Source organism: Pseudomonas sp. NPDC087697 (assembly GCF_044743155.1).
In the GTDB taxonomy this organism is placed as follows: Bacteria; Pseudomonadota; Gammaproteobacteria; order Pseudomonadales; family Pseudomonadaceae; genus Aquipseudomonas.
This window is the reverse complement of sequence record NZ_JBIUVW010000040.1, coordinates 3,451-57,404: the sequence shown is the minus strand read 5'-3', so window position 1 is coordinate 57,404 and position 53,954 is coordinate 3,451. Positions and strand designations below refer to the sequence as shown.

Genomic DNA, 53,954 nt, shown 5'->3' with positions numbered 1-53,954 from the left:
CAGGTTCAGCAGATGGTTTGGGTGTTAAGCGCACAGGAGGTTGTATGACGGTATTTTTACTGCTGTACCTGTGCACTGACGCATCTCGTACGGACTGCCAGGTAATACCTGTCGAACACTGGGTACAGGCCGACGCTTACAAGCAATGCATCGCTGCTGCCAAACAGCTAACGACGGATCTCACCGCCAAGAATCGCAAGAGCAATTACTTTGTCTGTGAAACGAAAGTCAGCCAGTGATTCTCAAATTTATTTTTGGATGTCGTAGTCACTGCGTCAGGAACACGTCGCTAACCCGCCCCGACTGATACACCCCATCCCCACCAGCGCCGCTTCAACCGCCTCATCCAAAGGCGTGTGCGGCTCGCACCCCAGCACCTCGATCAATCGCGCATTGTCCATCTGCACCGGTGTGCTCCACAAATAACGCATCTCCAGCATTTCACGGAAGGTGACAACAAAGGGCGAAGCCACTTTCAGCAACCACCACGGGAACGCTGTCACTCGCGGCTCCGCGCCCGTACGCTGAAAGACAACACGCTGAATAGCGCTACTCATCTGAGTACCGTCAGTGTCCAGATGACCGGCCATATGAAAGCTTTCAAAGGCGTCGAGTGTGGTGCGGCGCTCCAGTAACTCGACCATGGTCCGCGCAACGTCCGGCAGGTAAGCCCACTGGTGAGCAACGCCCTGCTTACCCGGATAAACCACCGCGTTGACGGGTCTCCCCGGCTTGATCAGCCCCTGGGAAAACCAGTTGTTGCCGGCTCTGGGCCCAAAAAAATCTCCGGCGCGAACGATCAGCGCACGAGCGCCATTGTCCGCAGCCTTGCGCAAACGCTGCTCCATCTCCACCCGAATAGCGCCTTTTCGGGTGTGCGGATGCTGCGGTGAATGCTCTCGCAGTACCGGAAAGGCATCAGGACCAAAGTTATAAACTGTGCCAGGCAGCACGATGGTTGCACCTTCAACCAGGGCCGCAGCGATGGTGTTATCGAGCATCGGCAGTACCAGTTCCGACCATCGACGATAACCCGGCGGATTGACCGCATGAACGATTACCGAGCAACCTTTTGCTGCCTCGATAACATCCTGCCGATTCAACGCATCACCGCGCAGCCACGTGATACCCGTTCGTTGATCGATGCCCTTTTCGAGATGACGCGTTAGCGCGCAAACCTCCCAACCGGTGTCTTTCAATTGCCGCGCCACTTCCCCGCCAATCCCTCCTGTCGCTCCCAATACCAGAACTTTGCTGTTCTTCATGTCCGACACCTCAAGGTTGTAGAGGGCTTGATCCTGGGCGAACGGACGCTATAGATAAATTGCCGAAGATAAGCGTGACGCTATACATTTATGCATGGCATCGAATATTGGTTGGGAGCTTTATCGATCCTTCCTGGGGGTACTCAACGAAGGATCGCTGTCGGGCGCGGCGCGCTTGCTCGGCATTACACAGCCAACAGTCGGCCGGCACATCGCCGCGCTCGAAAAGGCGCTGGGTGTTGCCTTGTTTACGCGATCACAAACAGGACTGATGCCCACCGAAGTGGCGCTGACCCTGCGCGCCCACGCACTCACCATGGAAAGTACAGCGGCCTCGATTGAGCGAGCAGCCTCAAGCCGGGGCACGGCAGTACAGGGGATTGTCCGTATTTCAGCCAGCGACGTGATTGGCGTCGAGGTGTTGCCGCCCATCATCGCGCGGCTTCGCCAACAACACCCCGCGTTGAAAATAGAACTCGTACTGACCAACCGCGTGGTGGATCTCTTGCAGCTTGAAGCCGACATCGCCGTGCGCATGATGCGTCCGCGCCAAGAGCAACTCGTGGCGCGCCGTATCGGTCGACTCGAGCTTGGGCTGTATGCGCGCGCAGAATACTTGAGCCAACACGGAACACCGTGCGACCTCAACGAACTGGCCAGCCATTCGATCATCGGTTACGACCAGTCGAATGCCTTTATCCGCAGTATCGGCAAATCCATAAAAGGCTTTGACCGCCACCTCTTCTCACTGAGCAGCGACAGCAACCTTGCGCAGTTAGCGCTGATACGTGCAGGCGCGGGCATCGGTTTCTGCCAGGTTCCGCTGGCCAAGCGTGACGCAGCGCTGCAACGTGTGCTGACGAACTCGTTTTCGCTGGGAATGGAAACCTGGGTCACCATGCATGAGGACTTGCGCAACAGCCCGCGCTGCCGAACGACCTTCGACGCGTTGGTTGAAGGGTTGCAGCACTATGCCGATCAGGATGCTCTGGGTGATTGAGTTGCCAAAAGGGGGACTTTTTCTGTGAGTGCGAGCGTTACTGGCGCGCTTCAAATCGCAACTGGCAAAGCCTGCTCGCGCAGGATTCACCAGCCTTTGGCACTACATCAAACGGCTTAAGCTTTAGTGTTGATGAGCACGCCGGTTATCTGCCCATTGCCATTCACAACGCCAGTAGAAGGCGCCTTGGACGGCGTTGCAGCGCCTACGTGTTGCTGATGCTGTTTTTGCATCAATAGCTGAGCTTGATGATCACCATGCCCAGCCTCTTGAGCGGTTTGTGCAGCGGTTTCGGTTGCTTCTTTCAGTGCCGCCGCAACGTTGCTGGCAACAGTGGTGACGCTTGTGGATGCAGTTGCCTGATCCGCTTGCGCCTTGGGCTGACTTTGGGCAGAACGGAGCCCGTTAATAGTCACTGGGTTGGAAGCCGAGATTGCTCCGATGGACATAGGTAACTCCTGAATGAGTGGATTACACACGCGTGAATCGTGAATGCGATTTGCGTCAACGTTACCCTTTGAGTCCTGCCCTTTGCCTGGTTCTCCTCACTGTCAGCCACGGCGCCGCAGAGCTTAGATTTGGCGTTGTGGGGTTACCGTCGGATAAAGGTGAAAACTTCATGGTTTCCAGAAATAAAAGTCCGAAAGCGCCTCATTGAGATAGCGCCTTTGACAAATACTACCGTTACAATTTGACACTTATTCACTCCGCAAAGACCAAAGTCCATGACTGAAGACTTCGAAGTTCCTAGCCCGCACGAACAACATCTGGAACACGCGACCGAACACGCCCAGGCCCGTGGGGACAGTTTCGCCAGCAAGATCGCGGTGATGACGGCGATCATGGCGACCATCGGCGCCATGCTCAGCTATCAGGCGGGCTCCACGGAAAGCGAAGCGGCAATGGACAAAAACAACGCCGCCATCAAGAAAACCGAAGCCTCCAACCAGTGGAATTACTACCAGGCAAAATCCAGCCGACAAAACCTGTCGGAACTGGCGATCCACATCCCCGGCCTCGATGCCGCGCACTACACCGCCGAAGCGCAACGCTACAAAACTGAAAAAGAAGCAGTGCGCAAGCAGGCAGAGATACTCGAAGCGGAAGCCAGCGAGTGGGATGCCAAATCAGAATTGGTATTGCACCAGCATCACCGCTGGGCACAGGCAATGACGGCCATTCAGATTGCCATTTCGCTGGCGGCGATCACCTTATTGACGCGCAAGGAGTGGCTGAAAAGGGTCGCCTACAGTGCCGCAGGCGTCAGCGTCGTGCTGGGTTCGCTGGCATGGTTACATCTATAAGTTTTTTCTGGGGGGGAGCGACATCAAGTCATCGTTCCTCCACCCTGCCTCTTGCCGAACGGCCACAGGCAATCAATACACAACCGTGACCAGAACGGACAGCCAAAGCAGCACAACGCCCAACGCAAATGCCCGCCTGGCCGGCAAAACCCTTTCCAGCGTTTCATTCTCAACGGGCGTTGTGGCTATCCAGGTCACCGCTCCGAGCATCGCGAATCCACCCAGAGCCAACACCACCACGAGGATTTCGTGCCAGCGCCACGGGTGAGGTTCATGCACGCCCCAATAGCCGAGAAAAGCCATGCCCATGGCAAACATCGTCGCAGAGGCGGAGCAAAGCCCCACAATTGAACCTACTGGTGCGCGCATCCGGCATCACTCCAATGTCAATTCATAAGGGTGCGTACACACGCTAGCACCTACGCGGGACACTGCCTGCAACTTGAGCGCCTACCGGCACGATTTCGTGGGAAGCAAGGCGCCCAGGTTCGAAATCACGGATTCCTTGTCGCGGCATGAAACTTATGAGCTACAAACAGTTACGCAATGACTTCATCAGAGCGCCCGACTTGGCCCACGGCGGACCTTGATACAGCGATATTCGACTCCCATTCTTGTACTTCACAATATCCAGAGTCTCGTCGGCGGTAATAACGCTTGGCGCAGTGATCCTGTAGCCGTTAGCAATCGCAATCTGAGTGGTTTTAGGGACCTCGCGCTGCCAGGCCGGCAGAACGCACTGTGCAAAGTCCTTCGGAACCTTGGCAGTGATCTCACTGACATTCGGTTCACCCGGCACCAAGGACGCCGGCAAAGAGCACCCCGCCAACGCCGCAACAGCAAGCGCGCCTATCAAGATTCGCATAATTGTTCCTTGCAATAAAATGTGGCAAATGTAACGCGAGGCCGGGTAGACATCCAGTGTAATTGGGGGCCGGAGTGCAACTCTCGGCTTCAGAATTGAGAACGAATCTATCGAAAAGGAACGTTTTCGCGCGTACCTGAAAGTCGCTCCTGCTCCTTTTCGCAAGTCCCGCATTCAGGCTTGACGTTTCGTCGCCTCGTCGTTGATAGGCTCTGGACCGTAGAGCACACTCCGAATCGCTGACGGAACCAGCCCCCAAACAGAAAGCCCACCACGTGTGGGCTTTCTGTTGCCTGCCCTCCCCTCGCACGCCAATACCTCAGCCCTAAGGATATTTGGCGCGCACCGCTGAACTCGACTTTAATTTTACTGATGCACCCACGAGTTTCTTCACGACACTCACTACCGGGAGCCCAGTCATGAACACCCCTCTATTCGCACTGGTCGCCGTGTTGTCTGCGGTGGCTGGATGCAGCTCTGATTCACAGGTCTATCGAGAGCAACCGCTGGTCGCAAAGGTCGAGATGGGAATGAGCAAGGATCAGGTCCAGCAAATCGGCGGGAAGCCTTTATCGATCAGTGATCGCACCGTCGAGCCCGGCACCTGCTTTGACTACATGCTCACGCAAGCCGGCCAGAAGCATACGTTCAATGTCAGCTTCGACAGGACTGGCAAGGTAGACCATAAGAGCTTTATGACATGCGCGGAATGGAGCCGCGTGCAGCAAAAAGCTAGGGAGCCGTCCGGCAGTATGGGTGGCATGGGCGGTGGTGGTGGTTATTAACGCAGGGGTCATGCCGGCCTATACCCGTGTAACGGCTGGCCGGCCAAGGAGACTGAAATGAAGTGCACTTTTTTTACCCTGATGACTCTGCTGTTTTGCTCATCGGCCATGGCGTTGCCGCCCGATGGGGAAGCGCTTTTCCAGGAAAACTGCAGTGCCTGCCATGGACCTCGAGGCATGGGAGGCTCGGCACCTAAATTGGCGGGAGATGCCAGCGAGTGGAAATCAAAGACATTCGAGCGGGCGGTATTGAACGGTGTCGACGACCATGGAAAGCCCCTGAAAGCCCCCATGCCACACTGGAGTAGCGCCAGCTTCAAAGCTGACAACGGCGCAAAACCCGGCAAGCTTGAAGTGGACGCGATACAGCAATACCTGCACAAGCAAAAATAACGCATAACCTTCGGCCGGACGCTTGAGCGGCGCCGGCCTTTTTCATTCTGGTCCTATCTGATCCTGTGCAATTCCCGCCGTCCATGGGTGGCCTTGAGGTCGTGTCGAATCTCGCCGATGAGCTTGGTTATCGCTAGATTGCCAGTCAGGCTGGAAGCAGGGATCCCTGTCACCAGCAACTCCACTCGGCCAGTGACTGGCTCGAAAATCTGAGCTTGCAACGATCCGCCTGGGCCAACTCGACATTGACAGGAAAGGGGCAGGAATGCTGATTCGATGAGGTGACGCAACTCGAGCGTAGATAACATGATGACTCCTTTCAGGACAGGAGCCAGCCAAGGTGCTCTGGCTTGATGTTGTTGATGGGGTCCAGAAGCATTAACCCCTGAACACTGCCCCCCAAATCACTTGGCGGGGTGACGGCATATCCAGTCTACGCCTTGAGTAGCCGTCTGTTAGACCGTTTCGGAGTGTGTGGTTGGGGAAACTGGCCTTGTAGGGCTTGGTAAGACGGTATATTTTTTTCAGGTGGGCAGGCGTCCGGGATGCTCGCAGCCCACCTCCGGTCATTACCAAGAGGAGAGGTGAAAATGACCAACTCCGTGAAGAAAATGCCGATCCATACCGAAGATAAAGCCAGTCAGCACCCGGTAACGACTGATCTTTGGCGCCCCCTGGAAAAACTGCGGCAACAGGTCGATCACCTGTTCGAAGACTTCAATCGAGGCTCAGGATTGTCGCCGTTCAGCCGCGGACCGTTTGATGTCGAGCCGTTCTGGCGACGGGAATTTATCGGTCGCGGCCTACCTGCCGTGGATATTGCCGAGAAGGAAAAAAGCTTCGAAATCACTGCCGAATTACCCGGCATGGATCAGAAGAACATCGAGATCAAACTGTCCAATGGAAGCCTGATCATCAAAGGCGAAAAGAGAGAGGATAAGGAAGAGAACAGAAAGGGCTATCACCTGTCCGAGCGTCACTATGGCTCCTTCGAGCGGGTGTTCAACCTGCCAAAAGGGGTCGATGCCGACAAGATTGAAGCAAAATTCAGCAACGGTGTGTTGAGCATATCGCTGCCGAAAAAGCCCGAAGCCATAAAACCGGAAAAGATCGTGCCGATCAAAACCGAATGAGCCGGTGACAGCCCAGCCCCTTGTCGGGAAACCGGCAAGGGGCTTTTCATTGTAGTGAGGAAGGGATACGCGCAACTGTAGACGGTGACCTGCACTGTCGTCATTCAAAAATCAAAACGAACGTATGGCCAGAAAAACCGGGACCTCAGCCGAAAAAATCTCAACGATGTAAAGAAACTAGAATACGCTAAACGCTACTACCCAAGCCTGATGGCAGAATTCAATGCTAACAAAAAAGGCCTCAATTTTTGCCACCGAGTGGACGGATGCCAAACTCAAGGTCGGCCATGTAGTCCTTTTCGTTGCAGTCGTGTGCATATCATTAATAGCGATAAGCATCTGGGGCGTCTTCAACTCCCTGGAGTACCACCTGCACGACAAAGAAACCGAGATGTCAAATCTTTCCAAGACTATATCATCCAACATTGAGGGCACTCTAACTCAAGCCGATACGGTGCTTTTAGGCGTTAAGGAGCGTCTGGAAGCTGAAGGTGAAGACACAGAAAATTTAAAAAGATTGGGCGAACTACTTAAAGTACAACAAAAGCGCCTACCTCAAATACATGGCTTCTTTATCTTTGATGAGCAGGGGCGCTGGCTACTTAACTCAAACGGCACACTCCCCGTCGGCGCAAACAACTCAGACCGCGACTATTTCATTTACCATCGCGACCATACCGACTCCAGCCCCTACCTTGGCCCTTCAATACGCAGTCGCACGACCAATGAATGGATAATGACTATATCCCGCAGGGTCAATCATCCTGACGGGAGTTTTGCCGGGGTAACGATTGCTACCATTTATCTTGATTATTTTCTCAGCCTCTACGACGACGTAGACATGGGAACAAACGGAATCATCAATCTAGTGACATCAAGCGGCAATATTCTGGTACGCAAACCATTTCACGACTCAGACATCGGTATTAACATATCAAGTGGAGAAGTGTTCGCTCTACTAAAGCCTGATGTAAATTCAGGCACTGCTACCATAAGGTCGTTTATCGACGGAGTGGAGCGGGTCATTGGTTTTCGACGCGTTGATGGATACCCGCTGATCGTCATCGCCGCCTTTGACAGAAATGAACTCCTCGCGGACTGGCGAAGCGAGTCTCTTGCCAGCTTGATCATATCCTCCATATTGCTAATAATTCTTAGCTTTATAGGTTATCGACTGATCAAACTTATGAGCCAGCAAATTCAAGCGCAAAGAGAGCTACAGGCATCCCAAAAGAACTATATTGAAGCAAATAAAGCACTTGGATTAATGGCGCTCGAAGACGGGCTTACAAAAATTGCCAACCGCCGTCAATTTGATTTGTTTATAGAAGCTGAAGTTAGCCGAAAGAAGCGCAAGTTAGACGGCACAGCACTCATCATGATCGACATTGACTTCTTCAAAGACTACAACGACCACTACGGGCACGTACAGGGTGACGAATGCCTGAAGACTGTGGCGGCATTAATTAAAAATCATGTAAACCGAGTCGGCGATCTCGCCGCCCGATACGGTGGAGAAGAATTTGCCATTGTGCTTTCAAACACAGATTATGTTGGAGCTTTCCTGCTGGCTGAAAAGATACGACTCGATCTAGAGAAAATTAAAATAGAACATATCAAGTCTCCGCTGGGAGTGATCACTATCAGCATTGGCATTAGTGCACTCTCCGAAGAGGAAATTGACACTCCCGAAAACCTGATAGATACAGCCGACAAAGCGCTATACATCGCCAAGTCTAACGGGAGAAACAGGACAATTATTTCAAATTAATATTGATCAGTCTGAGGGGATTAGAGAAGCTTGATCAACACCGCAGTGACGGCGGCCACCGTGCAGATCAGGCCAGTCGCAACGGCTACCGGATACCAAAAAGTTTCACGGGTCATCTTGCCGGCCTCGGCATTCAGCTTGCGCTGCTCAGCCATCAGTTTGACGATTTCCACGTGAACCTTTTCCAGTTCGGCCTGTTGCATGGTCAGCTCCTGCATAACGCTCGTCCTTTCGGGTGGCGGATCGCGTCGGGTGCACTGTGCTTTGATTCATTTTCTACCCTAAAGGTGTGAAATGAATACGCCTTCTCGGCTCGCTTCGTTTGAAGCGCTGAAACCAATGAAAGCGCTCAAGCACCTGGCTTTGCAGCGTTGATTCCCACACCCCCATCATTTGCCCTACAGCAATTTCGGAAGCACCTTCGCCTATACTGTGAACGCATTTAACAAGAAATAAATCCCTTTTTCCCAAAAGAGTAGTCATCAGGGTTCTCGCTACCAAATTGGGCTAACTGGCCAGTTGGGCCGCTCAGACCAGCCTTGCGCCGCCGTCGATATTCAATGTGGCGCCGTTCATAAAGCCATTGGTCATCAGGAAAACAGCGGCAGCGCCTGCCTCTGTTGCGGTGCCTAGACGATGCAAGGGCAGCGACTGTTCCAGTGCCGCCACGAACGCATCACGCCCATCGCCCAGCGCTTTAGTGAAAATTGGGGTATTGATCGGACCGGGTGACAGCGTGTTGACCCGAATCGGCGCCAACTCCAGGACGAGGCCTCGCGCCAGCGCTTCCATCGCAGCTGACGCAGCAGCCAACACAGCGGTGCCATGGGCATTGGGGCGGTCCGACAACATCCCGGAGATAAAGGTGATGGAACCGTCTTTAGCCAGGCGTTCGCCAAGGGCTCGTATGGCATGCACCGAAGCCCACATACGCTCCTCAAATGCCCGGCGCAGGTGGTCAATCTCGGCATCCAGTACGTTGCCCACCACGTAAGTGCCGGCAAGGAGAACCAAGTGATCTACTTTCGGGATATCCGCCAAGGCGGCGTAGATGGCTTTGCTATCGGTTACATCTGCTGCGCGCCAGTCGTCCAGACCGTTGTTGCAGGCAGCCTGCTCGGCACGGGTGGCATCGGAACCGATTACGGTCACGTGCGCGCCGTCGGCCTTGGCTTGAATGGCTGCGGCCAACCGATGCCGGAAGTACCACCGAAAATCACCACGGTACGGCCATGAAGATTGGCGGGCAAAGCTTGATTGAGAGCAGGTGTAGCAGTCATGGTCCATCTCCTTGAACGCCTGGATGGCGTCGATGGGAGAAAGGCTAAAGGCTTGAGTCGAGGTTGATAATTAGGGCGCAAGTCGCTTTACTGATGCCATGAAGGAACAAATAGGGTTGGACCGCCTTACCGGTCTCATTGCCTTTGCCCGCGCCGCTTCCCTGGGCAGCTATACCGCCGCCGCCCGCGACTTGTCTGTCTCACCGTCAGCCATCAGCAAAAGCGTGCAACGCCTAGAACAGCACTTCGAACTAAAGCTATTTAGCCGGACTACCCGCTCGCTCACCCTGACGCCAGAAGGACGGGATTTGTACGAGCGGGCATTGCGCATTTTGCGCGAGGTGGAAGATATCGATCAGGCCGCCGTTGCCTCTCGAGCCGAGCCTTCCGGCACATTGAAGGTCACCGCACCGCCGCCTATTGGCCTGAACATCTTGGCGCCGGCCATTCCTAAATTTCGCGAGCGTTACCCAAAGCTCGCCATCGACTTGCGCCTAGGCGACCAGTTTTCGGACATCATTGAGCAAGGCATCGACGTAGCGGTGCGCGTGGGCAACCTGGCGGATTCGCGGCTGATATCGAAAACCTTGGGGCCTCATCGGATAGCCGCTTTTGCTTCACCCGCCTACTTGGCCAGGCGTGGCACTCCGCTGGAACTCAGCGAACTGGCGCACCACGACTGCGTGAACTTTCGTTATCAAAGTTCCGGCCAAGCATTGCGCTGGCCGTTCAATGTGGACGGGAAAGTGGTCGAGTTGGTGCCGGACTCGGCCATAGTTATCGATGCTAGCGATGCCGTTGCGGCAGTGGTTGCAGCGGGTGGCGGAATAGGTATTTCGCCTACTTATGTTGCAGCTCCCTACGTGGCTCGTGGGGAATTAAAGCCGCTCTTTCCTGAGTTTGCGGTGGACCGGTCTTCTATCACTGCGTTATGGCCGGAAAGTCGACGAGGCAGCCCCAACGTCAAAGCGTTTGTGGGTTTTCTCGGGGAGCTTTTTCCGACCCCCACAGTCTGGGACGAGATAGTACGAAACGCTTAGATGTTTGCTTCTGGTCGATAGACGCTGGACGCTGGCGACTGCTATCGGCCAGAAGTGGGCACCTGAAATGCCCCCGACCTTTACATCGCCTTGGAAGAGATCGCATTGGCCAACCCAAAACGTGCCTTGAGCAAGCGCGGCTAGGCGCGTTCGCGCCGCTATAGTCGACTCTATTGCCGACCGTACTTCCAGGAGCTTTTCCCAGTGTCTGACATGCCGACCAATTTCGCTTACACAAAACGCTTCAACGCCGTACTCGCCTACATTGATGCCAATCTCGAAGGTGACCTGTCGGTGAAGACGTTGAGCCATGTGGCGAACTTTTCGGCGTTTCACTTCCATCGACAATTCACCGCGTTCGTTGGAGTGCCTGTCTCACGTTATGTGCAACTGATGCGACTACGACGCGCGGCACATAGCCTAGCCGCTCTCGCTGATCACTCGGTACTGGACGCCGCACTCGGTGCCGGCTTTGAAAGTCCCGAGGCATTTTGCAGGGCGTTCAGGCGGGCGTTCGGTACGACGCCGAGTGCGTTCAGGAAGGAACCGAACTGGCAGGTCTGGAATGCGGTATTCGCAATCCCTCACTTTTCCAGGACTATCATCATGCAAGTACGAATCGTAGATTTCCCTGAAGTCAAGGTAGCAGCGCTTGAGCACTGCGGACCAGCCGGGCTCGTCAATGAGAGCGTGCGCACGTTCATCGAGTGGCGTATGCAGAGCGGACAGTCGCCGGTGGCATCGAGTCGCACCTTTGGCATTCCCTATAGCAACCCCGATACGACACCTCCACAAGCATTCCGCTTCGCAATCTGCGGCGAGATTCACGAGGCCGTGGCGCCGAATGAGTTCGGCGTGCACGAGATCGTCATTCCTGCCGGTCGCTACGTCGTGGTGCGACACGCGGGGTCACCGGATCACATCGGCGAAACGATCTATCCGATTTACCGCGATTGGCTTCCTGCCAGTGGAGAGGAACTTCGTGACCAGCCGCTGTTCTTCAATTACCTGAGCGCCTATCCCGAGACACCGCAGGATCAATGGCAAACAGATGTGTATGTTCCGCTGCAATAGCGGAGCAAGCAGCTTTCGACCCTGAGCTGATGTTGACGAGTGTCCGTTCAGGGTCGTTCTCTGCCGGTCGCGTCTACGGTTGGTAAATTTGCGTCGTGTGGCTTTGTAATAAGCGTTTAGGCAGGATACCGGGTGACGAAAACCCGGTGATCGACGCGCAGGGTTCGCCTACTCGCACCCGCCTGGGATGCACTGCAGAAGATCGACGCGTTGAATCGGAAAAGGAAAGCAGAAACCGTTGATATCGTTGATATCGTTGATATCGTTGATATCGTTGATATCGTTGAGCGTCACAATAAGACGGTACGGCAACACAAACTGCACTTTGTCTTCTTGAACACGAAAAGCGGTCTGCCGCACGTCAACGACTTCGTGGTACGAGACAGGTTCTTCAAGGCTCATTTGCTCGCGGCCGGGGTTCGCTATCGTGGGCCTGGTCAGTGCCGGCACACATACGCCAGCCAGTCGCTGACCACCGGTGTAGCCTCGATCGACTGGATAGCCGAACAGATGGGGCATACCAACGGGAACATGATCCGCCAGCATTACGGGACGTGGATCAATGAGGATGGGGCGGATGTCGTGGGGATGCTGCAATACGCGCTGAACTTGTAGCCCACTCTCCATAAAACTCGAATCAAGCCGGTATAGTCGATCTTGGCAACGCTCGAGTAAAAGGACACCAGTAGCTTGTCTTTCATCCCGTGCCTCGTGGGCGAAAGCGAACAGCTGCTTTCAACCCAAAGCGGAGTTATATAGTTCCGCCTTGGGCTGAGAAGTGGTTAACTAAACAAGGGCTTAATCAAACGAAGGGGTCAAAGACCCACCTTCTACCGTGTACTCAACCGTTCCGGCACTTGATTTGACGTAATTGAAGTTCCGCCCCGAGTCGTGGGTCACGCCTCCTTCGATGTAAACTCTTGCCCAGCACGAGGTATTGTCAGCCAGTGAGTATGCAGTTAAGTCAATCGTAACAGGACCTTGGCCGCCATCAAGTACTGAGGTTCTATTTGACTCGCCTCCGTCCCATTGCACACTAAAATTACCCGAGAACGCACCATGATTCCAAAATGACGCTTTGCTATAGTCAGTCATAGTTATTCCTTAGTATTCAGTCGAACGAGGGGTTGAGAGTCGCCCCAGAAATGGTGTACTCGACAGTCGATGCGTCAGATTCGTTGTAATCGAAGTTCCTACCTGAATCGTGATTCGGGCCGCCTTGGACATAACCCCGAGCCCAGCAAGAGGTCCCGTCTGCTGGGTGAGGCCCCGTAGTCATATTCATTGTAGTTGAACGACCAGTCTGGAGAATTTCAGTTCGACCTGTCTCCCCCCCATCCCATTCGATTGCAAATGAGCAATCAAAACCAGCGCTATTGTGGAATATAATATTGTTAGGCATAAACCCACTCCGAGTGCGCTTGGAAGATATTTTATAGAACCCTAAATACAACCTGCTGGCTAACAATAGTCATGATTTAAAAAACCGCAATATTTTAATGCGTATTTTTTTCCAAAATAATCAAGCATGAAATTTTAATGAATCTTCAGTAATCGTGTGGTCCATGTGAACGAGATACCTTGCCCGAGCAGCCATGATGTTCCATATCGTCTAACAAGGATCGATGGCGCGCGATGATGCCGTCGCCCCCCCGGCAACAATCCTCGACACATAGGAGATCTAATCCATTAATGACGCGTTAGCTATGCTTCCGTTGAAGACCGACTTTCGGCAATAGATCTACTGCAGACAACAGATCTATTGAACAAGACTTGGTCACGCACCTGCGTGGCAGCGAATGCCGATAACCTGTGCCTCCGATTGCACTTCCGCTTTAAGACGGCCAGTCAGGAAACTTTAAAGCAGATATTTAAAACGGGGGTGAACAGCACCACGCTGCAGGCTTTCGATCTGCCCGGCGTCGAAATGGTGCTGCAAGAGGCGCCGCGACGCACATGGTCGGCAGCTGAAGGTCCGTTACCTGACGCAAAGCCAACGTTGAAATGTCCCTGCGATAGCGCGAGCCAACCTCCGGAAATGACCAAAAACTGGCATTGGCGATATAAGCGCTTGCCTGGCAGCTAACTCATTTCGAGAGCGTTAACACGGTCAAGAAAAGTCGCCGCATTCCCATATCGTTCCCATATCGCCCTTTTTCAGACGCCAAAAACCACAAACCCCCGACTTTCTCTAGGAAAATCAGGGGTTTGTGTTTGCATAATGTGGCGGTGAAGGAGAGATTCGAACTCTCGATACAATTTCTTGTATACACACTTTCCAGGCGTGCTCCTTAAGCCACTCGGACACTTCACCGTATCTCTTCAAACATGTTCTGTCTGTCGAGGCGCGCTAATGTAGTCGAAAGCTTTTCCGATGGCAAACTTTTTTTCAGAATTTTCATGCGGTTAAGAGATTTGTGCGTTCAGGCTGGTTTCGAGGCATGGCAAACCTGCCAATCTTCGGCTGGGTGAATGCTTCTATATAGAGGGCAATGCGCGGTGCGTATGGCCGGCTACGCTTGGCGGACGCGAATTGGCTGACTGACCGGTCAGCCTTGGCGCTTTACCTGGCCTACGGCGGTGGGTAACGTCTGCCCCACTTCAATACAAGGAATAGCGTCATGAGTGAGTTGATTTCCTACCATCTCGAAGACGGTATCGCGACCCTGACCTTGAGCAATGGCAAGGTCAATGCCATCTCTCCGGACGTGATTGTCGCGTTTAATGCTGCGCTGGATCAGGCGGTGGCGGATCGTGCGGTGGTGATCATCACCGGTCAGCCGGGCATTCTGTCGGGCGGTTATGACTTGAAGGTGATGACAGCCGGCCCTAAAGAAGCGGTGAGTCTGGTGACCGCTGGTTCTACCCTCGCCCGTCGTCTGTTGTCGCACCCTTTCCCGGTGATCGTCGCGTGCCCAGGGCATGCGGTGGCCAAGGGCGCGTTCATTCTGTTGTCGGCCGATTACCGGATTGGTGTCGACGGCCCGTTCAGCATTGGCCTGAACGAAGTGCAAATCGGCATGACCATGCACCACGCTGGCATCGAGCTGGCCCGTGATCGTCTGCGCAAGTCGGCGTTCCACCGTTCGGTGATCAACGCTGAGATGTTCGATCCGCAGGGCGCTATGGATGCTGGCTTCCTCGACAAAGTCGTCTCTGCCGAAGAGCTGCAAGGTGCAGCACTGGCTGTGGCGCGTCAGTTGAAGAAGATCAACATGACCGCGCACAAGAACACCAAGCTGAAAGTGCGCAAGGCCCTGCTGGAAACGCTGGACAACGCGATCATCCAGGATCAGGAGCATTTGGTTTAAGAAGCCCGAAAGCGCTGCAACGAAAAGCCCGACCGCCGAGTCGGGCTTTTTCTTGCTCGATCTGTTTACAGTCCTTCAGCCGCTCTACTCCGCATCTGACGCTACAAGTCTGAAACATGCGCTTAAACATCGCCTATCTCCTACCTCTATAGCGGCAATTGCCGAAAACAGTGCACATCCGTACACTGCGCCACCTTTTGTTCCGGTGGGCCTGTAAATGCTGTATCTGTTTCGCATGTTATTGATGGGCCTGCATTTTGTTGTAGCGGGTGTGCTTGGCGTATTGCTTGGCCTGTGCCGGCCGTTCAATCCGGATAACAGCCGTTTGTGCGCCCGCCTTTATGCCTGGCCGGCGATGTGCATTTTGCGTTTGCGGGTGAAGGCTGACGTCGGCCCGCTGACGAACAAGACGCAAAGCTGCGTGGTGATCGCCAACCATCAGTCCAACTACGATCTGTTTGTGCTGGGTAATGTGGTGCCGCACCGCACCGTGTGCATCGGCAAGAAAAGCCTGAAATGGGTGCCGCTGTTCGGGCAGTTGTTCTGGTTGGCCGGCAATGTGCTGATCGACCGTAGCAATGCACACAAGGCTCGGCAGTCGATGCTCACTACCACCAACACCTTGCAGCACAAGGACACCTCGATCTGGGTGTTCCCGGAAGGCACGCGCAACCTGGGCGAAGAGTTGCTGCCGTTCAAGAAAGGCGCGTTCCAGATGGCAATCGCCGCCGGGGTGCCGATCGTGCCCGTGTGCGTCAGCAGCTACATCAACCATATGCGCCTGAACCGCTGGCGCAGCGGCAAGATCCTGATCCGCTCGCTGCCGGCGATTCCTACCGCCGGTTTGAGCATGGACGACATGCCGATGCTGATCGCCCAGTGCCGCGAGCAGATGCGTGAGTGCATCGAGTCGATGGACCGGCAACTGCAAGCCGCCTGAATGAAGCCCGCCCCGCGCGGGCTTCTTTTTGCCGGCGAACTTCGCCGGCTTTGCTGACTCTCAACCACCAGAGCAGGCTAAGCTGCACGCTGCTTGTCACTGCCATTTGCCAAGAAGAAGTGAATAGGAATTATGGGTAGAGTCGTTGCGGCCGCGGTCTACAGCGCCGGTAAGAAAGTCACCAGTATCACCCCCAATGAAGGCGCGGCCTGGGCTGGAAAACCTGACCACTTTGTATGGATCGGCCTCGAAGAGCCGAACGCCCTGGAGCTGGCCAACCTGCAACGCCAGTTCGGCCTGCACGAACTGGCGATTGAAGACGCCCTGGAAAAACACAGTCGACCGAAGCTGGAAACCTTTGGCGACGCGCTGTTTATCGTCACGTACTCGCCGGTGCGCCATGAAGGCAAACTGGAGTTCATTGAAACGCACATCTTTGCCGGCAAGGGCTACATCATCACCTGCCGCAACGGTCACTCGGCGTCCTACGCCCATGTGCGCCAACGCTGTGAGGCGCGTCCGCTGTTGCTTGAGCACGGCGAGGATTTCGTCCTCTATGCCCTGCTCGATTTCGTCATCGAAAACTATCAGCCGGTGGGTGAAGCTATCCATGCCGAGATCGATGAGCTAGAGCGCAACGTGCTGTGTAGCGCACTCAACGAAAAGGACATCCAGAAGCTGCACGGTTTGCGTCGCGACGTATTGCGTCTACGTCGTTATGCAGCACCAATGGTGGAGATCAGCGAAGAGCTGCAGAAGCTGAGCTTCCCGTTTATCGACAAGAACATGCGCCCGTACTTTCGTGATGTGCAGATTCACGTCACGCGGCAGATGGAAGACCTTACGACGTTACGCGACATCGCCAGCCAGACCATCGAGATCGGCGTGTTGCTGGAGGCGGCCCGGCAAAGCGTGGTGCAGCGCAAGTTTGCGGCCTGGGCGGCGATTCTGGCATTCCCGACGGCGGTGGCCGGGATCTACGGGATGAACTTCCAGAACATGCCGGAGCTGAGCTGGCACTACGGCTATTTTTCGGTGCTGGGATTTATTACCGTGGGCTGTGTCGGGTTGTGGGCGAGCTTCAAGCGGTCGGGGTGGCTATAGAGCCTTACCCCGTAGGAGCTGCCGCAGTCTGCGATCTTTAAAGTTGAAGATCAAAAGATCGCAGCCTGCGGCAGCTCCTACCGGCATCTATACGGATTTGGTCTTCGGCTTATGCGCCACAAACCGCATCATCCACTCCGCGACAGTGGTGCCGTGGTGCTCATGCGCCAGGCTGGCCACGCCTTTCTGATAGACCTGCTCGCCAAGGTGCTGCTGGCGGATTTCCAGCAACGCCCGCGAGTAATCGTGAATGAACTCCGGGTGGCCCTGGAAGCACAGTACCTGGTCGTTGATGTGGTACGCGGCGTATGGGCAGAAATCGCTGGAAGCGATCACCGTGGCGTTTTCCGGCAGCGCGGTGACCTGATCCTGGTGACTGATCAACAAAGTCAGCTCTTCCCTCACCGGGCTCATCCACGGCGCCTTGGCGGCGAGTTTGTAGTTGTGGGTGCCGACGCCCCAACCCTGGGTCGCGCGCTCGCTTTTGCCACCCAGCAACAGCGCCAGCAATTGATGGCCGAAGCACACGCCCAGCAGTTTGTCGCCACGCTCGTAGCGCGTCATCAGGTATGTCTTGAGGGTTTGAATCCACGGGTCGGTGCCGAACGAATCAGCCTTGCTGCCGGTCACCAGATAGGCATCGAAGCTCAGCTCATCGCTCGGATATTCGCCCTGCATGACGTTGTAGACGCTGAACTCGGCAGCGATGGGTTGCTGCGAAAACAGACGCTGGAACATCTGCCCGTACCCCTGATATTGATCGACCAGTTCTGGACGCAGGATGTCGGTTTCCAGAATGCAGATGCGTAACGACATAAAAAGTACCTGACACGATAAAGGCGATAGTGCACACCTCAGAGCCTGCCTTGAAACGCGGGGTCAAGGCAAGCCCGGTGCGCGCCGCCAGTCCGTCAGAACAACGCTCCGCTCGCGGCTCTTTCCAGCAGCAACGCAGGCGGTGTAAAGCGCTCGCCGTACTGTTCCGTCAGGTATTGGGCACGGGCGACAAAGTCTTTCACGCCATATTGGTTGATGAACTGCAACGCCCCGCCAGTCCAGGCGGCGAAGCCAATACCGAAGATCGAACCGATGTTGGCGTCGGCCGTCGACAGCAGCACGCCCTCCTCCAGGCAGCGCACGGTTTCGATGACTTGGACGAACAGCAGGCGATCGCGTACGTCCTGTGGCGATATCTGCCCGTCAGCCTTCTCGAAACGCGTTTTCAGCCCCGACCACAAATGTTTCTGCCCACCGGCCGGGTATTCGTAGAAACCACCACCCGCAGCCTTGCCAGGACGTTTGTATTCGTTGAGCAGCAGATCGATCACGGCAAACGCTGGATGCGCTGTCAGCGGTTTGCCTTCGGCTTGCAGGTCTTTAGCGGTTTGCTGACGGATATGGCTCATCAGGCTCAGGGAAACTTCGTCGGAGATCGCCAACGGACCAATCGGCATCCCGGCCTTGCGCGCCTCGGTTTCGATCATCGGCGCCGAGATGCCCTCGCCGAGCATGGCGATGCCTTCGTTGGTGAAGGTGCCGAACACCCGTGAGGTAAAGAACCCACGGCTGTCGTTGACCACAATCGGGGTTTTGTTGATTTGCAGGACGAAATCGAAGCCACGAGCCAGGGTTTCATCGCTGGTATTGGCGCCTTTGATGATTTCCACCAGCGGCATTTTATCGACCGGGCTGAAGAAGTGCAGGCCGATGAATTTCGACTGATCCGGGACAGCCGTCGCCAGACCACTGATCGGCAAAGTCGAAGTATTGGAAGCGATGACCGCGTCTGCACCGACGACTTTTTGTGCCGCCGACGAGACTTCGGCTTTCAGCTCGCGGTCTTCGAACACCGCTTCAATGATCAGATCGCAGCCCGCCAGATCGGCGTCCAGCTCGGTGGCTTTGATTCGCGCCAGCGTAGCGTCCCGCTGCTCCACGCTCAGTTGACCACGGGCGACTTTTTTGTCCAGCAACGCCGCCGAATGGGCCTTGCCCTTCTCGGCTGCCGCCAGGTTGATGTCCTTGAGCACCACGTCGATACCGGCTACGGCGCTGACGTACGCAATGCCGGCGCCCATCATACCCGCGCCGAGCACCCCGACTTTCTTCGTCACGTGAGGTGCAAAGCCCGCAGGTCGGGAACCTCCGGCATTGATTTCGTTGAGCTGGAACCAGAAGGTGCCGATCATGTTTTTCGCCACCTGGCCGGTGGTCAGCTCGGTGAAATAGCGGGTTTCGATCAGCTGCGCGGTGTCGAAGTCGACCTGAGCGCCCTCAACCGCGGCGCAAAGGATCTTCTCTGGCGCCGGCATGCAACCCTGGGTTTTACTGCGCAAAATCGACGGTGCGATGGCAAGCATTTGCGCGACTTTCGGGTGCGACGGTGTGCCGCCGGGAATCTGGTAACCGCTCACATCCCAAGGCTGTTTAACCGTCGGGTTGGCGACAATCCAGGCCCGCGCCTTGGTCAGCAGGTCATCACGATCCGCCGCCAGCTCATCGACTAAACCGGCTTGCAGCGCTTGTTGCGGCCGGACTTTCTTGCCTTCCAGCAAATACGGAAGCGCCTTCTCCAGACCCAGCATGCGCACCATGCGCACCACTCCGCCACCACCCGGCAGCAGGCCCAGCGTGACTTCCGGCAAACCGATCTGCACCGACGAATTGTCCAGCGCAACGCGGTGATGGCAAGCCAGGCAGATTTCCCAACCGCCACCCAGCGCTGCACCATTGATCGCTGCGACCACCGGTTTTCCGAACGTCTCCAGTGTCCGAAGCTGAGCTTTGAGTGTCAGCACCATGTCGTAGAAGGCTTTGGCTTGGGGCTTACCGACTTTGATCAGTTCGTTGAGGTCGCCACCAGCAAAGAAGGTTTTTTTCGCGGAGGTGATGATCACTCCGGCGATCGAATCCTTGTCGGCCACCAAGCGCGCAACGCAGCCAGCCATGGCGTCGCGGTACACCGCGTTCATGGTGTTGGCGCTCTGGCCCGGCATGTCGATGGTCAGGACGACGATCTGGTCCTGACCTTTTTCGTAACGTATGGCATCAGTCATGAAAGTGTTTCCTTGAAGTCGGGGCTCAGAGGCGTTCGATGATGGTGGCGATGCCCATGCCGCCGCCGACACAGAGGGTCGCCAGGCCGTAGCGCAGCTGCCGCACTTCCAGTTCGTCGAGCAAGGTGCCGAGAATCGCGCAACCGGTGGCGCCCAGCGGATGGCCCATGGCGATAGAGCCGCCGTTGACGTTGACCTTGGTCGGATCGATGGCCATGTCCTTGATGAACTTGAGCACCACCGAAGCGAACGCTTCATTGACCTCGAACAGATCGATGTCCTCGACTCGCAGCCCGGCCTTGGCCAACGCCTTGCGAGTGGCCGGCGCCGGGCCGGTGAGCATGATGGTCGGATCGGTGCTGGTGACTGCGGTGGCGACAATCCGCGCCCGTGGCTGCAAGCCCAGCGCCCGGCCCTTCGCTTCGGAGCCGATCAGCATCAGCGCGGCGCCGTCGACGATCCCCGAACTGTTGCCGGGCGTATGAACGTGGTTGATTCGCTCCACGTGGCTGTAGACCCGCAGCGCGGTAGCGTCGAAACCCATTTGCCCGATCATCTCGAAACTCGGCTTGAGCTTGCCCAGGCCTTCCAGTGTCGAATCGGCGCGAATGAACTCGTCATGATCGAGCAGGACGATGCCGTTCTGATCCTGCACCGGCACCAGGGACTTTTTGAATGAGCCGTCCGCCCGTGCCCGCGCAGCCTTCCGCTGAGAGTGCAGCGCGTACGCGTCGACGTCCTGACGGCTGAAGCCCTCGATCGTGGCGATCAGGTCGGCGCCCACGCCTTGCGGAGTGAAATGGCTGTGCAGATTGGTCTGCGGATCCAGCGCCCAGGCGCCACCGTCGCTGCCCATCGGCACCCGCGACATGGATTCAACGCCGCCGACCACTACCAGGTCCTCGAAGCCGGAGCGCACCTTCATCGCCCCGAGATTCACCGCTTCCAGCCCGGACGCGCAGAACCGGTTGATTTGCACGCCTGCGACGCTGACGTCCCAGTCGGCCACCAACGCTGCGGTTTTGGCGATATCGGCGCCCTGATCGCCAATCGGAGTGACGCAGCCGATCACGATGTCATCGACCTCGCGGGTGTCGAGTTGCGTACGCTGTTGCAGAGCGCCCAGCAGTCCGGCCAGCAGGTTCACCGGTTTGACGCTGTGCAAGGCGCCATCGGCCTTGCCACGGCCACGGGGCGTGCGTAACGCATCGAAAATCAAAGCTTGGGTCATGACGTCCTCGTACCGCTGGGCAGATGAATAATGAGCGAGTTCTCACCTTAGGCTCAGCAGCGGCGGATTCAATGACCGAAGCGCTCAACGGCCTTGACGGTCACGCTCAGACGGACGGTAGTGAGCTATCGGATTAACCGATTCAGGTCACCGAACTGTCTAGCAAAAGGCCGGCAAAGCAGCTGGCAATACGCCTCATGCCTTTATAGAAGCTTTTTGCACTTACTTGATACGAAATGGATCTAAACCACAGCCTGCGGGGCCCCTAAGGTAAACATTACGAGGTTGTCGTCGGGTTTTGCCGAGGCGCTCGTGAGAAGGGAACTACAGCGCTTTGCCGTCATGGAGAAATGCAGGCAAGCATTCGACGCTCAGGAAATAACAAAAAAAGGCAGACAGCCATGTTCAAACATTCGAAAGTGCGTCAAGCCGGGCTCATTTTATTCGCCACTACGCTGTTACTGATTTTGCCGAACCTTACAAAAGTGATCGGATAATCAAGCGTGGTTGTTTACGACGCCTCACTAAAAAATTGACTCGCTCGCTACCCGGGTCCGTGCGCGTGTGCCAACCTTCACGGCATACCCACGACAGGATGGCGATCACTTGAAAGCTCTACTTTTGCTTGGGGCCTTGCTGCTCGGCACGCCCTTGTATGCCGCGCAGCTGGTGCTTGACCTGGGCACCGGCAGCCGAACCTGGCAGACCGAGGAGTTGCTCAAGCATCCTCAGGTTCGAAATATCCAGATCACTGACGACGTTTCCTACAAAAGGGACATGAGCTATCGCGCTGTGCCGCTGGCTGCGTTGTTGACCGGCATTAAAGCCGACGACCATTTGCAAGCCGTGGCCCTGGACGGTTTCGCCGCCGAGCTGGCTGCCGCGCCTTTGCTCGACACGGCGGGCGCGCAGGCGTGGTTGGCCATTGAAGACCCGAGCAAGCCTTGGCCAGCTCTGTCGGAAGGTAAACCCAGCGCCGGGCCGTTTTATCTGGTGTGGACCAACCCCCAGGCCGGCCATATCAGTCCCGAGCAATGGCCTTTCCAGGTCGCCAGTATCAAACGCCTGGCAGCGGTCGGCGTACGCTTCCCGGCCCTGCTTCCAGACCCGGCGCTCGCAGCAAATGACCCGGTGAATCTGGGCTATGCGTTGTTCCAGAAAAACTGCCTGGCGTGCCATCGTCTGAACGGCGCGGGTGATGCGCAGTTTGGTCCGGACCTGAACATTCCCTTCAGCCCGACCGAGTACTTTGGCGCCGAATTCCTCAAGCGCTATATCCGCGACCCGCAAAGCTTGCGCCAATGGCCACAGGCGAAGATGCCGGGGTTCTCGACGGCGGTATTGTCGGATGAGGAGATGACGTTGCTTGTGGGGTATTTGAAGCATATGGCGGGGCGTAAGCAGCAGCCCTGATAGTTTGAGAGATGTGGTGTTGGTGACGACCTCTTCGCGAGCAAGCCCGCTCCCACACTGGACTTTCTGAGTGACACAAATCGTGTGTACTCAGGAGATCTAATGTGGGAGCGGGCTTGCTCGCGAAGCGGTATCCACAATTACTGCTGCTGAACAGAGATCACTGGCGCCGGCGTCGGTGAGACGAACACCTTGGCGTGCATCTGCTCACTCCCACCGCCACGGCGCATGCCGCGTACCGGGCAAGCATCGAGATAGTCGAGGCCCACCGCCAGTTTCAGATGACGCTCGGGCCTGGCCAGTTCATTGGTGACATCGAAGCTGTACCACGCGTCGTCGAGCCACGCTTCAGCCCAGGCGTGACTGGCCAGGTGCTCGCTGTTTTCGCTGTACAGGTAACCCGACACATAACGCGCTGGAATCCCCAGGCTGCGCGTGCAGGCGAGAAACGCGTGGGCGTGATCCTGGCAGACGCCCGCACGCCCGGCGAAGGCTTGAGCGGCGCTGGTGTCGACTTCGGTGGAACCTGGTGTGTAGGTCATGTGCTGGTTGAGGCCATGCATCAAGTCGATCAGCGCTGTGCGATCACGGCGCTGGTGACATTCCTTCTCGGCGAACGCACGTAGCGCTTCGTCCGCCTCGGTCAGTCGAGTGAAACGCAAGAACGGTAGCGCCGACTGGCTCTCGTGCTCGGCCTCACGCAACTCATCAATGTCCACCTGGCCCCGCGCGCCGATGATGATCGCCTCATGAGGCTCATCCATCGTCAGCACGTGCAGGATGTTGCCGAACGGATCGAGTTGCGCGCGCACCGGCCGCGGCAGGTCGAGTTGCCAACTGAGCACGTGCTGACGCTCGCTGTCGTGGGGTGTCAGTCGCAAATACTGGATGCTCGCCCGCACCTGATCTTCATAGTGATAGGTGGTCTCGTGGCTAATGGAAAGTCTCATGCAGCCTCCAGGTAGGAACTGTGTATGGCGTTGCCCAACTGGCGCACCAGTGGGATGAATTCGGTCAGCCAGGCGTGCAGGCCTTCGTCGAGGATTTCGTTGATACCGGTGTAACGCAGCCGCGCGTCCATTTCCGCCGCCAAACGTTGCGCGGGGCGGCCGTTGGCCCCCGGCAGTTGGGCGAGGATCTGATCGATTTCTTCGGTGCAGGCACGCAGCGAACGCGGTACGTCGGCACGCAACAGCAACAGTTCGGCGACATGCCTGGCGCCAGGTGCGTCGCGGTAGATCTCGGTGTACGCCTCGAACGACGACAAGGCCCGCAGCAAGGCACTCCACTGGTAATACGCGTGGGCGGTGCCATCGCTGACCGCCTCAGCCTGATCGCCAGCCATTTCGTAGCGGGCATCGAGCAGGCGCAACGTGTTGTCAGCCCTTTCGATGAACGTCCCCAGACGAATGAAGCGGAACGCATCGTTACGCATGATGGTGCCGTAGGACGCGCCCCGGAACAGGTGGGAACGTTCTTTGATCCACTCGCAGAAACGGCTCATGCCATATCGACTGAGGCCCTGTTCGGCGATACCGCGAATCTCCAGCCAGGTCGAGTTGATGTTTTCCCACATGTCGGCGGTGATTCGCCCACGTACCGCGTGGGCACTGGCCCGCGCGGAGCCGAGACAGCTGTAGATGCTGGCCGGGTTGGCCGCATCCAGGGCAAAGAAGTGCAGCAATCGTTCGGCGTGCAATTCGCCATGGCGCTCCAGGTAATCGTCCAGCGTGCCGGTGATCAGCAAGGGCATCGCTAATTCGTGCAGACCGTCACCGCGGCCATCCTGCGGCATCAATGACAGCGAATAACTGATATCAAGCATCCGTGCGAGGTTTTCCGCCCGCTCCAGGTAACGCGACATCCAATACAAATCCGAGGCAGTTCTACTTAACATGGCAGGCTTCCTTCAATCCTCGACCACCCAGGTGTCCTTGGTTCCGCCACCCTGGGACGAATTGACCACCAGGGATCCTTCGCGCAGGGCTACACGGGTGAGGCCACCGGGCACTACCCGGGTTTCGCGGCCAGACAGGACAAACGGGCGCAAGTCAATGTGCCGCGGGGCGATGCCGTTTTCGACAAACGTCGGGCACGTCGACAGGGACAACGTTGGTTGTGCGATATACGCGTGGGGTTTGGCCTTGATGCGTGCGCGGAACGATTCGATCTCCGCTGCAGTGGCAGCGGGTCCGACCAGCATTCCGTATCCACCGGAACCCTGGGTTTCCTTGACCACCAGCTCAGGCAGGTTCGCCAGCACGTGAGAAAGTTCTGACGGATTGCGACACTGCCAGGTCGGCACGTTTTTCAGGATCGGTTCTTCGTCCAGGTAGAAACGAATCATGTCGGTCACGAACGGATAAACCGATTTGTCGTCCGCGACACCGGTGCCGATGGCATTCGCCAACACCACATTGCCGGAGCGATAGGACGACAGCAGCCCTGGAACGCCGAGCATCGAGTCCGGGTTGAACGCCAACGGGTCGAGGAAGGCGTCGTCGAGGCGACGGTAGATCACATCGACGGCTTTCGGCCCGTCGGTGGTACGCATGAACACCTTGTCATCGCGTACGAACAAGTCCGCGCCCTCCACCAGCTCCACGCCCATCTCGCGCGCCAGAAACGCGTGCTCGAAGAACGCACTGTTGAAACGCCCGGGGGTCAGCACCACGACACTCGGGTTGTCCAGCGCACTGGAGCTTTTCAGGGTGTCGAGTAACAGGTTCGGATAATGATCGATGGGAGCGATACGCTGTGCGGCGAACAACTCGGGGAACAACCGCATCATCATCTTGCGGTCTTCGAGCATGTAGCTGACGCCGCTGGGTGTACGCAAATTGTCTTCGAGCACGTAGTACGTGCCGTCGCCATCGCGCACCAGATCGACGCCAGAGATGTGCGAATAGATATCGCGATGCAGATCCAGCCCTTGCATGGCCAACTGGTACTGCTCGTTAGCCAGCACTTGTTCGGCCGGGATAATGCCGGCCTTGATGATGCGCTGCTCGTGATACAGGTCGGCAAGAAACATGTTCAGTGCCTTGACCCGTTGAATACAGCCGCGCTCGACGATCCGCCATTCACTGGCGGGGATGCTGCGGGGAATGGTGTCGAAGGGAATCAGGCGCTCTGTCCCTTGCTCATCACCATAGAGCGTGAAGGTTATCCCGGCGCGATGAAATAACAGATCGGCCTCGCGTCGCCGTTGTGCCAAAAGCTCGTCAGGCGTTTCAGCTAACCAACGGGCAAACTCCCGATAATGCGGGCGGACCAGGCCGCCGGCGTCGTACATCTCATCAAAATAGGTGCGGATCATGCCGTACTCCTTGTCACCCGGACACCTAGGCTTCGCAAGGCCCGTGCCAGCGGCATAAACGCTTTATTATCAATCAGTTGGATAATCGCCCAACGCACACCGCACCAATTCTGTGCGGCAAATGCCCCAACCTGATCGCCCCCGCTTCATTGCGAAGCAATGCTCATGGCTATTACCAGCATAGCCAGAGTTGATTTCACTGCCTGCGTGCGACAGCAGTCTTTTGATTTTTAATCGCCACGAACGAAAACGGCCAACCCTGAGGTCAGCCGTTGCTGAGTGTTGTCGCTGTTCATAGTGTTATGCGAGTAGCCCTCGTACCTCCTGCTTGACGCCCCATCCCTCGATAATCCCACCCAAAGGCTCGACCACCGCCTCAAAGTCCTGCTCGAAGTCGCCGATACCGCCGTAAGTGGCGTACATCACCTTGCTCAACTCCAGATGCCAGGCACCGTCATCGCGCACGCTGACCTGCGCATTCAAGGATTCACCGCGAAAATGCCCTGCCGCCCTGCGTGCCCGCTCCTCATCCGGGAAAATGGCGTAGAACTCGATGGGATGGAACCGTGAAAAGTCAAAACCGCCCTCTTTCATGCGGCGCAGCACGCTGCTGCTGATGTCTTCTTGATAGGCTGTGCTCATGAAACGTCCTCCTCAAACTGATGGATAGACTTTCCGTACTCCCTGCGCCCGCAACCGAATGGTGAGGGTGATACGGCAATCAGATTGCCGCCGGGAAACAAGCATGTAGCTGACAAGACCAGACCTTAGCGATCCATTCGCTGATCTCGATTGCAGAGTAGCCCCAAGTCAGAGCTGCTGCCAAGACCTGGTTGTGAGTCGCATCAAGAGGTTATGCAATTGGAGTGATACTGAGAATTTCAATGCTGTTTTGATCTTTCAGACTTTTGACTGTCGGATCATCGGTTCGACCCTCCAGATCATTGAGATCGAGCTCGGCCGGAACAGGGAGGAGTTTTGAACGAATCAATTGCGCGGCCCGCTCCATCGTGGGTTTTTGTTCGCAATCGAATTGCTCCACGGTCTGCACGCCGTGATGATCAACGAAGGTGACTTCCCACTTTTGCATCGGTGCCTCCTCGATTAAGCCCATTGATGGGCTTACAACATCTCGACCCCGAACGCCGGGCAATCGTTCCCGCGAAACCCATTGGTTTGAGATGAATAAGGCCGCCTGTTGACGGCCTCTTTCCAAAGAGCGCGGAATTACTTCTCAGCGCGTTCTTTCAGTGCTTTCAAGGTATTGAATGGCGCGTCGACAACGAACTTGTTGGCCAGCCAGGACGGCACGCTGCCACCTGGATCGGTATGAACCTGATAGGTCACTTCGACCTGGTCCGCGCCTTTTGGAACAAATTTCCAGAAGCCTTGAACCTGGGCGACACGCACAAAGCCTTTTTCTTCAGGAAGGTAGGTCGGCACACCTTCAAGCTTACGGGTCAGGCTGCCATCGGTACCCTCAACGGTGGTCACGTGCAGCACCGAATCACGCGCAGTCACCGGCCATGGGGTGCTGAACTGAGTGTAGGTCCAGCTTTGATCGCCTTCGTGCTTGAGTAACTTCTGCAATTTGCACTCATGAATCCAGGCGCACGCGCCGACCACATCTTCCTGAAGAGCGCGCAACTTGGCTACGGAGGTCTTCATCACGGTCACACCGCGGTAGGCCTTGTATTGAGACCCGGCGACTTCACTCAGGGAAACCTTGATACCAGCCTCTTCCTTGGCAGTGACCCAGTCTTCAGCCTGGGCTGTTGTAGCCAGCAGAACCGTCAAACCACACAATACAGCGATACGATGCAGCGAACCCATAGTCTTATTCCTTATTGTTGAAGTTCCGTTCGTTGAACACACTACGCTGCGGTCATTTCCTCCCACCAACCTAGCAACTTGATGGCTTCTTCCTGGCTGCTGCCGCAGACCTCGATATCCGCCTGAAATGCGCCGCATACCGCCGGACGTTCAGGTTTTCCGAAAATACTGCACAGATTATCGACAGAAAGTTGCACACAACGTTCTCCCGCCGCTTTGCCGTTAGGCATTCCGGGGATAGCTGTGCTGATGGAAGGGGCAATGCAACAGGCGCCACAGCCTTCACGGCAGTTCATGACGACACGCTCCTCGCGACGGGTAGTGTGTTGAATAACGTGGACTAGAGTACCCGCTAAAACAGCCGTTTGAAATTGGCCGGGCATCGGTTTTTTCAGTCAAATACGTGTGACTGACCAGTCTCCGACAAAGCGTCTGGTTCAGGGGTCACAGATCTACGAGTGATTTAGTGCTTGAACTCGAACTCAAGTGCCGCGCCTTCTACTTCTCGGTGTTCTTCTTTGCGCATTTGCAACTGCATTTCATTGCTCAGCAGGCGGCCGTTGAGCTGAAACGGGCTGTCATCTTTGGGTTTTTCACCAAACATGGGCGGCAGCAAAGGTGCGTGTTTGACTATCGGGACACTCCCGACAGGTTGCAACTGCTTGACCATATCCGGTGGCAGACTCAAATCCAGCTTGGCTGGTGGCAAGTACGTGGTTCTGACCACCTCACTCGCGGACTTTGATTTTGAGGCAACAGGTGGGCGTTTTTTTTGTGGCGTCGACTTCTTCGCCGCTTCGGCCTTCTTGGCTGGCGTGTGTGTTTTTGCCGGCGCAACGGGCTTCGCCTTCGCCTCAGACGAGCTACCGCCCCCTTTATCCGGGACGGCCGCAGCCATCGCGCTACCCGGAATGAAGACACTCAACAGGCACGCCAACATCAAACCAGCAGGAAAAATCGCTTTCATAAACACTACAGCGTTAACGGCAGAGGGCCATATGCTCGCTTGTTGGAAGGTCTCTGACAAGCTCGCATAACAACCCGCCCTCTGGTCCGCGTCAAAAACCGCCAGCGGTCTCCTGACACAGCTGAGTAGCCAGCATCCCGAGTGTCATCAGCGCCCGCTCGGCTTCACGATTCCACGGCGTTCCGCAGTTCAAGCGAATGCAGTGATTGAACTGCTCGGTGTTACTGAAAATAAGCCCTGGCGCGATACTGATGCCCTGCTGCAACGCACGTACATGCAGTTCCTGCGTATTGACCCGCCCCGGCAGGCTGACCCACAGAATGAAGCCACCCGTGGGCCGGGTCATCTGCGTTCCCTCAGGGAAATACTGCTGCACCGCCAGCTGAAAAGCGCTGAGATTTTTGCGGTATTCCTGACGAATGTAGCGCAAGTGTCGATCGTAGCCGCCGTTCTCCAGATAGGCCGCGATCCCCATCTGCGTCACGCTGCACGCCGAATGAGTACTGAAGGTCTGCAATCGCTGGATTTCCTGCTGGTACTTGCCAGCAATCATCCAGCCGATACGCACACCGGGTGACAGAGTCTTGGAGAAACTTGAGCAATAGATGACCCGATCCAGTCGGTCATAGGCTTTCAACGATTTGGTGCGGCCCTGCTCGAACATCAACTCGCCGTAAATATCGTCTTCGACAACCTGGATATCGAAGTCCGAAGCCAGGCGCAGCAGCTGCTTCTGCCGCTCTTCCGGCATGGTGCCACCCAGCGGGTTGCTCAGTCGGGTGGTCAGAACCAACGCCTTGATCGACCACTGGTTGGCGGCCAACTGCAAGGCTTCCAGGCTCATGCCCGTCGCCGGGTCGCTGGGAATCTCGATGACTTTGAGACCCAGCAAGTCGGCGAGTTGCAACAGGCCGTAGTAGGTCGGCGACTCCGCTGCGATCAGATCGCCGGGACGCGTCAGGACGCGCAACGACATTTGCAGCGCATCGACGCAACCATGGGTGATGACTACTTCTGAAGGGTCGACCACTACGCCGGCATCACGCATGCGGATCGCCACCTGACGACGCAGCGGCTCAAAGCCCGGGCTGAACATGTAACTGAACGCCCGCGGGCTGTGAAACCGCGTGACCTTGGCCAATTGCTGGTGCAGCGCCCGGACCGGCAGGTAGTCGACGCTGGGCACCGCCGCGCCTAGCGGGAACACCCCTTCACGACGCGACTCGACCAACACTTGCTGAATGATGCTGCTGCGCGTGACCAGACCTGGACGCTCGACTCGCGCGATATCCGGCGTCGGAGCGGTCAGCGCCGGGGTCTGGTGGACGTAATAACCCGACTGCGGGCGCGCGCGAATCAGCCCTTGATCTTCGAGGTTGGCATACGCCTGAAGCACTGTCGCGTGGCTGACATTGAGCTGCGAGCTCATCTTGCGCACTGAAGGCACGCGCTCGCCAGGCTGATAGACGCCACGCCGGATATCCTCAGCCAATTGCTGAGCGATACGTTGATAGAGCAATAGATTGGTCATGACGCAGCACTCGATTTCACGGGCATTTTATTCTTGTGTGAAACAATACCGGAACAGTTTAGAAGTGTACTGGGACAGTTGCCACAATAGTCGACCGTACAGTGCAGTGACAGCAAAAACTGTACTGCTTTTATGGGTATGGCGCGATCCAATTCGCAGGCAAAAAAAACCCGGCACCGCTGAGGGGCCGGGTTTTCCAGTAACGCTGACCTTAGCGGGCAGCGCCGAGCTGGCCTTTTGCATCGGAGAACACAATTTCGACCCGGCGGTTCTGCGCCCGCCCCCGCTCGGAAGCGTTGGCCTCTACCGGGTATTCATCGCCGTAGCCTTCGACCTGAATGCGTTTATCGTCGATCCCCAGATCGATCAGCATGTCCGCCACTGACTGGGCACGGTCGCGAGACAGTTGGAGGTTGTCCTGCTTGCCGCCTGTGCTGTCGGTATAACCTTCGATCCGCACCACACGCTTGGGATTGAGCTGAAGGAACTGGACAATTTTCAGCACGGTGCGGTTTGCCGAATTTTTCAGCTCGGCTTCACCGGTGTCGAACAATACATCTCCCAAGGTCATGACCAGACCGCGATCGGTCTGGGTCGTGGCCAGGTTGATGATTTGTTCTTCGAGCCATTTACCCTGTTGTTGCACGCTGAGCAGTTTGTTCTCGCGCAATGCCAGTTGCAGGCGCTGACGCTCCAACTCAAGCTTCACCGCACGCTCATCATTCAGCGCTTGCTCTGTGTGTTGACGGGCAATTTCGCTGTAACGCTGACTCAGGTAAGCGTAATGCTGAACATCCGCGCCGCTGCCCCAGTAGGTCGACAGGCGATCAGCCCGGGCAAGGGATTCACCGGCCCGAATCACGTCCTTGGGCGCGATGCGCAATACATTCGAATCTTCCTTGACCTTCTGAAAGTCAGCACCGGCTTGTTGCAAAGCAGCCGCGCTCTGTTGACCTGCACAGCCGGCAAGCCCCGCGCAACCGACCAGCAGCAAGCCACCCAGGATTGTGTTTTTCAGGTTCATTGGGCATCTCCCAGCTGCTTGCGCAGGCGAGTGATGCGGGTATTGAGCACGTTCAGTTTCTCCTGACTTTTCAACGTCAGAACCTTGGCCTCGGCCAGACGCGCGTCCAGCTCCGCCTGTTCGGCCTGCACGCGCGCATCCTTGAATGATTGATGGGTCATGTCCGCCTGAGCCTGAACGAACTTGCCTTCAGCGAGTTTCAGCTCAGGCACATCTTCAGTTGTTGCCCCAACAGCGGCGGCCTGTTCCAGAGCCCGCTCGGTCAAACGCAATTGTTCATTCGGCGCCGGATCGGCTGCACAACCCGCCAGAGCCAGAACGGCCAGGGCAGCGAAAAGAGGTCGAAGAGTCACTAAAAATCCCTACTGTTTTGGGGTGCTGACGGGTTGCTGCAAGTGTGCTTTCCAGCGCTCCAGATTGCGCTGCAGCACGGCCTCCGTCAGGCCGGACGCGGGCAATTCTGTCATCTTTTTCGACAACTGTCCGCGTATCCATGGATCGTTGCAGGCAGAGTTGCGGGAAATGGCGAGGAACAGCCCTGGTTGGTCGATCGGTTGCGGATACGCCTTTACATCGCTGGCCATGCCCAATGTCTGCGCCATGGCCATCCCGGCATAACGCCCGGCGAGTACATATTCCGCTTCACCCAGTAGCAACTTTTGAAAGACCTGCGTCAGGTTCGGCAGACTCATCAAGGTCAATTGCTCTTGTGCGTAGGTCTCGAAAGGTTGTGTTAAACGAGCCTTTTCCGAGACTGCGCCAACATGCCCGCGCAAGTCCTGCGCCTCGTTGTAGACCAACACCGAGTCCTTGCGGGTCCAGACCAGATAGTCGTTTTCCACCAGCGGTGGCTGGATGTAGTCCAGTGACTCGAGTTGACTCTCCATCAGAGGCGCATCGGCCAGCATGTCGATGCGCCCGCTGCGCACTTCATCCAGCGCCTGGGAGCGCTTGCCGGCGTACAACAACTCAACCTTGACCCCCAACTCCCCCGCCATCTGCTGCAACAAGTCGGCGCTGGTACCGATCAAGTGCGTCGGGTCTTGCGGGTCTTGCCACAGATACGGAGGCGCGTCCGGGCTGCCGGTCACCACCAGACGCTCACATTTGCCCGCGGCAATTGAGAGCAAGGGCAAAGCCGACAGGCTCAGCAGCAGCCACAAGCCGCTCCAGCGACGCAAATCCATGGCGAATTTCTCCCACACTCAAATCGCAGACAATAAAAAACCCGGCCAAATGGCCGGGCTCTTTATAAGTGAAGCCGCTGGATTAGACCAGCTTCTCAAACTCGGGGATGGCTTCGAACAAGTCCGCCACCAGGCCGTAATCGGCCACCTGGAAGATCGGCGCTTCTTCGTCCTTGTTGATCGCAACGATCACTTTGGAGTCTTTCATACCGGCCAGGTGCTGGATCGCGCCGGAGATACCGACGGCGATGTACAGCTGTGGTGCAACGATCTTGCCGGTCTGACCGACCTGCATGTCGTTCGGTACGAAACCTGCATCGACCGCGGCGCGGGAAGCGCCAACAGCCGCGCCCAGCTTGTCGGCCAAGGCGTACAGGTGCTTGAAGTTGTCGCCGTTCTGCATGCCGCGGCCGCCGGAAACGACGATTTTGGCAGCGGTCAGTTCCGGACGATCGGACTTGGCCAGCTCTTCGCCAACGAAGCTGGAAGTGCCAGCATCGTGAGCAGCAGCGATCGCTTCAACGGCAGCCGAACCACCTTGCGCAGCAACCGGGTCGAAACCGGTAGCACGCACGGTGATGACTTTGACCGCAGCGTTGGACTGAACGGTAGCGATGGCGTTACCGGCGTAGATTGGGCGCTTGAAGGTGTCAGCGCTTTCTACCGAGATGATCTCGGAGATCTGGTCAACGTCCAGCTGAGCGGCAACGCGCGGCAGGATGTTTTTGCCGTTGGAAGTCGCGGCAGCCAGGATGTGGCTGTAGCCAGCACCCAATTCAGCTACCAGAGGAGCAACGTTTTCTGGCAGCTGATGAGCGTAAGCAGCGTTGTCGGCTACCAGCACTTTGGCTACGCCAGCGATTTTCGCGGCAGCTTCAGCTACAGCGCCAACGCCCTGACCTGCAACCAGAACGTGGATATCACCACCGATTTTAGCGGCAGCGGCAACGGTGTTCAGCGTGGCCGGGGCCACTACTTTGTTGTCGTGTTCAGCGATTACCAAGATAGTCATGATTAGATTACCTTCGCTTCGTTTTTCAGTTTCTCAACCAGTTCAGCCACCGACTTGACCTTGATACCCGCGCTGCGTGCAGCAGGCGCTTCGACTTTCACGGTCTTGTTGGTGGAGGCGGTGGAAACGCCCAAAGCGTCCGGAGTCAGCACTTCGAGAGGCTTCTTCTTGGCTTTCATGATGTTTGGCAGGGACGCGTAGCGCGGCTCGTTCAAACGCAGGTCGGTGGTGACGATGGCTGGCAGTTTCAGGGAAACCGTCTGCGCGCCGCCGTCGATTTCGCGGGTCACGGCAACTTTGTCGCCAGTGACTTCGACTTTCGAGGCGAAGGTGCCCTGACCGTAACCGCTCAGTGCAGCGAGCATCTGGCCAGTCTGGTTGTTGTCACTGTCGATGGCTTGTTTGCCAAGGATCACCAACGAAGGCTGTTCCTTGTCGACAACAGCCTTGAGCAGCTTGGCAACGGCCAGGGAAGTCAGGTCTTCGGCGGATTCGACGAGGATGGCGCGGTCGGCACCCAGAGCCAGCGCGGTGCGCAGTTGCTCTTGAGCGGTGGACGGGCCGATGGAGACGACGACGATTTCAGTCGCAACACCTTTCTCTTTCAGGCGTACGGCTTCTTCCACTGCGATTTCGCAGAAAGGGTTCATCGACATCTTGACGTTAGCGAGATCGACGCCGGAGTTGTCCGCTTTGACGCGAACCTTGACGTTATAGTCGACCACTCGTTTGACAGCTACAAGAACCTTCATGGATTCCTCGTTACTCTCCGGTGAAAAGAAAGTCGCCTAGGCGAACCTGGCGGTTGATGCTCATCGGGCACAAGGGCACCTCTAAAAACGTCGGCGCTTACTCTTTTAACGGCAGACAGATGACCTGCTCACGGGAGTGATGACCGTTCGTCAGTGGTGACTAACGAGTCATTCTTTGCCGCGGCGTGTAAACTTCGCGCCAAACCTGCGCTGCGCGTCACCTTGTACTGCCTTCGCCCTGTTTTTAGAGGTGCTCTTGAAACCAACAGTCAGCCTACGGCGAGCGCAAAACCGCCCGTATCTTGACCGGAACGCCTATTCCGGTCAATACGCCAAAATGGCCAGTTATAAGCCGCGCTTCTTTGATTTCTCTGGCCTGGAGCAAATTCAAACAAACGTTTGTATTGGACGCTGAGAGTGGTGTAGATATAATGCGCCACCTAGAGAGAAAGGTGGTTCATCGATTGTCCCTTCCCCCGCCTGTCGGAGGAATTCATGGATGCGACACCAAACCTCCAATTAGAAAAAAACTGTTGAGCCTTGAGTAGGAGATAACCTGTGGAACGCGAATACATGGAATTCGACGTGGTCATCGTCGGTGCCGGCCCCGCTGGTCTTTCCGCCGCCTGCCGATTGAAGCAGAAGGCCGCCGAAGCCGGTAAGGAAATTAGCGTCTGCGTGGTCGAAAAAGGCTCCGAAGTCGGCGCTCACATTCTGTCTGGCGCGGTGTTCGAACCTCGGGCCCTGAATGAATTGTTCCCTGACTGGAAAGAACTCGGCGCACCGCTGAACACTCCGGTCACTCGCGATGACATCTTCGTTCTCAAGAACGCCGATGGCGCGATCAAGATTCCAGACCTCTTTGTGCCCAAGACCATGCACAACGAAGGCAACTACATCATCTCCCTGGGCAACCTGTGCCGCTGGCTGGCTCAGCAGGCCGAGAACCTGGGCGTAGAGATCTACCCAGGCTTCGCCGCTCAGGAAGCGCTATTCGACGAAAACGGCGTTGTTCGCGGGATCATCACCGGCGACCTGGGCGTTGACCGTGAAGGCAATCCGAAAGAAGGCCTGTACACCCCAGGCATGGAACTGCGTGGCAAGTACACGCTGTTCGCCGAAGGCTGCCGTGGCCACATCGGCAAGCAACTGATCAAGCGCTTCAACCTCGACACCGATGCCGACGCCCAGCACTACGGCATCGGCCTGAAAGAAATCTGGGAAATAGACCCGGCCAAGCATCAGCCAGGCCTGGTGGTGCACACCGCCGGTTGGCCGCTGGATATCATGGGCACCGAAAACACCGGTGGCTCGTTCCTCTATCACCTGGAAAACAACCAGGTGGTAGTCGGCCTGATCGTTGACCTGTCCTACAGCAACACCTACCTGTCGCCATTCGACGAGTTCCAGCGTCTCAAGCATCACCCGGTGCTCAAGCAGTACCTGGAAGGCGGCAAGCGCATCAGCTACGGCGCTCGCGCAATCTGCAAAGGTGGCCTGAACTCGCTGCCGAAGATGGTCTTCAAGGGCGGTGCGCTGATCGGTTGCGACCTCGGCACCCTGAACTTCGCCAAGATCAAAGGCAGCCACACCGCGATGAAGTCCGGCATGCTCGCCGCTGACGCCGTGGCCGATGCCCTGTTCGCAGGCTCCGAAGGCGCTGATGAACTGAACAGCTACGTTGAATCGTTCAAAGCCAGCTGGCTCTACGAAGAACTGTTCGCCAGCCGCAACTTCGGCCCGGCGATCCACAAATACGGCGCGATCGTTGGTGGCGGTTTCAACTGGCTCGACCAGAACATCTTCGGCGGCAAACTGCCGTTCACCTTGCATGACACCAAGCCGGACTACGCCTGCCTCAAGCTGGCGGCCGACTGCAAGAAGATCGACTACCCGAAACCAGACGGCAAACTCAGCTTCGATAAACTCAGCTCGGTGTTCATCTCGGGTACCAATCACGAAGAAGAGCAACCATGCCACCTGAAGCTGGCCGACGCGAGCATCCCGATCAGCAAGAACCTGCCGCTGTACGATGAGCCTGCTCAGCGTTACTGCCCGGCTGGCGTGTATGAAGTGATCACCAAGGAAGACGGCGAAAAGCGCTTCCAGATCAACGCCCAGAACTGCGTGCACTGCAAGACCTGTGACATCAAGGACCCTGCGCAGAACATCACCTGGGTAGCGCCGGAAGGTGCTGGCGGCCCGACTTACCCGAACATGTAAGTCCTACGCTTGAACATCAAGGCTCCCGAAAGGGGGCCTTTTTGTTGCCCGCCATTTGCCTGCCAACACACAGCCAATGTGGGAGCGGGCTTGCTCGCGAAGGCGGTGGGTCAGTTGGTATCCATGTTGAATGATAAATCGCTTTCGCGAGCAAGCCCGCTCCCACAAGGGATTCGCGGTGTATCAAGCCACACGCTCATCCCCCGGGTTGCGTTCGAAATAGCGTTTGTACTCACGACTGAACTGCGACGTGCTCTGATACCCAACCCGATGCGCAACCTGCGCCACCCCCAGCCCTTCCGACAGCAACAACTGCTGCGCCTTGAGCAAACGCAAGCGTTTCAGATACTGCACCGGCGATAACAAGGTGCTGCGCTTGAAATGCTCGTGAAAGGTCGACGTGCTCATGTTCGCGCAGCTGGCCAGAGTCTCGACGTTCAGCGGCTCGGTGAAATGCGCGTGCAAGTGACTCAAGGATGCGGCAACCCGGGCAAATTGCCCCTGCTGTTCGACCAGTGCACGCAATACATTAGCCTGTGGCCCCCGTAACGCCACGAACAACAACTCACGCAACCGCGCATGCCCCATGACCTGACATTCCAGCGGATCGTGCAGGCAGTGCAACAAGCGCTCCACGCATCCGCGCATGCTGTCGTCGAGCACTGCCGAGGTCATGGATTCGGGTGTTTGCGCCGGAGCGTTGCGCCCAGGCACCAGCCCCATGGCCAACACCAGTTCACCCAGCAGCGCCCGGTCGATGGCAATCGAAACCCCGAGCAATGGCGCATCGGCCATGGCAAAGGTTTCGCATTCGAAAGGCACCGGCAACGCCTGAATCAGGTAATGCCCAGCGCCGTATTCCAAAGTGCGCGCCCCCAGATAGGCGACTTTGCTGCCTTGGGCAATGATCATCAGACTCGGCTCATAGATCTGTGGGCCGCGCGCCACATCGCAACTGGCTCTGAGCACGTGCACGCCAGGCAAGCGTGTCGGGACAAAACCATCACGGGTCGCCAACGGCTGAATCAGCGCAACCAGCGCAGCATTGGCATCGAGATGACGGGTCAACAGCATGGCAAAAACTTCACGAAAAAATGGATGAAAGCATCATCGCAGGTCTGAGCGCCAATGCGACCGATCCACCGAGGATGCCGGAGGAATAGGCATAAGACGCGGAGGAATCGTCATGGCCGGTGAAGCGGACGACGCGGAAAATGGCCCACCTCACCCGTCACTGCTTTTGCGAGGTTCACCATGTACACCGCCATCGGTTACGCCGCCCAATCGGCCACCACTCCCCTCGCCCCGATGACCTTTGAACGTCGCAGCCCACGCGCCGACGACGTAGCGATCGAGATTCTCTACTGCGGCGTCTGCCATTCCGACATCCACCAGGCTCGCAACGAATGGGGCATCGCCGTTTACCCGCTGATGCCGGGCCACGAGATTGTCGGCAAAGTCACCGCCATCGGCGCCAATGTCACCGCCCACAAGGTGGGTGATCTGGTCGGCGTCGGTTGCATGGTCGACTCGTGCCGTCACTGCGAAGCCTGCCATGCCGACCTTGAGCAATATTGCCTCGAAGGTCCGACCTTGACCTACGCGACCCCGGACCGGGTCGACGGCAGCAACACCATGGGCGGTTACTCCGACAGCATCGTGGTCAGCGAACGCTTCGTGTTGCGCATCCCGGAAAAACTCGATCTGGCCAGCGCTGCACCGATCCTCTGCGCTGGCATCACCACCTACTCGCCGCTCAAGCACTACGGCGTGAAGGCCGGCGACAAAGTCGGGATTCTCGGTATGGGCGGTCTCGGTCACATGGGCATCAAGTTCGCCAAGGCCATGGGCGCTGAAGTGACGCTGTTCACCCGCTCGGCCAGCAAGGCCGAAGAAGGTCGCCGCCAGGGCGCGGACCATGTGATCGTCTCCACCGATGCCGAGCAGATGAAAGCCGCTGCCGGGCAGTTCAACTTCCTGCTCGACACCATTCCGGTGCAGCACGACCTCAACCCGTACCTCGATACGCTGCGCTTCGACGGCGTGCACATCCTGGTCGGCCTGATCGAGCCGATCGATCCGCCCGTCCACGCCGCCAAACTGGTGCTGGGTCGTCGGGTGCTGGCCGGCTCGTTGATTGGCGGTATCGCAGAAACCCAGGAAGTGCTGGATTTCTGCGCCGAGCACAACATTACCTGCGACATCGAAATACTCGACATCCGCCAGATCAACGAAGCTTACAGCCGCATGATTGCCGGTGATGTGAAGTATCGTTTCGTGATTGACATGGCGACTTTGAAGGTCTGATCGAACCTTGGCACGAAGCGGCACCAATAGCCGAGCTGTGACTTCCTTAACCAGAGGAATCAGCTTGGCTGTTTTTTTTCAATGTGTTCACTTTTTTGGCTTTTTATTCACTGACCGCAACAAGTCAGGCGTAGGGACATGCATAACATTCGAGAAGTAAGTCTTGTAAATTCGAGACTTAATCAGTCAGTTTGATCAGGCTAAATCAACGCCCTTCGGCAAACTCCCGCAACACCGCTCCATCCATTCGATAACGCACCCACTCTTCCTGCGGCTGGGCGCCGAGGGATTTGTAGAAATCGATGGCCGGGGTGTTCCATTCCAGCACGCTCCATTCGAAACGGCCGCAGTCGTTGGCGCAGGCGATTTTTGCGAGGTGGCGCAGCAGTTGTTTGCCGGCACCACCACCGCGTTGTTCGGGGGTGATGTAGAGATCTTCGAGGTACAGGCAGTTGCTGCCCAGCCAGGTCGAGTAGCTGAAGAAAAACACCGCGAAGCCAATCGGCAAACCGTCGCGCAGACAGATCAGACCATGAGCGGTAGCGCCTTCGCTGAACAGGCTGCGCTCGATGTCGGCGACACTGGCGATGACTTCATGCCGGGCACGCTCGTAGTCGGCGAGCTCAGTGATGAACGCAAGAATTTGTGGCGCATCGCTTGGAGTGGCCGGGCGGATTTCGATCGACATGGACGTGCCTTGTGAACAGTTGAAACCACCATACTATGTCGGCGGTCAGCGCTCGTCACATGTCACTTCAAAACTTAATCTACGGGCGCCGCCACACATGTGTTCTGCACAAAAGGATTTTTATGAGCCTCGCCGCCTTCGCCCCACTGCAAACCCTCGCCTCAACCTTGCTGCCCCACGCGCTGGAGCCGTCCGAGGACGGGGCTCACGATCTGTCGCATTTACAACGGGTGTGGCGTAACGCTCAGCGGATTCAAACCGAGGAAGGCGGTGACCCTGAAGTGCTGTTGGCGGCGGTGTTGCTGCACGACTGCGTGGCGGTGGAAAAGAACTCGCCGCTGCGTTCACAGGCCTCGCGACTGGCTGCAGAAAAAGCCTCGGTAATCCTGAGCCAGTTGAATTGGCCCGAACACAAAAGTGCGGCAGTCGCTCACGCCATCGAAGCCCACAGTTTTTCGGCAAACATTCAGCCGACAACCCTGGAAGCGAGAATTCTCCAGGACGCCGATCGCCTCGACTCCCTCGGCATGCTCGGTGTTGCGCGCACGTTTTACATTGCCGGGCGGATGGGCAGCACGCTGTATGATCCGCAGGATCCCACGGCAACATCCCGCGAGTACGACGACAAACGCTTTTGCCTCGACCACTTCCAGACCAAGCTTTTGCACTTGGCCAACGGCTTCCAGACGCCGACTGGCAAGCGTCTGGCCCAACTACGCCACGAGCGTCTGAAGCGCTTCATGGACGAACTCATCGAGGAGATCGGTTTACCCTCCAGCGCCGTCTGAAGCCATTACTCCACTTTCTGCTAACCCTGAAACCGCTAACCTCAGAACATACGCCGCGGCTGTCTGTGTTAGATAAGTGCCTGATAAAACCAACAGGTAAAGAGACTTATCCATGCCCAGTCGCAACACCCCGGACACTACCGTTTCAGGAAAACTGTTTGGTCTGTTCTGCCTCGCCAGTTACCTGCTTTCGCTGTCCTACGGCTCGACCTTTTTGCTCTCGCTGCTGATCAGTTCACGCGGCGGTAACGAGCATGATGCCGGTAGCGTGATTTCGGCGGCGATGCTCAGCACGTTCGCGGCGGTGATCCTGTCGGGGCATTTGTCGGACCTGCTCGGTGCGGCCCGTTCGATTGCCGTGTTTGGCAGCTTGCTGGTACTCGCCAGCCTGGGATTTGCCCTGACCCCAGGCCTGGGCAACACCTTGCTGTTTTTCGGTCTGACGCTGGGTCTGGGCTGGGGTGTGTTTTACACCTTGGGACCGATTATCGTGGCGATGCTGGTGGCACCCGCTCAACGCGCCAAGTACTTCGCACTGCTCTCGGGCAGCATGATGACCGGCATCGGCTCCGGGCCGCTGCTCGGGCGTGCGGCGAGTGCGCTGGGTTACCCGGTGACCAGCGCGTTTTACCTCGCCGCACTGGCGAGCCTGATCGGCGCAGTATTGTTCTGGCGCTTGGGTGTCGCGCTCAAACAGCGCCCGAATCAGTTGGGCATGGCGGCAGTTTCACGGATTTCCTGGGCTGCGGCCGCGCGAGTGATGTCATCCAAAGCGCTGTTTCCCATCGTCATGGTCGGCCTCGGTGGCTGTGTGTTTGGCGGTCTGTCAAGTTTCCAGACCAGCTACGCCGCTTCCCGCTCGCTGGACTACTCACTGTTCTTTCTCGGCTTCATGAGTGCTGCGATCACCAGCCGCATGCTGATCGCGAGCTTCGTGGTCAAGCGCGATCCCTATTGGGCATCCTGCATTCTGTCGGGGCTGATGGTGGTGTCGATTTTGATGTTCCGCTTCGTGGTCGACGATGCCTTCACTTACTTGATGGCCGCCGCGGTGCTGGGCATCGGTTACGGGCTGACCTACTCGGTGATCAACGGCCTGGCCGCCAATGAAGCACCGGCAGGCAGCACTTCCCAAGCCTTGTTGCTGTTCAGTCTCGGCTACTTCGTGGGCGTGTTTGGCTTTCCCTTACTGGCTGGCAAGATCATCGTCGAGCACGGTCTGCCGACACTGTTGCTCACGGTATTAGCGGTGGCGCTGCTGAACTGGTCGATCACCATCGGCCGCCTGCTGTGGCGCTGGGCGATCGCCGACAAGCTGCTGCAAGAGGCGTAGGTAGGTAGAGGGTGCCCTGCCCAAAGCGATTTGTACCAACCCGCTTTGTAAACTACGGTTAGCCGCAACAGATCAAGCAGTCAATAGCATCTGTTCCACTTGAATCCGCTATCGACAGGTATAAGCATGAACATGGATGCGTCTACGCAATACCCGATTGTTTTGGTTCACGGTCTTTTCGGCTTCGATACAATCGCCGGTTACCCCTACTTCTTCGATATCAAGGAAGCCCTGGAACACTCTGGCGCTCGGGTGTTTACCGTCAATATTCCAGCCGTCAACGGCAATGAAGAACGCGGTGAAAAACTGCTCGAACAGGTCAACCGCATTTTACGGGAAACGAGCGCCGCCAAGGTCAATCTGATAGGCCATAGCCAAGGCCCTCTGGCCGCACGCTACGTAGCGGCACTGCACCCGGAAAAGGTCGCGTCGGTCACCTCCGTCAGTTGCCCCAATCACGGCTCCGAGATTGCCGACCAACTGCATAAGGCACTGACACCCGGTGAGTTGCCCGAAGCGCTCGTACTGGCCCTGTTGAGCGCAGTCGGCACCTTCATTTCATTGATCAGCGGCCATCCGCAAAACCCTGTGGACCCTCAAGCGGCTTTCGAATCGCTGACCAGCGCAGGATTGGCTGCATTCAATCGCAAGTACCCGCAAGGGGTACCGAAACACTGGGGCGGTGAAGGCAACGAAATTGAAAACGGCGTGTATTACTACTCATGGAGCGGAATTCTGCAGAACTTTCAAGCTCCGCAACTACTCGATCCGACCCATATCAACTGCATCGTGCTGTCGAAGTTATTTTATAAAGAGAAAGACGCCAACGACGGGCTGGTCGGCCGATACAGCTCGCACCTGGGGAAAGTGATTCGCTCGGATTACCCCATGGACCATTTTGACGCAGTCAATCAAATGGCCGGGATCACCAGTTGGAACGTGAACCCGGTCAGTCTCTATCTTGAACATGCCGCGCGGCTCAAGAGCAAGGGCTTGTAAATCCATCGGCAACGGCCCGTTTAAACACCGGGTTGTTTTCCAGAGCACAGAAGTACAGCGCGTTACGGCTCAAGCCCGATGCGGAAGAACTCGCCACCACTCCACACGCCCAACCAGCGCTGCCCGTCGATCTCGCGGGGCACGGCCAGTTCGACCAGTTGATAAAACACGTTGCGATGGATCAGCGCTTCAAGGTTGGTGCGTACATGCACGTAGGGCGCTGGCTCCTGGGTCAGCGGATCGATCACCACGCGCAACAGATGCTCGGCACCCGCCTCGGCCTGCTCATCAACATTGGTGGTGAAGCGCAGCAACTGGGCTTCGCCCTCGCCTTCAACCTCCAGTGCAACCGCCACAAACGGCGCGTCATCGACCTTGATCCCGACCTTCTCGACCGGAGTAATCAGGAAATAATCATCGCCGTCGCGGCGAATGATGGTGGAGAACAGCTTGACCATCGGTTTGCGCCCGATCGGCGTGCCCAGGTAATACCAGGTACCGTCGCGGGCGATGCGCATGTCGATGTCACCGCAGAAGTCTGGATTCCATAAGTGGACCGGCGGCAAGCCTTTGGACTTGGGGATTTGCCCCAACAGATCGTTAGCTTTTTGCGGACCACTCATGCTGCTCTCCTGGTGAATTACTGGTCGCTCAGCCCTAGCAGGCTACGAGCGTATTGCTCAAGCGGCGCGCCGATCAGGTCTTCTGGCTTGGTGTCGTGGAACGTCAGTAAACCGCCACGACTCTTGATCCGTGCAGTATCAATCAAATACTGGGTGCTGGTCTCGATCAGCATGATCTGAATCACGCCACTGTCCAGGCCCAGACGGTCCACGGCTTGCTGATCGATCCATTCATCCGAGTTACCGATGCGATCATCAGCCTTGGCAAAGCGGGTGTAGAGCAAGTAATGCGCGCCAGCAGCACGCGCCTCGCCCATGGCAGTATCGAGACCTTCAGGCGCGCGGGCGCGGCGAACCATCGGGAAATATTCGATGAAGCCGTTGAAGGCTTCTTCAGCGACCACGTTCGGCCGCGGATAGGCACTGCCCGGTGGCGCAAAAGCGCCTTGGGCGATGTAGATAAACGAGTCAGGCTGAATGCGCAGGTTATTCACACGACGGCTGTCGCTATGATCGAGCAGACCCGCGTCGCTCATATGGTAGCGAACCCCTTCGCCCATATCGCTGACATTCATGCAGCCGCCAAGCGCCAAAAAGGCCAGCAGCAAAACCAGGCTACGCATCCTACCCTCCAGAGGCCGGTGACGGAAAACCGGCGAATGTCGGCGGGATGCAGCTTCCGCGCCAGTCCTTGAGGACATGAGTATTTCCAGATTGAGAGTGAAGACCTGTGGCGAGGGAGCTTGCTCCCGATCGGCGGCGCAGCCGTCGTAAAACAGGCAAATGTGGTATCGCTGGCGGATCGTGGGGGGATTTTTTTGGGCCGTTTCGCGACCCAGCGGGAGCAAGCTCCCTCGCCACAAAAGCCTTTCAGCCGCCGATAATCTTCATGATTGTCGCACCGCCGGAAAACGCCACTTCCTGTTTATCGCCCAAAGCCTTCACCAGCAGACGCTGGAGCGCCGGAAGTGCTTCATGGCGCGGCTTGTCCAGCAGGTCACCGACATAGTGGCGGTTACTCGACGACAGACAGCCATGCAGCCAGCCAGTGGACGACAGGCGCAAGCGCGAGCACGTGCGGCAGAACGGCACGCTTTCATTGGCGATCACGCCGAAATAGCCGTGCCCGGGAATTTGGTAACGCACCGCCGTCGCATCCACCGGCGCGTCGGCCTGCAGGTACTCGTAGCGCTCACCGACCAGGTTCAGCAACTGCTTGAGGCTGACAAACTGCTGCAGGAAAGCGTTCGAATCACTGGCCAGATGCCCCATGCGCATCAGCTCGATGAAGCGCAATTCATAACCGCGCTCCAGGCAATAATCGAGCAGCGGCATCACTTGATCGAGGTTCTGTCCGCGCAACGGCACCATGTTGACCTTGATCTTCATACCCGCAGCGTGTGCCTGGTCCATGCCGTCGAGCACTGTCGCCAGATCGCCGCCGCGCGCAATGCTGCGAAACGCATCGGCGTCCAGAGTATCGAGGGAAACGTTGATCCGCCGGATCCCGGCACCCACAAGCAACGGCAGTTTCTTCGCCAGAAGCTGGCCGTTGGTGGTCAAACTGATGTCCGCCAGGCCCATCTGCCCGACAGCCGTCATGAAGGCTTCAAGCTTCGGGCTCACCAATGGCTCACCACCGGTAATACGCAAACGCTCGATGCCCGCGGCTTCGATCAGATAGGCAACCCCACGTGCCATGGCCTCGGCCGACAGTTCATCCTGCGCAGCCACCAATCGCTTGCCGTTGGGCACGCAGTAGGTACAGGCGTAGTTGCAGGCGGAGGTCAGACTGACCCGCAAATTGCGGAAACGCCTGCCTTGTCGGTCAACGATCATGGATCACTCCGGCGGAAGTAGATTCGGAAGCGCTAAAACTTGACTCACAAATCAAGTTTTAGCAATACCTAAGCCTGAGTATATTCCTGGGGCACTGCGCCATACAGGGAAAACATGGCGCAATAAGGCAGCTGAATGAGTCAGCTGCTCGGCGTGTCGGTATCGCGCTTGCGCTTGTTGCCCATGCGCACGCCGATGTCCATCAGGAACTGGAAGAAACCTTCCTGATCTTCCAGCACATTGCTCCAGAACGGCGAGTGATACAGCGCAACAGCGCCGTGCACCAGCGCCCAGGACGCGCAGTAGTGGAAGTACGGCGGCACGTCTTCAAGCTTGCCTTCGCTGATACGGCCCTTGATCAACAAGGTCAGGCGTTCGAAGTTGGAGGCGCGAATCTTGTGCAGCTCCTCGACCATCTCCGGCACCTGATTGCCCTTGACCACCTTCTCTTCCAGGCGATCGAACAACCGGTAACGTTGCGGATCGCGCATACGGAATTCGAAGTAGGCCCGGGACAGGGCTTCCTTATCCTTGTCGACATCGGCAGAGTGCAGCAGCTCATTCAAGTCACGCTCGTAATCGAGCATCAGGCGCAGATAGATCTCCGCCTTGGACTTGAAGTGCTTGTAGATGGTGCCTTTGCCGATACCCACGGCATCAGCGATCATCTCGACGGTGACACTGTCTTCACCTTGTTCGAGGAACAGCTTGAGCGCGGTGTCGAGAATTTCTTGCTCGCGGCGACGAAACTCACGGACCTTACGAGGTTCTTTATGCATAAGAAAAGGTCTGTAGGGGTCAAAATTCGAAGCCGCGTATTATGCCTAACTTGCGCCAAATTGCACGGATCATCCGACCATGACTACGTTTCTTGATGAATTTGTACAGGCTCCGGGCCTACGTTATTTGAATCATGCGGCCGTTGCACCCTGGCCAAATCGCGCTGCCACGGCGGTGTCACGCTTCGCCCAGGAGAACGTTTTACTGGGCGCGCGGGACTATTCGGACTGGATGGCGCTTGAACAACGCCTGCGTGAACGCCTGACGCGCCTGCTTAACGCACCGTCGACGGATGACGTGGCGCTGGTCAAAAATACTTCCGAGGCGTTGTCTTTTGTCGCCTTCGGACTGCCGTGGCAAAGCGGCGACCAGATCGTCATCAGCGATGAAGAATTTCCTTCCAACCGCATCGTCTGGGAAGCTTTAGCCTCCCAAGGCGTGGAAGTGGTGCAGACCAGCCTCAAAGGCGATGACCCGGAAGGTGCCTTGTTGGCTGCCTGCGGTCCACGCACCCGCCTGATGTCAGTGAGTGCTGTGCAATTCGCCAGCGGTCTGCGCCTGGACCTGCAACGCCTGGGCGCTGGCTGCAAACAACAGAACGTGCTGTTCTGCATCGACGCCATCCAGCAACTCGGCGCCCTGCCCTTCGATGTCCAGAGCTATCAATGCGACTTCGCCATGGCCGATGGTCACAAATGGCTGCTCGGGCCAGAGGGCCTGGGGGTGTTCTATGTGCGCAGCGAACTGCGTGAACAGCTGAAACTGCACGAATTCGGCTGGCATATGCTCGAGCACATGGGCGATTACAACCGCACCGAGTGGGAACCGGCCAAAAGCGCACGCCGTTTTGAATGCGGCAGCCCGAACATGCTCGGGGCAATGGCACTGGAAGCCAGTCTGTCGTTATTGGAAGAAGTCGGCATGGAGCAAGTCGCTGCACTGATCGCCGAGCGAGTGAAATGGCTGCAGGATGGTCTGAGCGCGATTCCCGGCGTAAAACTGCACAGCCCGCTTAATCCAGCCCGGCGCGGGGGGATTTTTTCGTTCAGTATCGATGGCATCGATAACCAGACAGTTTACGAGGCCCTGAAAGCCCAGCAGGTAGTTTGCATCCCGCGCGGTCCAGGCATTCGTTTTTCACCACATTTCTACACCGAAAAGCGCGTGATCGACGAGACTGTTGCCATTGTCGCGTCGATCGCCAAGCAGTGAGAACTCAAGCGAAGCGCCTGTATTCCAAATTTGTTTAAGAAACTGGCAGGGCAAACTGGACTGGGCGCAATACTGATCAATACTTGAACTGTCGGCGTGACATCTCCCCCAAGTGGCGCGTCGATGAAGGTACCAAAGGACCGCGTACCTTTGTTTTACTCCTAATGGTCTTAACCCGGATTCCCCCCCCAGAACCCGGGTTTTTTTTGCCTGCGATTTGAGCCTCCGGCTCGCCCCTGTCAAATCGACTTGACGTGCGCCAGCGGGAACAACCGCTTGAAGTTCTCCGTGGTCTGCTCGGCGAAGCGCTCGTAGGACTCGCCACGCAACATGGCCAGAAACTCCGCCACATCCCGTACATACTGCGGCAGGTTCGGTTTGCCGCGATGTGGGATCGGCGCCAGGTACGGCGAATCGGTTTCCACCAGCAAGCGATCCGCCGGCACTTGTCGGGCCACATCGCGCAAGGCATCGGCATTGCGGAAAGTGACAATCCCCGACAACGAAATGTAGAACCCCAAATCCAGCGCGGCCTTGGCCATTTCCCAGTCTTCGGTGAAGCAATGCAGCACACCGGCCTGCGGCAACGCGGCCTCACGCAATAACCTCAGCGTGTCGGCGCGGGCACCACGGGTATGGACAATCACCGGTTTGGAGGTCTGCTGGGCCGCTTGCAAGTGCAAACGAAAGGATTCCTGCTGCAACTCGGCGGCTTCTGGTTCGTAGTGGTAATCCAGACCGGTTTCTCCGATCGCCACCACCCGCGGGTGATTGAGCTCCTGCAGCAGCCAGTCCAGCGCCGGAGCGGCGCCCGGCTGAACATCCAGCGGATGCACACCCACCGAACAATCAACGTCGTCGTAACGCTCGGCAAGGGCTTTGACGTCCTTGGCGTTGTCGACACTGACGCCGATACAGAGAAAATGCCCTACGCCGCGCTGACGAGCGGCTGCCAGCGCAGCATCCAGCGAGCCGTCGTGTGCGGCAAGGTCGAGACGGTCAAGGTGACAATGGGAATCTACGAGCATAAAAGGCTGCAACTACATCGTATGAGTGGGACGGTCGGACTTCAGGGTTCCGACCAGATAGGTTTCGATTCGGCTTCGGGCAGTGTTGTCGCCTTCATTGAACTGCACACCGACACCGGCGGCGCGATTACCCTGAGCGCCCTTGGGGGTAACCCAGGTCACTTTACCGGCCACCGGAATCTTTTCCGGTTCATCCATCAGGTGCAGCAGCATGAATACCTCGTCGCCCAACTTGTAGCTTTTGTTGGTCGGGATAAACAGGCCGCCGTTCTTGATGAACGGCATGTAGGCCGCATAAAGCACGGATTTGTCCTTGATGGTCAGGGACAAGATGCCATTGCGCGGCCCCGGGCTGACAGATTCGTTCATGCTGACCTCCACTGCTGAATACCAGAGTCTAGGCGCCGCCGATCAATTCTGGGTAGGCAAACCTACCCACTGCACCAGCAAGGCTTCGAGCAGCAGCACCCGATTGAGGTTGGCTTTGCTCAGGACTTTTTGCCGCTGCGCCAGAATCCAGTCCTGGATGTTCAAGACTTTACCTTGCGAAGATTTCTGCGCCAGGTACTGCACCACCTTGCGCATGTCGGCAAGGCCGAGTCCAGCTTCGTCCTGAGTCAGTTGATAACGCAGAATCAGGCTCGACCAGTCGCAGAACCAATCGAACAACAGCAGCAACGGGATCGCATTCCAGCCTTCAGCCAGTTGCGTCGGCGATTGCTGTTGCTTGAGCAACTTCTTCACCCCGTCAACCACCAGCGCACGCTGCTCACGCACGCCCTGAGCCTGCAAGCTCACTGCCGCCAGCGGAGAACCGGCGGCCAGGGTCAACAGCTCGATACGCTCTTCTTCAGCGCAATCGGGCAAGGCCCTGGCCAGCCATTGCAGGCTCATGGCTTCGCTCGGCAACGGGCAGGCCTGCTGCACGCAACGACTCTTGATGGTCGGCAGCAGACGGCTGGTCTGGTGACTGACCAGCAGCAACACTGTATCGCCTGAGGGTTCTTCGAGGCTTTTCAGCAAGGCGTTGGCGGCGTTGATGTTCATCGACTCGGCTGGCTCGATCAGCACGACTTTGCGGCCGCCCATCTGTGCGGTCTGAACCACAAAGCTGACCAGATCACGAACCTGATCGACCTTGATCGCCTTGTCGGCTTCTTCAGGCTCCAGGATGTAGTTATCGGGGTGGCTACCGGCCTTGAGCAGCAGGCAGGATTTGCACTCGCCACAGGCGTCCTGGGCGGTCGGACGCTGGCAGAGCAAACTGGCCATCAAACGCTCGGCCAACGCACGCTTGCCAATCCCGGCCGGGCCATGCAGTAAATAGGCGTGCGCGTGCTGTGCCCGACCGGCCAGTTGCTGCCAAAGGCTGTCTTGCCACGGATAGGCTTCAGCCACGGTGACGCTCCAGCAATTGCGGCATCAAGGCATCCAGCGACTGCTGAACCTGTGCCAACGGCTGCGAAGCGTCCACCAACAGGTAACGCGCCGGGTCAGCCTCGGCGCGCTTCAAGAACGCGCTGCGCACCGCCTCAAAAAACACTCGACCTTCCAGCTCGAAACGGTCCAGTCGACCGCGAGCGCTCGCGCGCGCCATGCCGATTTCAATCGGCAAGTCGAACACCAGCGTCAGGTCCGGGCGCAGGTCGCCTTGAACGAAGGTTTCCAGGGTCGCGATACGCTCAAGCGACAATCCGCGACCACCGCCCTGATAGGCGTAAGTGGAGTCGGTAAAGCGGTCGCACAACACCACCGCGCCCCGCTCCAGCGCCGGGCGAATCACCTCGGCCAAATGCTGAGCTCGTGCCGCGAACACCAGTAACAGCTCGGTATCCGGGTTCATGACCTCGTCGACCGGGGCCAGCAGCACATCGCGGATTCGCTCGGCCAGCGGCGTACCGCCCGGCTCACGAGTCAACACCACTTCGATACCCTCGGCGCGCAAACGCTCGGCCAGGTATTCGCGATTGGTGCTCTTGCCGGCGCCTTCCGGGCCTTCCAGGGTAATAAACAAGCCAGTCACAGGCAGTCCTTAGTCAGAGTCATTGCGGGCTTTGCGGCTCATCGGCACTCGGTGCTGGAGCCGGTTGCGATGGCGGCAGTTGCGGTACCGCCTCTGGAGTCGTGTCAGGTGACGCTGGAGCAATCGGTGCCTGAGCATCAGGCGTCGCAGCCCCATTGGCCGGCGCGGGGCTGGAGCGATAATCGGCGCGTCGCTTGATCTGGTACTCGCGCACGGCATTGTTGTGGGCATCCAGATCGTCGGAAAACGCATGACTGCCGTCACCGCGCGCAACGAAATACAAACTGCTGCCGGACGCCGGATTCAGCGCCGCATGAATCGCTTCACGGCCGACCATGGCAATCGGTGTCGGCGGCAGCCCGGCGATCATATACGTGTTATAGGGCGTCGGTTCTTTCAGGTGGGCGCGAGTCAGCTTGCCATTGTAGCGCTCGCCCAGACCATAAATTACGGTCGGATCGGTTTGCAGCAACATGCCGATCTGCATCCGCCGAACGAATACCCCGGCAATCTGCCCTCGCTCTTGCGGCACACCGGTCTCCTTCTCCACCAGCGAGGCCATGATCAGCGCCTGATAGGGCTCGGTGTAGGGCGCGTCAGGGGAGCGTTTACTCCACTCTTTTGCAAGGACTTCGTCGAGGCGCTCGTAGGCTTTTTCCAGCAGATCGACATCGGTCATGCCACGCACAAAACGATAGGTATCTGGAAAAAACCGGCCTTCCGGAAACACTCCAACGTGACCAAGCTTGCTCATCACGTCGCTGTCGCTCAGACCCGCGAGGGTTTGTTCGAGTTTGTCATTTTTTGCCAGCGCCGCTCGGACCTGGCGGAAGTTCCAGCCCTCGACCAGGGTCAGGCTGTACTGAACCACTTCGCCGCGCTGCCAAAGACCGATCAGCCCCTGCGCACTCATGCCCGGCAGCATGCGGTATTCACCGCTGTGCAGCGGCTGTGCGGCAAGGTTCAAGCGCCAGTACAGGCGCAACCAAAAGGCGTCCTGAAGCACGCCGTCGGTTTCCAGGCGATTGAAGGTCCCGGACGGTGTCGAGCCGTTCTGTACATCCAGTAACTCTTCCTGAGTAATGTTGAGTGGCTGTTCCAGCGCCGAATTGATCTTCCAGGCCGAAGCGCCCAGCAGCAGTCCCGCCAGAACCAGTCCGATTTCCAGCAGCAGCAAGAGTTTACGTCTCACGAATCAAGCATCCAGTAGCGCGCGGGCAATGCCTTGCAGTTTACGGGTGAGCGGCCCAACCGGCCAGCTCAGCGCAGCATAAGCGCGTGCCGGCCAGATACCGTACACGCTGTTGCAGACGAAAACTTCATCAGCCTGTCGCAGTTGATCAAGGCTGATGTCTGTGACGTATGCGGGAATCCCCAGCAACTCGGCCTGGGACAAGAGTTCGGCGCGCATCACTCCGGCCACGCCGCAACGACTCAGATCAGCCGTCAGCAACGCGCCATCGCGCACCAGGAACAGATTGCTGAAAACACCTTCGATCACTCGCCCCTGAAGATCCAGCATCAAACCTTCGGCGTGCTCGGTATCCTGCCATTCTGAACGGGCAATAACCTGCTCGAGACGATTGAGGTGTTTGAGGCCGGCAAGTAGCGGTTGCTCGGAAAGTCGTGTGGTGCAGGGGAACAACCGAATACCTTGCTGCGCATGGGCCGCCGGATAAGCAGCAGGAGGATTGCCTTGCAGAATACGTCGCGGCGACACCGAAGGATCGACCGCATAACCACGCTGGCTATCGCCGCGGGTGAGGATAAGTTTGAGCACGCCTTCGCCAAGAGCGGCGGCGTATGTCAGCAGCTCACTGCGAATCAACGTGTAATCCGCGTTAATCGCCAAACGCGAACAACCATCGGCCAGACGACTCAAATGCCGATCCAGCAGCAGTGGCTGCCCGCCCTTGACGGCGATGGTCTCGAACAGACCATCGCCATACGCCAGGCCGCGGTCTTTTAGCGACAGTGCGTCAGCCGGCTGACCGTCGACCCAGCTCTCCATCAATCAACGAACCGACGGAACACCAGCGAGCCATTGGTACCGCCAAAACCGAACGAGTTGGACAGCACCACATCGATCTCCATGTCGCGCGCAGTGTGCGGCACGAAATCAAGGTCGCAACCTTCATCCGGCTCATCGAGGTTGATGGTCGGTGGCGCCACCTGACCGTTGATGGCCAACACACTGAAGATCGCCTCAACCGCGCCCGCCGCCCCCAACAGGTGACCGGTCATGGACTTGGTCGAACTAACCGCCAGCTTGTAGGCGTGATCACCAAACACCGACTTGATTGCGCAGGCTTCGGCTAGGTCGCCGGCCGAAGTCGAGGTGCCGTGGGCATTGATGTACTGCACCTGGTCGACATTCAGCTTGGCATCACGCAGCGCGTTGACGATGCAACGTGCGGCGCCGGCGCCATCGGCCGGTGGTGAGGTCATGTGGTACGCATCGCCACTCATGCCAAAGCCAATCAGCTCGGCGTAAATGGTCGCACCACGCGCCTTGGCGTGCTCCAGCTCTTCGAGCACCAATGCACCCGCACCGTCGGACAACACAAAGCCATCACGGCCCTTGTCCCATGGACGGCTGGCGCGGGTCGGCTCGTCATTGCGGGTCGACAGTGCACGAGCAGCAGCAAAGCCGCCCATGCCCAGACCGCAAGCAGCCATTTCGGCACCACCGGCAATCATCACGTCGGCTTCGCCGTAGGCAATGTTGCGCGCCGCCATCCCGATGCAGTGCGTACCGGTGGTACAGGCTGTCGAAATGGCGTAGTTAGGCCCCTGCGCACCCAGATGGATGGACAGGAAACCGGAAATCATATTGATGATCGAGCCCGGCACGAAAAACGGAGAAATTCGCCGTGGCCCTGAATCATGCAGCGTGCGGCTGGTTTCTTCGATATTGGTCAGACCGCCAATACCCGAGCCCATGGCCACGCCGATGCGTTCACGGTTGGCGTCGGTGACTTCCAGGCCAGCGTTACGCACTGCCTGAAACCCTGCTGCCAGACCGTATTGAATGAACAGGTCGAGTTTGCGAGCTTCCTTGACCGACAGGTATTCCTCGACATTGAAGCCCTTTACCGAGCCGCCAAAATGGGTGGAATAGGCAGAAAGGTCGGTGTGTTCGATCAGACCAATGCCACTGCGGCCAGCCAGAATACCCTGCCAGCTGCTCGGCACATCCGTGCCCAGTGGCGACAACATACCCATACCGGTGACTACGACGCGTCTACGCGACACAGCACTCTCCTTTTTTCAAATGACGACTTTGCATCAGGCCTAAAGAAAAAACCGCACGCCGTGATGGCAGTGCGGTTTTTCCATGACAGCTAACAACGGCTACAACTATTACGCCTGATGGCTAGTAACGTAGTCGATGGCAGCTTGTACAGTAGTGATCTTCTCAGCTTCTTCGTCAGGAATTTCGGTCTCGAATTCCTCTTCCAGAGCCATCACCAGCTCAACGGTGTCAAGGGAGTCGGCACCCAGGTCGTCAACGAGGGACG

59 protein-coding genes, 1 tRNA gene and 1 pseudogene are annotated in these 53,954 nt (G+C 57.2%); 20 read left to right on the top strand and 41 right to left on the bottom strand.

The genetic code is table 11. From position 1 onward, the window contains the following. Positions 1–44 precede the first annotated feature (44 nt). Positions 45–239: a hypothetical protein gene (locus ACIPIN_RS22800; protein WP_401122413.1), complete on the top strand. Its 195-nt coding sequence runs from the start codon at positions 45–47 to the stop codon at positions 237–239. Between the two features lie 36 nt (positions 240–275). On the opposite strand, the gene ACIPIN_RS22795 is transcribed toward ACIPIN_RS22800, so the two are convergent. After that, positions 276–1,265 carry an SDR family oxidoreductase gene (locus ACIPIN_RS22795; protein ID WP_401122410.1) on the bottom strand — a complete coding sequence of 330 codons (990 nt, stop codon included), beginning with the start codon at positions 1,263–1,265 and terminating at the stop codon, positions 276–278. A 94-nt stretch (positions 1,266–1,359) separates the two neighbouring features. On the opposite strand from ACIPIN_RS22795, the gene ACIPIN_RS22790 reads away from it, so the two are divergent. Then, complete coding sequence (locus tag ACIPIN_RS22790; protein ID WP_401122407.1) at positions 1,360–2,265, top strand: LysR family transcriptional regulator; 906 nt, start codon at positions 1,360–1,362, stop codon at positions 2,263–2,265. 116 nt (positions 2,266–2,381) lie between these two features. Here the strand turns inward: ACIPIN_RS22790 and ACIPIN_RS22785 are convergent, their stop codons facing one another. Next, complete coding sequence (locus tag ACIPIN_RS22785) at positions 2,382–2,714, bottom strand: hypothetical protein (RefSeq protein WP_401122404.1); 333 nt, start codon at positions 2,712–2,714, stop codon at positions 2,382–2,384. A gap of 276 nt (positions 2,715–2,990) precedes the next feature. On the opposite strand from ACIPIN_RS22785, the gene ACIPIN_RS22780 reads away from it, so the two are divergent. Beyond that, the gene (locus ACIPIN_RS22780; RefSeq protein WP_401122402.1) at positions 2,991–3,569 is read left to right on the top strand and encodes a DUF4337 domain-containing protein; all 579 of its coding nucleotides are present in this window, start codon (positions 2,991–2,993) and stop codon (positions 3,567–3,569) included. A 72-nt stretch (positions 3,570–3,641) separates the two neighbouring features. On the opposite strand, the gene ACIPIN_RS22775 is transcribed toward ACIPIN_RS22780, so the two are convergent. Further along, a complete protein-coding gene (locus ACIPIN_RS22775; protein WP_401122399.1) occupies positions 3,642–3,938 on the bottom strand; it encodes a hypothetical protein in 297 nt (98 codons plus the stop codon). Between the two features lie 160 nt (positions 3,939–4,098). Continuing rightward, positions 4,099–4,434, bottom strand: coding sequence for a hypothetical protein (locus ACIPIN_RS22770; protein WP_401122396.1), 336 nt, complete (start codon positions 4,432–4,434; stop codon positions 4,099–4,101). 419 nt (positions 4,435–4,853) lie between these two features. Here ACIPIN_RS22770 and osmE point away from each other — a divergent pair, with 419 nt between their 5' ends. Both osmE and ACIPIN_RS22760 read left to right on the top strand, forming a co-directional pair. Then, entirely contained in the window at positions 4,854–5,219 is a 366-nt protein-coding gene (osmE, locus tag ACIPIN_RS22765) for an osmotically-inducible lipoprotein OsmE (RefSeq protein WP_401122393.1), read from the top strand. Positions 5,220–5,276: 57 nt separating this feature from the next. Continuing rightward, positions 5,277–5,612, top strand: a complete 336-nt coding sequence (locus ACIPIN_RS22760) for a c-type cytochrome (protein ID WP_401122391.1) — start codon at positions 5,277–5,279, stop codon at positions 5,610–5,612. Between the two features lie 53 nt (positions 5,613–5,665). On the opposite strand, the gene ACIPIN_RS22755 is transcribed toward ACIPIN_RS22760, so the two are convergent. Further along, positions 5,666–5,920, bottom strand: coding sequence for a DUF1652 domain-containing protein (locus ACIPIN_RS22755; protein ID WP_401122388.1), 255 nt, complete (start codon positions 5,918–5,920; stop codon positions 5,666–5,668). Between the two features lie 282 nt (positions 5,921–6,202). Between ACIPIN_RS22755 and ACIPIN_RS22750 the strand changes: the two genes are divergently transcribed. Further along, positions 6,203–6,745, top strand: a complete 543-nt coding sequence (locus ACIPIN_RS22750) for an Hsp20/alpha crystallin family protein (protein WP_401122385.1) — start codon at positions 6,203–6,205, stop codon at positions 6,743–6,745. A 223-nt stretch (positions 6,746–6,968) separates the two neighbouring features. Next, positions 6,969–8,516 carry a diguanylate cyclase gene (locus ACIPIN_RS22745; protein WP_401122383.1) on the top strand — a complete coding sequence of 516 codons (1,548 nt, stop codon included), beginning with the start codon at positions 6,969–6,971 and terminating at the stop codon, positions 8,514–8,516. 20 nt (positions 8,517–8,536) lie between these two features. Here the strand turns inward: ACIPIN_RS22745 and ACIPIN_RS22740 are convergent, their stop codons facing one another. The 4 genes from ACIPIN_RS22740 to ACIPIN_RS22725 all read right to left on the bottom strand — a co-directional run bounded on the left by ACIPIN_RS22740 (position 8,537) and on the right by ACIPIN_RS22725 (position 9,796). Next, positions 8,537–8,719, bottom strand: coding sequence for a hypothetical protein (locus ACIPIN_RS22740; protein ID WP_401122441.1), 183 nt, complete (start codon positions 8,717–8,719; stop codon positions 8,537–8,539). A 73-nt stretch (positions 8,720–8,792) separates the two neighbouring features. Continuing rightward, the gene (locus ACIPIN_RS22735) at positions 8,793–8,999 is read right to left on the bottom strand and encodes a hypothetical protein (protein WP_401122380.1); all 207 of its coding nucleotides are present in this window, start codon (positions 8,997–8,999) and stop codon (positions 8,793–8,795) included. Between the two features lie 45 nt (positions 9,000–9,044). Further along, a complete protein-coding gene (locus tag ACIPIN_RS22730; RefSeq protein ID WP_401122377.1) occupies positions 9,045–9,668 on the bottom strand; it encodes an SDR family oxidoreductase in 624 nt (207 codons plus the stop codon). Further along, the gene (locus ACIPIN_RS22725; RefSeq protein WP_401122375.1) at positions 9,665–9,796 is read right to left on the bottom strand and encodes a hypothetical protein; all 132 of its coding nucleotides are present in this window, start codon (positions 9,794–9,796) and stop codon (positions 9,665–9,667) included. Before ACIPIN_RS22725 ends, ACIPIN_RS22730 begins: the two co-directional genes overlap by 4 nt. A 98-nt stretch (positions 9,797–9,894) precedes the next feature. Between ACIPIN_RS22725 and ACIPIN_RS22720 the strand changes: the two genes are divergently transcribed. The 3 genes and pseudogenes from ACIPIN_RS22720 to ACIPIN_RS22710 form a co-directional block, all read left to right on the top strand. After that, the gene (locus ACIPIN_RS22720) at positions 9,895–10,836 is read left to right on the top strand and encodes a LysR family transcriptional regulator (protein ID WP_401122372.1); all 942 of its coding nucleotides are present in this window, start codon (positions 9,895–9,897) and stop codon (positions 10,834–10,836) included. A 204-nt stretch (positions 10,837–11,040) separates the two neighbouring features. Then, positions 11,041–11,910, top strand: coding sequence for a GyrI-like domain-containing protein (locus tag ACIPIN_RS22715; protein WP_401122370.1), 870 nt, complete (start codon positions 11,041–11,043; stop codon positions 11,908–11,910). A gap of 126 nt (positions 11,911–12,036) precedes the next feature. Continuing rightward, positions 12,037–12,525: pseudogene (locus tag ACIPIN_RS22710) on the top strand (site-specific integrase); the annotation flags it as partial. Positions 12,526–14,134: 1,609 nt separating this feature from the next. On the opposite strand, the gene ACIPIN_RS22705 reads toward ACIPIN_RS22710, so the two are convergent. Continuing rightward, positions 14,135–14,224: transfer RNA gene (locus ACIPIN_RS22705), tRNA-Ser, on the bottom strand. A gap of 307 nt (positions 14,225–14,531) precedes the next feature. Here ACIPIN_RS22705 and ACIPIN_RS22700 point away from each other — a divergent pair. The 3 genes from ACIPIN_RS22700 (at position 14,532) to ACIPIN_RS22690 (ending at position 17,265) form a co-directional block, all read left to right on the top strand. After that, entirely contained in the window at positions 14,532–15,221 is a 690-nt protein-coding gene (locus ACIPIN_RS22700; protein WP_401122367.1) for a crotonase/enoyl-CoA hydratase family protein, read from the top strand. Between the two features lie 217 nt (positions 15,222–15,438). Further along, positions 15,439–16,161, top strand: coding sequence for a 1-acylglycerol-3-phosphate O-acyltransferase (locus ACIPIN_RS22695; RefSeq protein WP_401122364.1), 723 nt, complete (start codon positions 15,439–15,441; stop codon positions 16,159–16,161). Positions 16,162–16,293: 132 nt separating this feature from the next. Further along, positions 16,294–17,265: a magnesium and cobalt transport protein CorA gene (locus tag ACIPIN_RS22690; protein WP_401122362.1), complete on the top strand. Its 972-nt coding sequence runs from the start codon at positions 16,294–16,296 to the stop codon at positions 17,263–17,265. A gap of 87 nt (positions 17,266–17,352) precedes the next feature. On the opposite strand, the gene ACIPIN_RS22685 is transcribed toward ACIPIN_RS22690, so the two are convergent. From ACIPIN_RS22685 to ACIPIN_RS22675, 3 genes are all read right to left on the bottom strand, one after another. Next, on the bottom strand, positions 17,353–18,081 hold the full coding sequence (locus tag ACIPIN_RS22685; RefSeq protein WP_401122359.1) for an amidotransferase: 729 nt from the start codon (positions 18,079–18,081) through the stop codon (positions 17,353–17,355). Positions 18,082–18,176: 95 nt separating this feature from the next. Beyond that, complete coding sequence (locus tag ACIPIN_RS22680; protein ID WP_401122356.1) at positions 18,177–20,321, bottom strand: 3-hydroxyacyl-CoA dehydrogenase NAD-binding domain-containing protein; 2,145 nt, start codon at positions 20,319–20,321, stop codon at positions 18,177–18,179. A 25-nt stretch (positions 20,322–20,346) separates the two neighbouring features. Continuing rightward, a complete protein-coding gene (locus ACIPIN_RS22675) occupies positions 20,347–21,552 on the bottom strand; it encodes an acetyl-CoA C-acetyltransferase (protein WP_401122353.1) in 1,206 nt (401 codons plus the stop codon). Between the two features lie 606 nt (positions 21,553–22,158). Here ACIPIN_RS22675 and ACIPIN_RS22670 point away from each other — a divergent pair. After that, positions 22,159–22,965 carry a c-type cytochrome gene (locus ACIPIN_RS22670; RefSeq protein ID WP_401122350.1) on the top strand — a complete coding sequence of 269 codons (807 nt, stop codon included), beginning with the start codon at positions 22,159–22,161 and terminating at the stop codon, positions 22,963–22,965. Positions 22,966–23,105: 140 nt separating this feature from the next. Here the strand turns inward: ACIPIN_RS22670 and ACIPIN_RS22665 are convergent, their stop codons facing one another. The 14 genes from ACIPIN_RS22665 to ACIPIN_RS22600 all read right to left on the bottom strand — a co-directional run bounded on the left by ACIPIN_RS22665 (position 23,106) and on the right by ACIPIN_RS22600 (position 34,590). Continuing rightward, on the bottom strand, positions 23,106–23,915 hold the full coding sequence (locus ACIPIN_RS22665) for a transglutaminase domain-containing protein (RefSeq protein WP_401122347.1): 810 nt from the start codon (positions 23,913–23,915) through the stop codon (positions 23,106–23,108). Then, positions 23,912–24,862 carry an alpha-E domain-containing protein gene (locus ACIPIN_RS22660; RefSeq protein ID WP_401122345.1) on the bottom strand — a complete coding sequence of 317 codons (951 nt, stop codon included), beginning with the start codon at positions 24,860–24,862 and terminating at the stop codon, positions 23,912–23,914. Before ACIPIN_RS22660 ends, ACIPIN_RS22665 begins: the two co-directional genes overlap by 4 nt. A 12-nt stretch (positions 24,863–24,874) precedes the next feature. Further along, complete coding sequence (locus tag ACIPIN_RS22655) at positions 24,875–26,284, bottom strand: circularly permuted type 2 ATP-grasp protein (RefSeq protein WP_401122342.1); 1,410 nt, start codon at positions 26,282–26,284, stop codon at positions 24,875–24,877. A gap of 300 nt (positions 26,285–26,584) precedes the next feature. After that, a complete protein-coding gene (locus tag ACIPIN_RS22650; RefSeq protein WP_019689386.1) occupies positions 26,585–26,926 on the bottom strand; it encodes a ribonuclease E inhibitor RraB in 342 nt (113 codons plus the stop codon). A 211-nt stretch (positions 26,927–27,137) separates the two neighbouring features. Next, positions 27,138–27,374 carry a hypothetical protein gene (locus tag ACIPIN_RS22645; RefSeq protein ID WP_401122339.1) on the bottom strand — a complete coding sequence of 79 codons (237 nt, stop codon included), beginning with the start codon at positions 27,372–27,374 and terminating at the stop codon, positions 27,138–27,140. Between the two features lie 137 nt (positions 27,375–27,511). Beyond that, positions 27,512–28,117 (bottom strand): START domain-containing protein, encoded by a 606-nt coding sequence (locus ACIPIN_RS22640; protein WP_401122336.1) that lies wholly within the window; start codon positions 28,115–28,117, stop codon positions 27,512–27,514. A 41-nt stretch (positions 28,118–28,158) separates the two neighbouring features. Further along, positions 28,159–28,413: a YkgJ family cysteine cluster protein gene (locus tag ACIPIN_RS22635; protein ID WP_401122333.1), complete on the bottom strand. Its 255-nt coding sequence runs from the start codon at positions 28,411–28,413 to the stop codon at positions 28,159–28,161. A 167-nt stretch (positions 28,414–28,580) separates the two neighbouring features. After that, on the bottom strand, positions 28,581–29,084 hold the full coding sequence (locus ACIPIN_RS22630; protein ID WP_401122330.1) for a translation initiation factor 2: 504 nt from the start codon (positions 29,082–29,084) through the stop codon (positions 28,581–28,583). 91 nt (positions 29,085–29,175) lie between these two features. After that, positions 29,176–30,615: a PLP-dependent aminotransferase family protein gene (locus ACIPIN_RS22625; protein WP_401122327.1), complete on the bottom strand. Its 1,440-nt coding sequence runs from the start codon at positions 30,613–30,615 to the stop codon at positions 29,176–29,178. Between the two features lie 211 nt (positions 30,616–30,826). Next, positions 30,827–31,639, bottom strand: coding sequence for an OmpA family protein (locus ACIPIN_RS22620; RefSeq protein ID WP_401122324.1), 813 nt, complete (start codon positions 31,637–31,639; stop codon positions 30,827–30,829). After that, positions 31,636–31,992: a DUF4398 domain-containing protein gene (locus tag ACIPIN_RS22615; protein ID WP_401122321.1), complete on the bottom strand. Its 357-nt coding sequence runs from the start codon at positions 31,990–31,992 to the stop codon at positions 31,636–31,638. Before ACIPIN_RS22615 ends, ACIPIN_RS22620 begins: the two co-directional genes overlap by 4 nt. 9 nt (positions 31,993–32,001) lie before the next feature. Beyond that, positions 32,002–32,826, bottom strand: coding sequence for a substrate-binding periplasmic protein (locus tag ACIPIN_RS22610; protein WP_401122318.1), 825 nt, complete (start codon positions 32,824–32,826; stop codon positions 32,002–32,004). 82 nt (positions 32,827–32,908) lie between these two features. Then, positions 32,909–33,838, bottom strand: coding sequence for an electron transfer flavoprotein subunit alpha/FixB family protein (locus ACIPIN_RS22605; protein ID WP_401122315.1), 930 nt, complete (start codon positions 33,836–33,838; stop codon positions 32,909–32,911). A gap of 2 nt (positions 33,839–33,840) precedes the next feature. After that, positions 33,841–34,590: an electron transfer flavoprotein subunit beta/FixA family protein gene (locus ACIPIN_RS22600; RefSeq protein WP_401122313.1), complete on the bottom strand. Its 750-nt coding sequence runs from the start codon at positions 34,588–34,590 to the stop codon at positions 33,841–33,843. A gap of 558 nt (positions 34,591–35,148) precedes the next feature. Between ACIPIN_RS22600 and ACIPIN_RS22595 the strand changes: the two genes are divergently transcribed. Then, complete coding sequence (locus tag ACIPIN_RS22595) at positions 35,149–36,813, top strand: electron transfer flavoprotein-ubiquinone oxidoreductase (RefSeq protein WP_401122310.1); 1,665 nt, start codon at positions 35,149–35,151, stop codon at positions 36,811–36,813. Positions 36,814–36,996: 183 nt separating this feature from the next. Here ACIPIN_RS22595 and ACIPIN_RS22590 read toward each other — a convergent pair whose 3' ends face one another. Next, positions 36,997–37,887, bottom strand: a complete 891-nt coding sequence (locus tag ACIPIN_RS22590) for an AraC family transcriptional regulator N-terminal domain-containing protein (protein ID WP_401122307.1) — start codon at positions 37,885–37,887, stop codon at positions 36,997–36,999. 180 nt (positions 37,888–38,067) lie between these two features. Here ACIPIN_RS22590 and ACIPIN_RS22585 point away from each other — a divergent pair, with 180 nt between their 5' ends. Further along, positions 38,068–39,120 carry an NAD(P)-dependent alcohol dehydrogenase gene (locus ACIPIN_RS22585; RefSeq protein WP_401122304.1) on the top strand — a complete coding sequence of 351 codons (1,053 nt, stop codon included), beginning with the start codon at positions 38,068–38,070 and terminating at the stop codon, positions 39,118–39,120. A gap of 205 nt (positions 39,121–39,325) precedes the next feature. On the opposite strand, the gene ACIPIN_RS22580 is transcribed toward ACIPIN_RS22585, so the two are convergent. Beyond that, complete coding sequence (locus ACIPIN_RS22580; protein ID WP_216743236.1) at positions 39,326–39,808, bottom strand: GNAT family N-acetyltransferase; 483 nt, start codon at positions 39,806–39,808, stop codon at positions 39,326–39,328. A gap of 122 nt (positions 39,809–39,930) precedes the next feature. Between ACIPIN_RS22580 and ACIPIN_RS22575 the strand changes: the two genes are divergently transcribed. The 3 genes from ACIPIN_RS22575 (at position 39,931) to ACIPIN_RS22565 (ending at position 42,928) form a co-directional block, all read left to right on the top strand. Then, positions 39,931–40,596, top strand: coding sequence for an HD domain-containing protein (locus ACIPIN_RS22575; protein ID WP_401122301.1), 666 nt, complete (start codon positions 39,931–39,933; stop codon positions 40,594–40,596). Positions 40,597–40,708: 112 nt separating this feature from the next. Next, the gene (locus ACIPIN_RS22570; protein ID WP_401122298.1) at positions 40,709–41,929 is read left to right on the top strand and encodes an MFS transporter; all 1,221 of its coding nucleotides are present in this window, start codon (positions 40,709–40,711) and stop codon (positions 41,927–41,929) included. Between the two features lie 126 nt (positions 41,930–42,055). Continuing rightward, the gene (locus ACIPIN_RS22565) at positions 42,056–42,928 is read left to right on the top strand and encodes an esterase/lipase family protein (RefSeq protein WP_401122295.1); all 873 of its coding nucleotides are present in this window, start codon (positions 42,056–42,058) and stop codon (positions 42,926–42,928) included. 62 nt (positions 42,929–42,990) lie between these two features. On the opposite strand, the gene ACIPIN_RS22560 is transcribed toward ACIPIN_RS22565, so the two are convergent. The 4 genes from ACIPIN_RS22560 to ACIPIN_RS22545 form a co-directional block, all read right to left on the bottom strand. Continuing rightward, positions 42,991–43,551 (bottom strand): DUF1285 domain-containing protein, encoded by a 561-nt coding sequence (locus ACIPIN_RS22560; RefSeq protein WP_401122292.1) that lies wholly within the window; start codon positions 43,549–43,551, stop codon positions 42,991–42,993. A gap of 17 nt (positions 43,552–43,568) precedes the next feature. Beyond that, positions 43,569–44,174 (bottom strand): DUF4823 domain-containing protein, encoded by a 606-nt coding sequence (locus ACIPIN_RS22555; RefSeq protein WP_401122289.1) that lies wholly within the window; start codon positions 44,172–44,174, stop codon positions 43,569–43,571. Positions 44,175–44,421: 247 nt separating this feature from the next. Then, complete coding sequence (locus tag ACIPIN_RS22550) at positions 44,422–45,390, bottom strand: GTP 3',8-cyclase MoaA (protein WP_401122286.1); 969 nt, start codon at positions 45,388–45,390, stop codon at positions 44,422–44,424. A 140-nt stretch (positions 45,391–45,530) separates the two neighbouring features. Next, complete coding sequence (locus tag ACIPIN_RS22545; protein WP_019689364.1) at positions 45,531–46,169, bottom strand: TetR/AcrR family transcriptional regulator; 639 nt, start codon at positions 46,167–46,169, stop codon at positions 45,531–45,533. 79 nt (positions 46,170–46,248) lie between these two features. On the opposite strand from ACIPIN_RS22545, the gene ACIPIN_RS22540 reads away from it, so the two are divergent. Then, the gene (locus ACIPIN_RS22540) at positions 46,249–47,382 is read left to right on the top strand and encodes an aminotransferase class V-fold PLP-dependent enzyme (RefSeq protein WP_401122283.1); all 1,134 of its coding nucleotides are present in this window, start codon (positions 46,249–46,251) and stop codon (positions 47,380–47,382) included. Between the two features lie 239 nt (positions 47,383–47,621). Here the strand turns inward: ACIPIN_RS22540 and ACIPIN_RS22535 are convergent, their stop codons facing one another. From ACIPIN_RS22535 to acpP, 8 genes are all read right to left on the bottom strand, one after another. Further along, positions 47,622–48,410, bottom strand: coding sequence for a TatD family hydrolase (locus tag ACIPIN_RS22535; RefSeq protein WP_401122280.1), 789 nt, complete (start codon positions 48,408–48,410; stop codon positions 47,622–47,624). Between the two features lie 12 nt (positions 48,411–48,422). Further along, the gene (locus tag ACIPIN_RS22530) at positions 48,423–48,779 is read right to left on the bottom strand and encodes a PilZ domain-containing protein (RefSeq protein WP_401122278.1); all 357 of its coding nucleotides are present in this window, start codon (positions 48,777–48,779) and stop codon (positions 48,423–48,425) included. A gap of 42 nt (positions 48,780–48,821) precedes the next feature. After that, positions 48,822–49,808 (bottom strand): DNA polymerase III subunit delta', encoded by a 987-nt coding sequence (locus tag ACIPIN_RS22525; RefSeq protein ID WP_401122275.1) that lies wholly within the window; start codon positions 49,806–49,808, stop codon positions 48,822–48,824. Continuing rightward, the gene (gene tmk, locus ACIPIN_RS22520) at positions 49,801–50,433 is read right to left on the bottom strand and encodes a dTMP kinase (protein ID WP_401122272.1); all 633 of its coding nucleotides are present in this window, start codon (positions 50,431–50,433) and stop codon (positions 49,801–49,803) included. Before tmk ends, ACIPIN_RS22525 begins: the two co-directional genes overlap by 8 nt. 19 nt (positions 50,434–50,452) lie before the next feature. Further along, a complete protein-coding gene (gene mltG, locus ACIPIN_RS22515; RefSeq protein ID WP_401122269.1) occupies positions 50,453–51,625 on the bottom strand; it encodes an endolytic transglycosylase MltG in 1,173 nt (390 codons plus the stop codon). A 3-nt stretch (positions 51,626–51,628) separates the two neighbouring features. Then, a complete protein-coding gene (gene pabC / locus ACIPIN_RS22510; protein ID WP_401122266.1) occupies positions 51,629–52,444 on the bottom strand; it encodes an aminodeoxychorismate lyase in 816 nt (271 codons plus the stop codon). Then, positions 52,444–53,688 (bottom strand): beta-ketoacyl-ACP synthase II, encoded by a 1,245-nt coding sequence (gene fabF, locus ACIPIN_RS22505; RefSeq protein ID WP_401122264.1) that lies wholly within the window; start codon positions 53,686–53,688, stop codon positions 52,444–52,446. The genes pabC and fabF overlap by 1 nt, the downstream gene beginning before the upstream one ends. A gap of 108 nt (positions 53,689–53,796) precedes the next feature. After that, the coding region (acpP, locus tag ACIPIN_RS22500) for an acyl carrier protein (RefSeq protein ID WP_401122438.1) at positions 53,797–53,954 on the bottom strand (158 nt) is incomplete at its 5' end.

Coding starts and splice junctions, on each gene's coding strand:
- ACIPIN_RS22535 (WP_401122280.1), bottom strand. CDS start 48,410: ATGCTCGTAGATTCCCATTGTCACCTTGACCGTCTCGACCTTGCCGCA.
- ACIPIN_RS22645 (WP_401122339.1), bottom strand. CDS start 27,374: ATGCAAAAGTGGGAAGTCACCTTCGTTGATCATCACGGCGTGCAGACC.
- ACIPIN_RS22700 (WP_401122367.1), top strand. CDS start 14,532: ATGAGTGAGTTGATTTCCTACCATCTCGAAGACGGTATCGCGACCCTG.
- ACIPIN_RS22655 (WP_401122342.1), bottom strand. CDS start 26,284: ATGATCCGCACCTATTTTGATGAGATGTACGACGCCGGCGGCCTGGTC.
- ACIPIN_RS22590 (WP_401122307.1), bottom strand. CDS start 37,887: ATGCTGTTGACCCGTCATCTCGATGCCAATGCTGCGCTGGTTGCGCTG.
- ACIPIN_RS22640 (WP_401122336.1), bottom strand. CDS start 28,117: ATGGGTTCGCTGCATCGTATCGCTGTATTGTGTGGTTTGACGGTTCTG.
- ACIPIN_RS22605 (WP_401122315.1), bottom strand. CDS start 33,838: ATGACTATCTTGGTAATCGCTGAACACGACAACAAAGTAGTGGCCCCG.
- ACIPIN_RS22660 (WP_401122345.1), bottom strand. CDS start 24,862: ATGTTAAGTAGAACTGCCTCGGATTTGTATTGGATGTCGCGTTACCTG.
- ACIPIN_RS22560 (WP_401122292.1), bottom strand. CDS start 43,551: ATGAGTGGTCCGCAAAAAGCTAACGATCTGTTGGGGCAAATCCCCAAG.
- ACIPIN_RS22770 (WP_401122396.1), bottom strand. CDS start 4,434: ATGCGAATCTTGATAGGCGCGCTTGCTGTTGCGGCGTTGGCGGGGTGC.
- ACIPIN_RS22760 (WP_401122391.1), top strand. CDS start 5,277: ATGAAGTGCACTTTTTTTACCCTGATGACTCTGCTGTTTTGCTCATCG.
- ACIPIN_RS22695 (WP_401122364.1), top strand. CDS start 15,439: ATGCTGTATCTGTTTCGCATGTTATTGATGGGCCTGCATTTTGTTGTA.
- ACIPIN_RS22530 (WP_401122278.1), bottom strand. CDS start 48,779: ATGAACGAATCTGTCAGCCCGGGGCCGCGCAATGGCATCTTGTCCCTG.
- ACIPIN_RS22635 (WP_401122333.1), bottom strand. CDS start 28,413: ATGAACTGCCGTGAAGGCTGTGGCGCCTGTTGCATTGCCCCTTCCATC.
- ACIPIN_RS22555 (WP_401122289.1), bottom strand. CDS start 44,174: ATGCGTAGCCTGGTTTTGCTGCTGGCCTTTTTGGCGCTTGGCGGCTGC.
- ACIPIN_RS22600 (WP_401122313.1), bottom strand. CDS start 34,590: ATGAAGGTTCTTGTAGCTGTCAAACGAGTGGTCGACTATAACGTCAAG.
- ACIPIN_RS22610 (WP_401122318.1), bottom strand. CDS start 32,826: ATGGATTTGCGTCGCTGGAGCGGCTTGTGGCTGCTGCTGAGCCTGTCG.
- ACIPIN_RS22750 (WP_401122385.1), top strand. CDS start 6,203: ATGACCAACTCCGTGAAGAAAATGCCGATCCATACCGAAGATAAAGCC.
- ACIPIN_RS22780 (WP_401122402.1), top strand. CDS start 2,991: ATGACTGAAGACTTCGAAGTTCCTAGCCCGCACGAACAACATCTGGAA.
- ACIPIN_RS22790 (WP_401122407.1), top strand. CDS start 1,360: ATGGCATCGAATATTGGTTGGGAGCTTTATCGATCCTTCCTGGGGGTA.
- ACIPIN_RS22570 (WP_401122298.1), top strand. CDS start 40,709: ATGCCCAGTCGCAACACCCCGGACACTACCGTTTCAGGAAAACTGTTT.
- ACIPIN_RS22800 (WP_401122413.1), top strand. CDS start 45: ATGACGGTATTTTTACTGCTGTACCTGTGCACTGACGCATCTCGTACG.
- ACIPIN_RS22665 (WP_401122347.1), bottom strand. CDS start 23,915: ATGAGACTTTCCATTAGCCACGAGACCACCTATCACTATGAAGATCAG.
- osmE (WP_401122393.1), top strand. CDS start 4,854: ATGAACACCCCTCTATTCGCACTGGTCGCCGTGTTGTCTGCGGTGGCT.
- ACIPIN_RS22585 (WP_401122304.1), top strand. CDS start 38,068: ATGTACACCGCCATCGGTTACGCCGCCCAATCGGCCACCACTCCCCTC.
- ACIPIN_RS22690 (WP_401122362.1), top strand. CDS start 16,294: ATGGGTAGAGTCGTTGCGGCCGCGGTCTACAGCGCCGGTAAGAAAGTC.
- ACIPIN_RS22745 (WP_401122383.1), top strand. CDS start 6,969: ATGCTAACAAAAAAGGCCTCAATTTTTGCCACCGAGTGGACGGATGCC.
- ACIPIN_RS22795 (WP_401122410.1), bottom strand. CDS start 1,265: ATGAAGAACAGCAAAGTTCTGGTATTGGGAGCGACAGGAGGGATTGGC.
- ACIPIN_RS22685 (WP_401122359.1), bottom strand. CDS start 18,081: ATGTCGTTACGCATCTGCATTCTGGAAACCGACATCCTGCGTCCAGAA.
- ACIPIN_RS22630 (WP_401122330.1), bottom strand. CDS start 29,084: ATGAAAGCGATTTTTCCTGCTGGTTTGATGTTGGCGTGCCTGTTGAGT.
- ACIPIN_RS22725 (WP_401122375.1), bottom strand. CDS start 9,796: ATGACTGCTACACCTGCTCTCAATCAAGCTTTGCCCGCCAATCTTCAT.
- ACIPIN_RS22620 (WP_401122324.1), bottom strand. CDS start 31,639: ATGAACCTGAAAAACACAATCCTGGGTGGCTTGCTGCTGGTCGGTTGC.
- ACIPIN_RS22625 (WP_401122327.1), bottom strand. CDS start 30,615: ATGACCAATCTATTGCTCTATCAACGTATCGCTCAGCAATTGGCTGAG.
- ACIPIN_RS22675 (WP_401122353.1), bottom strand. CDS start 21,552: ATGACCCAAGCTTTGATTTTCGATGCGTTACGCACGCCCCGTGGCCGT.
- ACIPIN_RS22680 (WP_401122356.1), bottom strand. CDS start 20,321: ATGACTGATGCCATACGTTACGAAAAAGGTCAGGACCAGATCGTCGTC.
- ACIPIN_RS22720 (WP_401122372.1), top strand. CDS start 9,895: ATGAAGGAACAAATAGGGTTGGACCGCCTTACCGGTCTCATTGCCTTT.
- ACIPIN_RS22575 (WP_401122301.1), top strand. CDS start 39,931: ATGAGCCTCGCCGCCTTCGCCCCACTGCAAACCCTCGCCTCAACCTTG.
- ACIPIN_RS22540 (WP_401122283.1), top strand. CDS start 46,249: ATGACTACGTTTCTTGATGAATTTGTACAGGCTCCGGGCCTACGTTAT.
- ACIPIN_RS22650 (WP_019689386.1), bottom strand. CDS start 26,926: ATGAGCACAGCCTATCAAGAAGACATCAGCAGCAGCGTGCTGCGCCGC.
- pabC (WP_401122266.1), bottom strand. CDS start 52,444: ATGGAGAGCTGGGTCGACGGTCAGCCGGCTGACGCACTGTCGCTAAAA.
- ACIPIN_RS22740 (WP_401122441.1), bottom strand. CDS start 8,719: ATGCAACAGGCCGAACTGGAAAAGGTTCACGTGGAAATCGTCAAACTG.
- ACIPIN_RS22755 (WP_401122388.1), bottom strand. CDS start 5,920: ATGTTATCTACGCTCGAGTTGCGTCACCTCATCGAATCAGCATTCCTG.
- ACIPIN_RS22550 (WP_401122286.1), bottom strand. CDS start 45,390: ATGATCGTTGACCGACAAGGCAGGCGTTTCCGCAATTTGCGGGTCAGT.
- ACIPIN_RS22785 (WP_401122404.1), bottom strand. CDS start 2,714: ATGTCCATCGGAGCAATCTCGGCTTCCAACCCAGTGACTATTAACGGG.
- ACIPIN_RS22545 (WP_019689364.1), bottom strand. CDS start 46,169: ATGCATAAAGAACCTCGTAAGGTCCGTGAGTTTCGTCGCCGCGAGCAA.
- ACIPIN_RS22775 (WP_401122399.1), bottom strand. CDS start 3,938: ATGCGCGCACCAGTAGGTTCAATTGTGGGGCTTTGCTCCGCCTCTGCG.
- ACIPIN_RS22565 (WP_401122295.1), top strand. CDS start 42,056: ATGAACATGGATGCGTCTACGCAATACCCGATTGTTTTGGTTCACGGT.
- ACIPIN_RS22580 (WP_216743236.1), bottom strand. CDS start 39,808: ATGTCGATCGAAATCCGCCCGGCCACTCCAAGCGATGCGCCACAAATT.
- ACIPIN_RS22735 (WP_401122380.1), bottom strand. CDS start 8,999: ATGACTACTCTTTTGGGAAAAAGGGATTTATTTCTTGTTAAATGCGTT.